The sequence below is a fragment of the Xenorhabdus sp. SGI 60 genome, assembly GCF_056632175.1.
Map to the genome: position 1 here is coordinate 634,388 of NZ_CP196860.1, position 57,671 is coordinate 692,058.

Genomic DNA, 57,671 nt, shown 5'->3' on the forward strand with positions numbered 1-57,671 from the left:
TCAAATTAGCAAGGTTCGTACTGGCCGTGCTTCTCCTAGCCTGTTGGATGGCATCAGCGTTGAATATTATGGCGCTGCGACTCCATTGCGTCAGATTGCAAACGTTGTTGCAGAAGATGCCCGTACTTTGGCGATCACGGTATTTGATCGCTCTATGACTGCGGCGATTGAAAAAGCCATTATGGCTTCTGATCTGGGTCTGAACCCATCTTCTGCCGGAACCATTATCCGTGTTCCATTACCACCACTGACAGAAGAGCGCCGTAAGGATCTTATTAAAGTCGTTCGTGGGGAAGCGGAACAGGGCCGTGTCTCCATCCGTAACATTCGCCGTGATGCGAACGATAAGGTCAAAACACTGCTGAAAGACAAAGAAATCAGTGAAGATGAAGAACGTCGTTCACAAGATGAAATTCAGAAATTGACTGACAGCTTCATTAAGAAAATTGATGAAGCGCTGGCAAATAAAGAAACTGAGTTGATGGATTTCTAATTGCCGTTTCACGCATACAACGCCGCAGCTCTTGCGGCGTTGTTCTTTACACTTCGTATCACATTTCTTTCTCAAGCGATGGACATAGCGATCTGCACCGCTCAAACTATGACGATTTTCTGTTGCGATTTTCCATTGCAATTTTATATCAGTAGCATACTTAGAGTATTAAAATGAAACGGTTAACTATTCTTGGCTCAACGGGTTCGATTGGGAAAAGTACGCTTTCTGTTGTCCGCAATAACCCGGAGAAATTCAGTGTAATCGCACTGGTTGCCGGGAAAAATATTGAAGTCATGGCACAGCAATGTTTGGAATTCCACCCACAATATGCCGCAATGGCAGATGAGCCGTCAGCAAAAGCGCTGCGTCAGTTATTACAGGCGCAGGGAAGTCAAACCGAAGTACTGTTTGGTAAAGACGCTATTTGTGATTTAGCGGCATTGGAAGACGTCGATCAAGTCATGTCAGCCATTGTTGGCGTCGCAGGTTTATTGCCGACTTTGGCCGCTATCCGCAAGGGAAAACAAGTTCTGCTGGCTAATAAAGAATCTTTGATTACCAGTGGTCGTCTGTTTATGGATGCGGTTGTCCAATACAAAGCGCAATTATTGCCGATTGATAGCGAACATAATGCTATTTTCCAAAGTCTGCCGGAGGGGGTTCAGCACAATCTTGGCAAGGCAAACCTAAAAGAACACGGTATTTCCAGCATTATCCTGACGGGATCGGGCGGGCCGTTCCGCAAGACGCCTTTGGTGAATCTGCCCAATGTGACTCCTGATGAAGCGTGTGCTCATCCTATCTGGTCAATGGGACGTAAAATTTCGGTGGATTCTGCCACCATGATGAACAAGGGATTGGAATATATCGAAGCGCGTTACCTGTTCAATGCATCCGCAGATGAAATAGAAGTATTATTGCATCCCCAATCGGTCATTCATTCGATGGTTCGTTATCAGGATGGCAGCATCATCGCACAACTGGGTACGCAGGATATGTGTACCCCAATTGCCTATGCGATGGCTTATCCTAATCGTATTCCATCTGGTGCAAAACCATTGGATTTTACCGAATTGAGTTTGCTCACTTTTGAATCCCTGGATTATCAGCGTTATCCTTGTTTGAAACTGGCGATTGAGGCTTGTCACCAGGGGCAGGCGGCAACAACGGCGTTGAATGCAGCAAATGAAGAAACCGTTGATGTTTTTTTGCAAGGTGGAATCCGTTTCACCGATATTGCGACAATCAATCGGTTGGTCGTTGAAAAAGTAAATTTATCTGAACCTCAAAGTATCGAAGAGGTCTTAGAAATCGATAACATAGCCAGGGCCTTAGCGAGAGAAGCCATAAGCACTATTGCCAAATAGCCAGTTTTATTAATAAGTATAGGTTTGCGTTTTGGCAAATGATATAGTTCGCGGGTAAATTACAGTTGCTATAATAGCCATTTCAATTATCTGGTGCTTGCATTCTAATCATAGATAAGCACAGGTTAAAGGCTTTCATTCAGTCGTGCCTGAATAGCCGTGCTATCCGTGCTAACTTGTTGACACGTAACACGGCTTTTTCATGTTTAGAAGTGATTGAGTTTACCAAAAAGTCAGCTTAGTTATTTAAGGATTATTTTGAGTGATATCTCCCAGTGATAATGACTCATTGCCAACGTTACCCAGACATGTCGCCATCATTATGGATGGTAACGGTCGCTGGGCAAAAAAACGGGGCAAATTAAGAGTCTTTGGCCACCGTGCAGGAATTAAAGCCGTACGAAGTGCCGTGAGTTTTTCAGTGAAACATAATATTAATTCACTGACGCTATATGCTTTTAGCAGCGAAAACTGGAATCGTCCACAGCAGGAAGTCAGTTCATTGATGGAGTTGTTTGTTTTTGCTCTCGATAATGAAGTAAAGAACCTGCATAAACACAATGTGAAATTGTCTGTGATTGGTGATATCAGTCGTTTTAGCTTACGGTTGCAGGAGCGTATCCGCCGTTCTGTTGAATTGACAGCAGGCAATACCGGATTACAGCTTAATATTGCTGCTAACTATGGTGGTCGTTGGGATCTGGTTCAGAGTTTTAAACAAATTGCGGAAAAGATTGAAGCCAATGAATTATCTCCCGAAGAGATTACCGAGACTACAGTTGATGACTTCATCAATTTAAGTCAGCAACCTGAAGTGGATCTGGTGATTAGGACCGGAGGCGAACATCGTATCAGTAATTTCCTGCTCTGGCAGATCGCTTATGCAGAATTGTATTTTACCGATATACTTTGGCCTGATTTTGATGAAACTGTTTTTGAAGGTGCGATTAATGCTTTTGCCAAACGAGAACGCCGATTTGGCGGAACACCAGACGATGCCGAAGTGGGATCATAGGAGGAGAACTTGCTGAAGTACCGTCTTTTAACTACGTTGATATTGATTCCACTTGTTATTGTAGCGCTGTTTTTCCTCTCCCCAGCAGGGTTTGGATTGGTTGTTATTGCTGTTTCAGCACTTGCTGCATGGGAATGGGGTCAATTTGCAGGTCTTTTCACTCAAGTTAAGCGCATTACGCTGGCTGTGTTATTTGCTGTCGGGCTATTGGCCTTGCAGTACTCTTTGTCGGATTTTTCTCACCTCATTGAGAAACCACAAATTGTATACCTATTGTGGGCTGGCATGCTTTGGTGGGTGGTCGCCATTTTATTGGTGGTGACTTATCCGGCTTCTGCTTCCATCTGGAAATCGTCGGTTGCCTTGCGTCTGCTGTTCGGGGTTATGACTATCGTGCCATTTTATTGTGGAATGATGGTACTGCGTACTCAGAGCTATGAAAATAATCCCTATGATGGCGCATGGTGGTTGCTGTACGTCATGCTGTTGGTATGGGCTGCCGATTCAGGCGCTTATATTTTTGGCCGTACCATGGGTAAACATAAAATGGCCCCAAAAGTATCCCCAGGTAAAACGCTTGAGGGGGTGGTGGGGGGATTATTAACGGCTGCACTGATTTCGTGGTTGTTCGGTAAATTTGCCCCTGTCCCCGCGATGCCAGAACATTTGTTGCTGATTTCTACGGTGGTGGTGGTTGCCTCGGTCTTTGGTGATCTGACTGAAAGTATGTTCAAGCGGGAATCTGGGATCAAAGACAGTAGTCAATTGATTCCGGGGCATGGCGGTGTCATGGATAGGGTTGATAGTCTGACTGCGGCAGTTCCAGTGTTTGCTGGGCTGGTTATGTTGATTTCTTCTGGATTTATTCTCTGAAGGTACGTAATGGATATTCTCTGGAGTCTGGCTGCATTTATTGTTGCTTTGGGTGTTCTCATCACAGTGCATGAGTTTGGTCATTTTTGGGTTGCCAGACGATGCGGTATCTATGTTGAACGCTTTTCCATCGGATTTGGCAAGGTGCTTTGGCGTCGTACAGATAAACAGGGAACTGAATACGTTATCGCTCTTATCCCCCTTGGTGGATATGTCAAAATGCTCGACGAGCGGGTAGGGGAAGTTGCTCCCGAACGTCGTCATATGGCATTCAATAACAAAACTATTGGCCAGCGGGCAGCAGTTATCAGCGCAGGGCCAATCGCAAACTTCATTCTGGCGGTGATCGCTTATTGGCTGGTTTTTGTGATTGGCGTGCCATCTGTACGTCCGGTAGTGTTGGATATTAAGCCAAACTCGATTGCTGCACAGGCAAATATTTTGCCTGGAATGGAACTAAAAGCCGTTAATGGTATCGAAACTCCTGATTGGAATTCAGTACGTCTTGCCATGATAGGTAAAGTGGGGGCGACATCAGTCACTATGGCCGTTTTGCCTCTGAACGCACTTGATAATGTTCAGAAAACACTGGATTTGAGTAAATGGACCTTTGATCCGTCCAGGCAGGATGTTTTGCTGTCTTTGGGAATTATGCCTGTTGTACCACGGTTGAGTTCGCAAGTGGAAAAAGTTTATCCTGCTTCAACCGCTGAAAAAGCGGGTTTACAAAGTGGGGATAGGATCGTTAAAGTCAACGATCAAGATGTAGATGTATGGCACACTTTTTCATCTTTTGTCAGGAAGAATCCTAATACTCCTCTAAAATTGGACGTTGCGAGAGCGGGGGGAATGCTCTCCTTGTCCCTGACTCCTGAAGTCAGAAAATTATCCAACGGCCGTGAAGAGGGGTTTGCTGGTATCGAACTGAAAATCATTCCATTGGCGGATGAATACAAGGTTATTCAGCAATATGGACCTTTTTCTGCCATTTATGAGGCAGGAGACAAGACTTGGCAATTAATGAAGCTGACTGTCAATATGATCGGCAAATTGGTTGTGGGTGACTTAAAACTGAATAACCTGAGCGGCCCGATTTCCATTGCCAAAGGCGCAGGAGTATCGGCTGATTCTGGCTTGGTGTATTATTTAATGTTTTTGGCGCTGATTAGCGTCAATCTTGGGATCATTAATTTGTTCCCATTACCTGTACTAGATGGTGGACACTTGCTTTTCCTTGCTATCGAAAAGATCAAGGGGGGGCCAGTCTCCGAGCGTGTACAAGACTTCAGTTATCGCATTGGTGCTATATTACTGGTGTTATTAATGGGGCTTGCACTTTTCAATGATTTCTCTCGCTTTTAAGGTGGGAGACCGGTTAGGAAAACGCATAACAACGATGGCGATGAAAAAGTTGCTCATAGCGTCGCTGCTGTTCGGCAGCGCCACCGCATACAGTTCAGACGGATTCGTAGTTCGGGACATTCACTTTGACGGTCTTCAACGCGTCACCGTTGGTGCAGCATTACTGAACATGCCAGTTCGAGTGGGTGATACGGTTAGTGATGAAGATATTAGCCGCACGATTCATTCACTGTTCGCAACTGGAAACTTTGAAGATGTTCGTGTCTTACGTGATGGCAATTCACTTGTTGTTCAGGTAAAAGAACGGCCAACCATCGCTAGTATTACTTTCACCGGCAACAAATCGGTGAAAGATGACATGCTCAAGCAAAACCTTGAAGCCTCTCGCGTTCGTGTTGGTGAAGCCCTTGACCGTACTATGCTGTCTAATATTGAGAAGGGGCTGGAAGATTTCTATTACAGTGTTGGTAAATACAATGCGACAGTAAAAGCCGTTGTCACGCCACTGCCCCGTAACCGTGTTGATTTGAAGCTCGTTTTCTCTGAAGGAGTTTCTGCCAAGATCCAACAAATTAATATTGTTGGTAATAAAGCCTTCTCAACCAATGAATTGCTTAACCAGTTCCAACTTAGGGATGATGTTCCCTGGTGGAACATGACGGCTGACCAGAAATACCAGAAACAAAAATTGGCAGGTGACCTTGAAACCTTGCGTAGTTTTTATCTTGATCGAGGCTATGCTCGTTTCAATATTGACTCGACTCAAGTTAACCTGACGCCAGATAAGAAAGGTATTTATGTCACTGTCAATATCACCGAAGGCGATCAGTATAAAATCGCAGGGGTTGATTTGAATGGTAATTTAGCGGGTTACCAGTCCCAAATCGAAGAATTGACTAAAATCGAACCAGGTTCGCTGTATAATGGTGCAGAAGTAACCAAGATGGAAACCGCCATCAAAAACCTGCTTGGTCGCCACGGTTATGCTTATCCTCGCGTAATGACACAACCTGAAATCAATGACTCCGATAAGACGGTTAAGCTGCATGTGAATGTTGATGCTGGCAATCGCTTCTATGTGCGTAAGATCCGTTTTTCAGGCAACGATGTGAGTAAAGATTCCGTATTGCGCCGTGAAATGCGTCAGATGGAAGGTTCATGGCTGGGGAGTGATTTGGTTGAACAGGGTAAAGAACGCCTCAATCGATTAGGGTATTTTGACTCTGTTGATGTGGAAACGGAACGCGTACCAGGCAGCCCAGATCAGGTTGACGTGGTTTACAAAGTCAAAGAACGCAATACGGGTTCTATGAACTTTGGTGTTAGTTTCGGCACGGAAAGTGGCATGGGTTTCCAGGTTGGACTCCAACAGGCCAACTGGCTGGGAACAGGGAACTCTGTGAGCATCAACGCCAGTAAAAATGACTATTCAACATCGGCTGATTTATCGATGACTAACCCTTACTTTACCGTCGATGGTGTCAGTTTGGGGGGGCGTTTGTTCTATAACGATTTCCGCGCCGATGATGCTGATCTTCTAATTATACCAATAAAGCATACGGTACTGAGGGAATGTTCGGCTTCCCATTGAATGAAAATAACGGCCTGTCATTTAGACTGGGTTATATCCATAACTCTCTGTCTAATATGCGACCACAGAGAGCGATGTGGCGTTATTGGAATAAAATGGGTAAACATCCAAATTTTAAAGATAAGGCGAATTTTGATTCTAATGACTTCACCGTCACAGTAGGATGGGTTTACAACAATCTTGACCGTGGTTTCTTCCCGACATCTGGCCTGAAATCCTCTCTGGATACGAAAGTGACCATTCCTGGTTCAGACAACCAGTTCTATAAAATCACTTGGAACTCAACCGCTTATTATCCATTAGATGATAATCACGCATGGGTACTGATGGGGCGTACACGTCTGGGATATGGTGGCGGTTTTGGTGGCAAGGAAATGCCATTCTATGAGAACTTTTATGCCGGTGGTTCCAGCAGTGTTCGTGGCTTCCGATCGAATAATATTGGCCCGAAAGCGGTTTATTTAGATGAAAAAAGTGATAAACCAAATAGCCCATCCCGTGATGCCGTGGGAGGTAACGCGACGGCGGTTGCGAGTTTCGAACTGATTACCCCGACACCGTTCCTGGATGCTAAATATGCCCACTCCCTGCGGACTTCGCTATTTGTGGACGCGGGAACAGTGTGGGATACCAATTGGGATAAGACTTACGCAGCGGGGATGCCAGACTACAGCAAGCCAAATAACATCCGTGTTTCGGCCGGTATTGCTCTGCAATGGATGTCACCATTAGGGCCACTGAGCTTCTCTTATGCACAGCCAATTAAGGAATATGCCGGTGATAGAGCGGAGCAGTTCCAGTTCAATATTGGCAGCGTTTGGTAATTTTTAATCATTTTTGGTAAAAATCGCCCTATTATTAATATGTAAAAATAGCGTAGGTCAAAGGAGTTTATAGTGAAGAAAATATTGTGTGCAGCAGGTTTGGGTATAGCATTAGCGTTTTCTACGGGTGCGCAGGCGGCAGATAAAATTGCTTTAGTGAACGTTGCTGAAATTTTTCAACAGTTACCTGCCCGTGAAGCTGTGGCAAAACAGTTGGAAAACGAATTTAAAGGCCGCGCAACCGAATTACAGCGTATGGAATCTGAGCTGCAAACTAAAATCCAAAAATTACAGCGTGATGGCTCAACCATGAAAGCCAGTGAACGCGAAAAATTGGAAAAAGAAGTGATGACGAAACGTGATGACTTTGCTCAGAAAGCGCAAAGTTTTGAAAACGACAACCGCCGTCGTCAGATGGAAGAACGTGGTAAAATTCTCAACCGCATTCAGGATGCAGTTAAAGTGATTGCGGGTAAAGAAGGTTACGATCTGGTTCTGGATGCGAATACCGCTGTGTATTCTGCGTCTGGTAAAGATATTACCGCAGAAGTAATGAAACAGGTTAAGTAAGTAGATGGTTTCAATTCGATTAGCTGATCTCGCTCAGCAGTTGAATGCGCAATTGCATGGTGATGGCGATATCGTCATCACCAATATTGCACCGATGTATTCAGCAAATAACGAGCAAATTACATTTTTATCCGATAGTCGCTATACTGACAAACTGGCTGTATGTCAGGCGGCGGCTGTTGTGCTGCGTGAAGCAGACCTCCCTCACTGCAAGGTTGCTGCGCTGGTTGTTGATGATCCTTACCTTGCCTATGCCCGCATGGCGCAACTTATGGATACCACACCGAAACCTGCGCAGGATATCCACCCATCAGCCGTTATCTCTTCTGAGGCGGTATTGGGCCAAAATGTGGCAGTTGGTGCAAATGCGGTTATCGAATCCGGCGTTGTGCTGGGTGACAATGTTATCGTTGGTGCAGGTTGCTTTATTGGAAAAAATGCGCGGATTAGTGCGGGAACCCGTCTTTGGGCCAATGTTTCGGTATACCATAATGTTGAAATCGGTGAATCGTGCTTGATCCAGTCAGGGGCTGTTATAGGTTCTGATGGTTTTGGTTATGCCAATGAGCGTGGAAATTGGATTAAAATTCCCCAGTTAGGCACAGTGATCATCGGGGATCGCGTTGAAATCGGCGCTTGCACGACAATTGATCGCGGTGCATTGGATAACACAGTCATCGGTAACGGTGTTATCATAGACAATCAATGCCAGATTGCCCACAACATAACGATTGGAGACAACACCGCAGTGGCGGGTGGCGTCGTTATGGCGGGCAGTTTGAAAATCGGCCGTTACTGTATGATTGGTGGCGCCAGTGTCATTAATGGGCACATTGAAATCTGTGATAAAGTGTCCGTGACGGGTATGAGCATGGTGATACGTCCAATTACAGAGCCTGGAGTGTACTCGTCGGGTATCCCGTTACAACCGAACAATGTTTGGCGCAAAACTACCGCTTTAGTCATGAATATCAATGAGATGAATAAGCGGTTGAAGTCAGTTGAACGCCGATTAGAAGGTGAAAACGAGTAATCATCCCCGCATTTTGGATAGACATTTTTGGTTAAACGTTTTTAATTAGCATTTTTGGTTGTGCTTTTGATTTTTTTGCGGCCTGCCTGATAGCTCTGAATTTGGAGTTAACGCAGGCCGTGTCGTTAATATTATGATACTTATATGACAGGAAGAGTATTTAGATGAGTGATAATCATACTCTGCAAATTGAAGAGATTTTAGATTTACTGCCTCACCGCTACCCATTTTTGTTGGTAGATCGCGTCTTAGACTTTGAGGAAGGTAAATTTCTGCGCGCAGTCAAGAATGTCTCATTTAATGAACCATTCTTTCAGGGACACTTCCCTGGTAAGCCCATTTTTCCTGGTGTCTTGATCCTTGAAGCTATGGCACAAGCTACCGGCATTCTGGCGTTCAAAAGTGTTGGATCACTGGGGCCGGGTGAATTGTATTACTTTGCCGCGATTGATGGTGCTCGCTTCAAGCGTCCGGTTCTGCCGGGTGATCAAATGGTCATGGAAGTAGAATTTATTAAAGAACGTCGCGGTGTTGCGCGTTTCAGGGGCGTAGCGAAAGTCGATGGAGAAGTGGCTTGCGAAGCTGAAATGATGTGTGCTCGCCGTCGTGAGGCTTAATCCATGATTGATAAGACCGCTATTATCCATCCCTCTTCCATTATTGAAGAAGGTGCTGTTATTGGTGCCAATGTTCGCATTGGCCCATTTTGTTATATCGGTGCCCAAGTTGAGATTGGTGAAGGGACTGAATTAAAATCCCATATTGTGGTTAATGGGATAACCAAGATTGGTCGTGATAACCAGATTTATCAATTTGCCTCTATTGGGGAGGTCAATCAGGATCTCAAATATCAGGGTGAACCGACCCGTGTTGAAATTGGTGACCGTAATCGCATTCGTGAAAGTGTTTCTATCCACAGAGGCACTGTGCAGGGTGGGGGCGTGACTAAAGTTGGCAGTGACAATCTGTTGATGATCAACGCCCATATTGCCCATGACTGTATCATTGGTGATCGTTGTATAATTGCGAACAACGGTACATTGGGCGGGCATGTTATTCTGGGTGATTATGTCATTATTGGTGGCATGACGGCGGTGCATCAATTCTGTCAAATTGGTTCCCACGTGATGGTTGGTGGCTGTTCCGGCGTTGCTCAGGATATTCCTCCTTACATCATCGCACAGGGAAACCATGCAACCCCTTTCGGATTGAATATCGAAGGCCTGAAACGCCGTGGGTTTGACAAAGAATCTCTGCATGCCATTCGTAATGCCTATAAGACGCTTTATCGCAGCGGAAAAACATTGGAAGAAGCCAAAAAAGAGATTGATCTCCAAGCGGAAAACAGCCCGCATGTGAAAGTATTCAGTGATTTTCTGGAACATTCCGCAAAATCCAGCCGTGGCATCATTCGTTAAGTAGATGAAGGATACTCCTTTGACTACCTTTTCTTCTGTTGATAATCAGCGCCCGCTGACAATTGGTTTGGTCGCCGGAGAAACTTCCGGTGATATCCTTGGGGCAGGGCTAATTCGTGCATTGAAAGCAAAAATTCCGCACGCCCGTTTTGTGGGGGTTGCTGGTCCTCTTATGCAGGCAGAAGGTTGTGAAGCCTGGTATGAGATGGAAGAGCTGGCCGTCATGGGGATAGTCGAAGTGCTGGGACGTTTGCCCCGTTTGTTGAAAATACGCAAAGACTTAACCGCACGTTTTACCGCGTTGAAGCCTGATGTGTTTATTGGCATTGATGCGCCTGACTTTAACATTACTTTGGAAGGCAGGCTTAAACAGCAGGGAATTAAAACGATCCATTACGTTAGCCCATCGGTATGGGCGTGGCGTCAGAAACGCGTGTTTAAAATGGGGCGGGCAACGGATTTGGTATTGGCGTTTTTACCTTTTGAAAAAGCCTTTTACGATCGATTTAACGTTCCGTGCCGATTTATCGGGCACACAATGGCAGATGCGATGCCTTTGCAACCCGATAAAGCCGCCGCCAGAAAAATTCTGGGTATTCCATTGGCTGCTCACTGTTTGGCAATATTGCCGGGGAGTCGTCATGCTGAAGTCGAGATGCTCAGTGCTGACTTCTTAAAAACCGCCCAATTATTGCGGGAAAATTTCCCGACTTACATGTATTGGTTCCGTTGGTTAATGCCAAACGGCGTGAACAGTTTCAGCGCATTAAAAACGAGATAGCACCGGATTTGCTGCTCCATTTATTGGATGGCAAAGCGCGTGAAGCCATGATTGCCAGCGATGCGACTTTACTTGCATCCGGTACGGCTGCACTGGAGTGTATGCTGGCCAAAAGCCCAATGGTGGTGGGCTATAGAATGAAACCTTTTACATTCTGGCTGGCAAAACGACTGGTGAAAACACCGTATGTTTCCTTGCCTAACCTGCTGGCGGGAAAAGAATTAGTCAAAGAATTACTACAGGATGAATGCGAACCACAAGCGTTGTCAGAGGCGTTATTGCCTCTTTTACAAGGTGGTGCAGATGTGGAAGCGTTGCAACAAACGTTTTTCCATTTACATGAAAGCATTCGCTGTGATGCCGATGAACAGGCTGCACAAGCCGTTCTGGAATTAGCGAGAAGATAATGGATTTTGTTTATCCACAGGCGAATTTGATTGCCGGTGTTGATGAAGTTGGGCGTGGCCCACTGGTGGGGGCTGTCGTGACTGCGGCGGTTATTCTTGATCCGCGCAACCCTATTGCAGGTCTAATGGATTCCAAGAAACTCACGGAAAAACGCCGTGAAGCACTGTATTGGGAAATAAAAGAAAAAGCCTTATGTTGGAACCTCGGTCGTGCAGAACCGGAAGAAATCGACCAGCTTAACATTCTTCATGCCACGATGCTGGCTATGCAAAGAGCCGTTGCAGGGTTGGCACTCACACCAGATTATGTGCTGATTGATGGCAACCGCTGTCCGGCGTTAGCCATGCCAGCCCAGGCCGTCATTAAGGGCGATAATCTGGTTGCAGAAATAAGTGCTGCCTCTATTCTTGCCAAAGTAACACGTGACAGCGAAATGGCAGAGCTGGATAAGCAGTTCCCTGACTACGGCTTTGCGAAACATAAAGGTTATCCAACCGCCCTGCATCTGGAAAAACTGGCTTCTTTGGGCGCTACGGAGCATCATCGTAAAAGTTTTGCGCCAGTTAAACGGGCGCTAGGTCTTAGATAAAATGGGTGTATCTGGGCAGATTATGACAGAACCACGTTTTGTACACTTACGTGTTCACAGTGATTATTCAATGATTGATGGCTTGGCTAAGACCGGCCCACTGGTGAAAAAAATCGCCAAATTGGGGATGCCAGCTTTTGCGATCACGGATTTTACCAACTTATGTGGATTGGTGAAGTTTTATGGCAGTGCCCACGAAGCCGGTATCAAGCCAATTATTGGTGCAGATTTTTATGTGGAAAGTGATTTGTTGGGGGATGAGTATGCCCATCTGACGATCCTTGCCCGTAATAATGAAGGTTACCAAAATCTGACTTTGCTGATCTCTGAGGCTTACCAAAAAGGTTATGGCGCGATTGGCCCGACTATCCAGCGGGAATGGCTGGTGAAATACAAAACAGGGTTAATCCTGCTGTCGGGTGGGCGCATGGGGGATGTGGGTAAATTCCTGCTGCGTGGCAATCGTGCTATGGTGGAGCAATGTCTCGATTTTTATCAGGAACATTTCCCTGACAACTATTACCTTGAGTTGATCCGCACCGGACGTCAGGATGAAGAAAACTATCTTCATGCGGCTGTGGCGCTGGCGTCAGAAAAAAATCTTCCTGTTGTGGCAACCAACGAAGTTTGTTTTCTTGAAAGCGAAGACTTCGAAGCCCATGATATTCGGGTTGCTATCCACGATGGTTATACACTGTCTGATCCGAAACGTCCTAAAAATTACAGCCCTCAGCAATATCTACGCAGTGAACGGGAGATGTGCGAGCTTTTCTCAGACATTCCTGAAGCGCTACAAAATAGCGTAGAAATTGCTAAACGCTGTAATGTCACGATCCGTCTTGGTGAGTATTTCCTGCCACAATTTCCGACGGGAGAAATGAGCACTGAAGACTTTCTCATTGAAAAATCCAGGCAAGGGTTGGAAGAGCGTCTGGAATTTCTCTATCCCGATCCAGACGTCAGGGGGCAAAAACGTCCAGAATATGATGAGCGTCTGGATATTGAGCTGAGCGTTATCAACCAGATGGGATTTCCTGGCTACTTCCTGATCGTAATGGAATTTATCCAGTGGTCGAAAGACAACGGTGTTCCCGTTGGCCCAGGGCGAGGTTCTGGTGCCGGCTCCCTTGTGGCTTATGCGTTGAAAATTACTGACCTCGATCCGCTGGAATTCGATCTGCTGTTTGAACGTTTCCTTAACCCTGAACGTATTTCCATGCCAGATTTTGACATCGATTTCTGTATGGAAAAACGTGATCAGGTTATCGATCACGTTGCAGATATGTACGGAAGAGATGCGGTATCGCAGATCATCACTTTTGGTACGATGGCGGCGAAAGCGGTTATCCGTGATGTTGGGCGTGTACTTGGGCACCCCTATGGATTTGTGGATCGAATATCGAAACTGGTGCCTTCTGATCCGGGTATGACACTGGAAAAAGCTTTTGTCGCTGAGCCACAGCTCCCTGAAATTTATGAAGCGGATGAAGAGGTTAAAGCGCTGATAGACATGGCGCGCAAACTGGAAGGTGTCACTCGTAATGCAGGTAAGCATGCCGGTGGTGTTGTGATTGCACCTACTAAAATTACTGATTTTGCACCAATTTACTGTGATCCAGAAGGGCAAAACCCGGTTACCCAGTTTGATAAAAACGATGTGGAATACGCAGGCTTGGTTAAGTTTGACTTCCTTGGCCTGAGAACCCTGACCATCATCAACTGGGCGCTTGAGATGGTGAATGCACGTCGTGCAAGGAAAGGGTTGGAACCGATTGATATCGCAGCTATTCCGCTGGATGATCAGAAAAGTTTCGATATGCTGCAACGCTCTGAAACCACGGCCGTGTTCCAGCTTGAATCTCGCGGAATGAAGGACTTAATCAAACGTCTGCGCCCTGACTGTTTTGAAGACATGATCGCATTAGTGGCACTGTTCCGTCCCGGGCCGTTGCAATCAGGCATGGTAGATAACTTTATCGACCGTAAACATGGACGGGAAGAACTCTCCTATCCTGATGTTGAATGGCAGCACGAATCCTTAAAACCTGTATTGGAGCCAACTTACGGTATCATTCTGTATCAGGAACAGGTGATGCAGATTGCACAGGTGTTGGCCGGTTATACCCTTGGCGGGGCAGATATGTTGCGCCGTGCGATGGGTAAGAAAAAACCAGAAGAGATGGCTAAACAGCGGTCGGTATTTGAAGAGGGAGCGGTAAAACAGGGCGTGGATGGTACGCTCGCCATGAAGATCTTCGATTTGGTGGAGAAATTCGCGGGTTATGGCTTTAACAAATCTCACTCCGCAGCTTATGCGCTGGTTTCTTATCAGACTTTATGGCTAAAAGCCCACTATCCGGCAGAATTTATGGCTGCCGTGATGACAGCGGATATGGATAACACCGAAAAAGTCGTTGGGCTGGTGGATGAATGCTGGCGCATGGGGCTGAAAGTTCTTCCTCCTGATATTAATAGTGGCTTGTATCATTTCCATGTCAATAATGACGGAGAAATTGTTTACGGCATTGGCGCGATTAAAGGCGTGGGTGAAGGGCCGATTGAAGCGATGATCGAAGCCCGACAGAAAGGGGGGCATTTCAAAGAGCTATTCGACCTGTGCGCACGTGTTGATATCAAAAAAATAAACCGTCGTGTGATGGAAAAACTGATCATGTCCGGTGCTTTTGATCGGTTGGGACCACATCGTGCAGCACTGATGTCTTCCCTGGAAGGAGCACTGAAAGCAGCGGATCAACATGCCAAAGCCGAAGCCACGGGTCAAACAGATATGTTTGGTGTGTTAGCTGAAAAACCAGAACAAGTTGAGCGTTCCTATGCCAGCACCCCGAAATGGCCAGATCAAGTGGTATTGGATGGTGAGCGGGAAACATTAGGCTTGTACTTAACTGGACACCCAATCACAGGTTATTTGAAAGAGATTGAACGATATACCAATGGATTGCGTCTAAAAGATGTGAACCCGACACCTCGTGGCCAGCTAACAACGGTGGTAGGTTTGGTATTAGCTTCCAAAATATTGACGACCAAACGGGGAAACCGGATTGGTATCAGTACATTGGATGATCGTTCAGGACGTCTGGAGATCATGCTGTTTTCTGATGCGTTGGAAAGGTATCAGCATTTATTGGAACAGGACAAGATTTTGATTGCTACCGGACAAGTCAGCTTTGATGACTTCAGCGGTGGGCTTAAAATGACAGTTCGTGAATTAATGGATATCAGTGAAGCACGTGAAAAATTTGCACGTGGGCTTGCTATCTCGTTATCAGACAGGCAAATTGATGCACAATTATTGAGCCGTCTTCGTGGAGCATTGGAGCCACACCGTTCAGGTACGATACCGGTTCATCTTTATTACCAGCGGGTAGATGCCCGCGCTCGTTTACGATTCGGGGCGACATGGCGGGTAACGCCAACAGACACCCTTTTGACCGATCTGCGCACTCTGCTGGGTAATGAGCAGGTAGAATTAGAATTTGACTAGAATAGGAACATTATGAGTCTGAATTTTCTGGATTTTGAACAGCCGATTGCCGAGCTGGAAGCGAAAATTGATTCGCTTACCGCAGTTAGCCGTCAAGATGAAAAGCTAGATATCAATCTGGATGAAGAAGTCCAGCGCCTGCGGGAAAAAAGCCTAGAGCTGACTCGCAAAATTTTCGCTGATTTAGGGGCATGGCAAATTTCCCAGCTATCACGTCATCCACTGCGCCCTTATACACTGGATTATATTCAGCGCATATTTACTGACTTTGAAGAATTAGCGGGTGATCGTGCTTATGCAGATGACAAAGCCATTGTAGGAGGGTTAGCGCGTATTGATGGCCGTCCTGTCATGGTGATAGGCCACCAGAAAGGGCGTGAAACCAAAGAAAAGATCCGCCGCAATTTTGGTATGCCATCGCCGGAAGGTTATCGTAAGGCTCTGAGATTGATGGAAACAGCCGAACGTTTCAAATTGCCAATCATTACTTTCATTGATACTCCTGGTGCATATCCTGGGGTAGGTGCAGAAGAGCGTGGTCAGTCAGAGGCCATTGCACGTAACCTGCGTGAAATGTCTCATCTTTCTGTCCCTATCATCTGTACAGTGATTGGTGAAGGGGGTTCTGGTGGTGCATTGGCGCTTAGTGTTGGTGATAAAGTCAACATGTTGCAATACAGCACCTTTTCTACCATCTCTCCTGAAGGCTGTGCTTCCATTTTGTGGAAAAGCGCTGAAAAAGCACCATTGGCGGCTGAAGCGATGGGGAATACCGCACCACGTCTGAAAGAATTGAATCTGATTGATACTGTTATTCCTGAGCCATTGGGCGGAGCGCACCGTCACTATGAAGAAATCGCTGAAACATTGAAGGCTCAATTGTTGGCTGATCTTTCTGAATTGAGTGAACTGGACAGTGAAGAATTAGTTAACCGTCGTTATGAGCGTTTAATGCAGTACGGTTACTGCTAAGATCTGACTGAAAGTTTTTAATCGCTAATAGCGGGTTGAAAGTATTTATCAGGTGGAAATATTGAGGAGTGATAACTCCCTGATATTTCCACCTGTTTTGCTGTTTGTGAGGGCGAAATCATCACGGCATATATAGGATCTAATATTATCATGCCCAATGATATTGGGATGGAATGGGTGCCTTGTGGGCTGGGCTTTAAAATAATAAGTTGAGTTTTTCTATGGCCAAATATAAATATATTATTTATGCGTTTTCTTGTGTGTTTATCTGGAGCTTTATTCCTTCTATATCGCGTTTTGGTCAGAAAGAAATGGATCACTTCCAATATCTATTCTGGTCAAATATTTTGTCTGTTTTAGCAGTATTTGTCGTTGCTCTCATGATGGGGAGAAGTTGGAAAGGCATTTTATTCATTCCTTTACCCGTTATGCTTAAGGTTTTGATCTTAGGTGCTTTGGATTGTTTCTTCTATTTGCTGCTTTATTATGGTTATTCCATTGAAAATGGTGTTGCTGTTTTGGTGATCCAATATAGCTGGCCGTTAATGATTATTGGATTGTCATTTTTCTTGTTTAAAGAAAAATTAACGATCAAGCAGATGATTGGCATTGCAATGGGCTTTATGGCTGTTGTGATCACTTTCACGAAAGGAAATATTACCGAGATTGCGGTGGAGCATCCGCAGGCATTATTGCTGGTATTTAGTGGATCATTTTGTTTTGCATTAATGTCGGTATTATCGAGGCAATTTGCTATTGATCCCTATATTAGTACATTCTGGGTATTCACTTGTTCTACCTTAGTCTCTGCGGTATTTATGTTTGCTTTTAGCAGAATTAACTTGCCTGTCGGTGATTCACTGATGCCAACGTTACTTAACGGCATTATACTGAATGGAATCTCTTATATTATTTGGTTTAAGGCCATGAATGGCCCTGATTCCCATAAGGTTGCCTCAATCTTATTTTTATCACCCGTCTTGTCGATGATGTGGATTATCCTGTTTTTTGGTGATGCGTTTGTCCCTGCCTATGTGGTTGGGTTAGCGCTGGTTATCATTTCTGGATTACTCTGCATCAGTGCTAAGAGAAAGAATTCTGAACAAAATGAATTAATGGATGATCTGATTGAGGATTGATCAGGAAAATGAAGAAAGGTTTGGTTCCATAATGGCAAATATTCATGATCTTTTGCTTATGACGTTGGCAGACCAAATTGGTCAGCATAAAAAGATTTTGGTCGGATTTAGTGGTGGATTGGATTCCACCGTATTACTGCATTTGCTTGTTCGTTTGCGAGCACAATCTCAACAACTGAATGGTGAGCAAATGGCATTAAGAGCGATCCACATTCATCATGGCTTAAACCCAAAGGCGGATTTATGGGGCGAACATTGTCGCCAAATTTGTGCTGACTGGTTGGTTGATTTTCGCACCGAAAAAGTCAGACTTGATACCCGCAAGAATGGAATTGAAGCCGCGGCCCGAAATGCGCGTTATCACGCTTTCCAGCGTGAGCTACAACAGGATGAGGTTTTAATAACGGCGCAACATATTGATGATCAAGCAGAAACGTTTTTATTAGCACTGAAACGGGGAGTGGTCCGGCGGGATTATCTGCCATGCCTGCCAGAATGCCATTTGCGGGAACGACATTGATTCGCCCATTGCTAAATGTAAGCCGTGCAGAGTTGGAAGAGTATGCACAGGCCCAAAAATTACAATGGGTCGAGGATGACAGTAATCAAGATGATCGTTATGACCGTAATTTTCTGCGCCTGAATATCATGCCGTTATTTAATCAGCGTTGGCCGCATTTCCCCCAAATGGTTTCCCGCAGTGCCAGCTTGTGTGGCGAGCAAGAACAATTGCTGGATGAATTGCTGCAAGAATCTTTGGATTCAATGATTACAGCGGAAGGTTCGATATCTATACCTCCTTTGGAAAACAGTTCGGAAGTAAAACGAAATGCATTATTGCGGCGATGGCTCAATCAGTGTGGGGTAAAAATGCCGGCACGAGAGCAGCTTCAACGCATTTGGTCAGAAGTAGCACTCGCCAGACAAGATGCAGAACCGCGCTTTAGGTTAGGGCACTATGATATTCGTCGTTATCGGCAGCAACTTTGGCTACTTCCTCAATACCAGAATCTGGCGGGAACTGTTCTTAAATGGGATTTACAGCAGGCATTGACGTTACCAGATGGGTTGGGAACGCTGTTTTGCTCTAAAGAAAGTGGTGCTACGGTGAGAAAGCCAACCAGCAATGAACAAGTAACAATTCGTTTTGGTGTTCAGGGCAATATTAGCGTTGTGGGACGACAACATTCCCGTCACAGTAAAAAACTGTGGCAAGAATTTGGGGTTGCACCTTGGCTTAGAGAGAGAACCCCTTTGCTTTATTACAACGAAAAACTGATAGCCGCGCAGGGAGTTTTCATCACTAAAGAAGGGCGGAATTTGCCTGATGATGAAGGTATTTCAGTTCAGTGGGAGAAAATCACGCTGCCTATTTAATGCTGTTTTTCTTACATAAAAAGTCCTTATCTTATATAAGGACTTTGGGGGGGAAGGTTCTAGTCGTTATTAGCGATCAGATTTAAGAATGTTCAAGAACAATCGTTCCAATTTCTGGATTGCTGAAACTGATAATGTAATCTAACCTTAATTCACGGATTCCTTTATTTGAATCGATGAGAAGATATTCAATTTTTTTTCTTAAAATCAGTTTATTAGCTTTTCCTTCAAATGTTTCACCATCTCGCAATTGGAGATGCAAATGTAGCTGGCGTTGGCATGCTAGCTCAAGGTTATCGTAATCATCACAGTTAATTGGTTGATATTCTTCGTTATCTATAGACATATTTGCTCACCACTATGTTAGTGGCGGTTATCGTGCCGCCCGTGATTGACCAAAATCAAATGCAAAATGCTACTTACGACTATAGCACAGTAAGCTTCCCGTTATTACTGAATAAGTCGGTGAGACTTTCGTTAAAACAGGAAGTGGATTAAACCTGTATCTTACCATTACGCAATAAAATAAAGTCATGCTATTCGATGACTCTCTCCGTGCATTTTGGAACCCAGCAGAGTAATGTCAATTTTGTTAGATAAAGTTTATGCTTTGCTTGAAAGTGAATGATTCTCTTTTTGAATTTATTGGATCAAATGATGAATAAAAAAATATTGCTAGCATTATTAGCTGCTGGTGTGTTCACCGCTGCGGGATGCCAGAATACATTCGTAACCCAGAATAGCCCTGTTTCTCAGGAAAAGTTTCAGTCAAGCGACAACGTGTTTAGTGGTGTTGTTCCTTGTGCGGATTGTGCAGGTATTGAGACCACCTTACAACTTGCTAAAGATGGGACATATATATTGGGGCAAACCTATTTGGAAGCCAAAAATGAGGAAAATACGTTCTTTGAAACCGGTCATTGGGTGATAAAGGGTAAAAAGATTGTCTTAAGTCAGCAAGATGGCCAAAAATCTTATTATCTGATGAAAGGCGAGAACCTGGTTATGCTGGATATCAACGGCGAGCCAATTCAATCAAGCCTCAATTATGAATTAGCTAAAGCCAAACCGAAAAAACTGGCAGGAGAGTACAGCTATTTTGCTGATTCTGCTCTCTTTACCGAATGTGGCACCGGAAGACGTTATGATGCGGCGGAAAATATCGATTTAGAACATGGTTACAGTGCGATGGGAGTAGAAGGTGGAACTCCTGTTTATGTGGAAATGGAGGGCTATTATACGGTTCGTCCTTCAATGGAAGATGGCTTGTTTGATAATGCCGTGGTCCAAACAGGTAAAGTCCGTTTTGATAAAGCTTCTTCCTGCCATACTAAGAAATAACGTATAACTGTGGCGCATAATCTATTGAAAAACCTGCGTAATAAATACGCAGGTTTTCTTAATTAAAACTGACAAACGAAATTAAGCTTGTTGAATATGACCTTTCAGGTAATCAACAATATTTTCCAGTTTCAGCATCTGTTTATCACCAGTACGGCGGTATTTATATTCGATCTCACCGTTATCTAAGTTACGATCACCGATAACCAGAGTATGTGGTACACCGATCAGTTCCATATCAGCAAACATAACACCAGGGCGTTCTTTACGATCATCGAAAATGACATCAATGCCGCTGGCACGTAAGTCTGCATATAATTTTTCGGCGACTTCTTTCACGCGGTAAGATTTATGCATGTTCATTGGCAGAATAGCCACTTGGAATGGGGCAATGGCATCTGGCCAGATAACGCCACGATCATCGTGGTTCTGCTCAATGGCTGCTGCAACGATACGGGTGATACCAATTCCATAGCATCCCATAGTGATAATTTGATTGTGCCCATCTTCATTTTGTACAGTTGCTTTCAAGGCATCAGAGTATTTGGTGCCTAATTGGAAAATATGACCAACTTCAATACCACGCTTGATTAACAGTGTTCCTTTACCATCTGGGCTGGCGTCACCTTCAACGACATTACGGATATCAGCCACTTCTGGTAATGGTAAATCACGCTCCCAGTTAATGCCGAAATAGTGTTTGTCATCAATATTGGCGCCAGCACCAAAATCACTCATGACAGATACGCTGCGGTCAATAATGACAGGCATCGTCAGGTTGACTGGACCTAAAGAACCAGGGCCTGCTTTCACGATGGCACGGATTTCTTCTTCGGTCGCGAAAGTTAGCGGGCTGGAGACTAAAGGCAATTTTTCTGCTTTGATCTCATTCAGTTCATGATCACCACGTACCAGCAAGGCAACTAATTTATGCCCACTTTCTTCTGCGGCATGAACGATCAGCGTCTTAACGGTTTTTTCGATTGGCAGATTGAATTGTTCTACCAGTTCAGCAATGGTTTTAGCGTTTGGTGTGTCGACCAGACGCAACTCTTCAGACGGAGCCGCACGTTCTTGAGATGGCATGACTGCTTCAGCCAATTCAATATTGGCGGCATAGTTAGACTCGGTAGAGAAAACGATATCATCTTCACCGCTGTCTGCCAGGACCTGGAATTCGTGGGAAGCACTGCCACCGATTGAACCCGTATCAGCCAGAACTGCACGGAAATCTAAGCCGATGCGGGTAAAGATCTTACTGTAAGCCTCGTACATCTTATCGTAAGTCTCTTGCAGGGAGGCTTGGGTAGTGTGGAAAGAGTATGCATCTTTCATGATAAATTCACGTGAACGCATAACACCAAAGCGTGGGCGAACTTCGTCACGGAATTTAGTCTGGATCTGGAACAGGTTCAGTGGAAGCTGCTTATAGGAAGTAACTTCGTTACGCACCAGATCGGTGATAACTTCTTCATGAGTTGGTCCCAAAACGAAAGGGCGTTCACCGCGATCAACAAAACGCAGTAATTCTGGGCCATATTGTTCCCAACGGCCACTTTCCTGCCACAAATCTGCTGGCTGAACTACCGGCATGGAAACCTCAACTGCTCCCGCATTATTCATCTCTTCACGAACAATGTTTTCAACTTTTCTCAACGCGCGGACACCTGTCGGCATCCAGTTGTACAGACCAGAAGCGAGTTTACGGATCATTCCAGCACGAAGCATCAGTTTATGACTGACGACTTCTGCATCAGCAGGTGTCTCTTTTAAAGTAGAGAGCAGATATTGGCTAGTACGCATAGTAAGTTTCCATTGGATAGCGAAAAATAAAGACAAATCGCTAGTCTACCAGCGAGCTTGCGATGTCAAAAGGAGTTTTAGCGGTGTTCGATAGAAACCACTTCTGTTGTGGTATTAAAAACTCGCCAGCGGACGTTAAAATCCAAGATATGAGCGGCATATAGGCGGTTTTCCTGCGCTTTTTTACGGTAGGCCGGACGAGGATCTTGAGCCAATACTTGGCTGATAAAGCGCCTCAAATGAGGATAATGGGTTTTGTAGGATAAAAGTTGGCATTCCGCTTCTGGTGAGAAATCCACTGCCATATCTGACTCTGGTGCGGCCTGGGCAAAACCCGCCTTGGCTTCTGGTCGTGATTCGGCGAAAGGCAGGTAAGGTTTGATGTCGATAACTGGTGTACCATCCACCAAATCCAAACTACCCAGTTTCAGAATAACGCGGTTGTTCTCGCATTGAATATCTCTCAATTCCACCAGTGACATGCCAATTGGATTGGGGCGGAAGGTTGAACGGGTGGCAAAAACGCCCATTTTGGCATTTCCTCCTAAACGGGGTGGGCGCACTAATGGATTCCAGCCACCTTCCATGGTTTGGTGGAAGACAAAAATAATCCATAAATGACTGAACTGCTCCAGTCCACGTACTGCATCAACCTGATTATAAGGCGCAAGTAACTCTAGCTGCCCTGTACCATCTTCGACCAAACCCGGTTGACGTGGGATGGCAAATTTCTCTTTGTAAGGAGAATGAATAGTTCCTATTTGCGTAAAATGAAAATCTGCCATAAGCGCTTTTTATTAATAACAATTATTTATTGGTTGTCAGTAATGCAGTGCCTTCACAAATGGCAATTTGGTAACAACCCTGACCCGGTAAAATTGCACATTGATGAAGTAAAACTGCGTTTGCGTTTAGATAAGATGCTCTTGTCAGCATATTTTGTCGTGCGGTTGCAATACTGGCGGGAGAGTCTTGCAACGTATTACGGCAGGACTCTCCGGCGACAATACCTAACTCTTTAAATGGTAAACCTAAAAGCTCATCCGGCTTAGTATATAGACGGACATAAGAGAGCACTTTGCTTTTTTTGGCTGGCTGATGTTTCAACTTCGGATCTGACATATCAGATTTACTGAACTGGGTTGACGGTGAAGTACACCCAGCGATAAAGAGCGCCATGAAACAGACAGGTAACACACGCATTGAGTTGAATCCTCATTAAAATTAAAAATGGGTGGATATAAAAATATCCACCCAATGATTTTAATCTTGATTAACTGAATAGGAAAGATTACCAGCCTTTTATTGCTCCGCCCTTAAAGGCTTCATTGGCTTCTTTTGCTACTTCTGGAGACTGGTACGCTTTCACAAATTTTTGCACATTTTCCTCATCCTTATTGTCTTCGCGACTGACAATAATATTTACGTAAGGTGAATCTTTATCTTCAACGAATATCCCATCTTGCTCTGGTGTTAAACCAATTTGCCCCGCATAGGTATTATTGATAATAGCGAAAATAATCTTTTGGTCGTCCAGTGAACGTGGTAATTGTGGGCCTTCCAACTGTACGATATCCAGGTGTTTAGGATTGCTGGTAATGTCCAAAATAGTTGGCAGCAGACCAACACCCTCTTTCAGAGTGATAAGACCTTGTTTTTGTAATAACAGCAGGGCGCGGCCTTGGTTAGTCGGATCGTTGGGGATGGCAATTTGAGAACCATCTTGTAATTCATCCACTGACTTAATTTTTTTAGAATAGGCCGCTATTGGGAAAATGAAAGAGTTACCAACAATTGCCAGTTTGTAGTTACGTTCTTTCATTTGCTGATCTAAAAAAGGCTTATGTTGGAAGACATTCACATCAATATCTCCCTTACTCAATGATTCATTTGGCAGAACATAATCATTGAATGTCGTCAGCTCAACATCAAGGCCATATTTATCTTTAGCCACTTGTTTAGCCACTTCGGCAACCTTAAGTTCAGGTCCTGCAATAACGCCAACCTTAATATGGTTTGGATCACGTTGTTCCTGACCGCAACCAGCAAGAATTAATGTACCTAACAATGCACTGATTGCTGCGATGGATTTCAATTTTACTGACATATTTTCACCCCTATTGAATACTGATTTATAACCTGTCTTATCAAGTTACTGCGTACTACTATATTGAGGCTCTTATTCCCATCATTTTTCAAATTGCAGCCAATAAAGCAGCAACTTGAAATTTGTCGGGTATAGGTATAAGCCTTGCCATTTTGTTGAAAATAATCTATTTGCGATTAACGGCTTTCACTAAATGATCACCGCCGAGCTGAATCAAGAACACTAAAATAACTAATAATGCTAATACGGTATTCATTATTGTCGCATCGTAGCCAATATAACCATATTGATAGCCAATCTGTCCCAAACCACCGGCACCAACAGCGCCACCCATTGCGGAATAACCCACTAATGTAATTAACGTGATGGTGGCGGCATTAATCAAGCTTGGTAAGGCTTCCGGCAATAAAATCTTTTTGACGATCTGAAATGGGGTTGCTCCCATTGCACGCGCTGCTTCAATTAAGCCAGTCGGAATTTCCAGCAATGCATTTTCCACCATGCGGGCAATGAACGGTGCTGCACCCACAGTCAGCGGAACAATGGCTGCCTGCAAGCCGATTGATGTTCCTACAATCAGACGGGTAAATGGGATCATCCATACCAACAGAATAATAAAAGGTATTGAACGCGTTATATTTACCAATGCAGAAAGTATGCGATAAAACGTACCATTTTCAATGATCTGCCCAGGGCGAGTAACGTATAGAAGCACACCCGCCGGTAATCCAATAACAAAGCCAAAGAAACCAGAGACGAAAGTCATGACGAGGGTTTCCCAGACTCCTTTAGCCATTAATAAAATCATTCCTTCAGACATAACCGAGAACCTCTACTTTCACATGATGCTCTTCTAAAAAGGCAATTGTTGATTTGATGCTATCGCTTTCCCCATCTAATTCAGCCAGCATAACCCCAAATTTCACACCGCCGGCGTAGTCCATTTGGGAACTTAATATGCTGATGTCGATATTAAAGCGGCGAACGGCTATAGAGATTACAGGTGCATCAACTGATTTGCCTGTGAACTCCAGCTTTAGTAATGGACTGCGATCAGGAGCGGATTCCGGTTGCAACTTCTGTAAGTAATCTTCAGGAATATCCAAGTGCAGCGTAGATTTGATAAATTCCTGAGCAACCGGTGTCTTGGGATGCGAAAATATTTCGCTCACAACATCTTGTTCAATCAATTGACCACCACTAATGACAGCAACTTGATCACAGATACGTTTAACGACGTCCATTTCATGGGTAATGAGAAGAATGGTCAAACCCAGTCGACGGTTAATGTCTTTTAATAACTCCAAAATAGAACGTGTTGTTGCTGGGTCCAGAGCGCTGGTGGCTTCGTCACACAAAAGCACTTTGGGGGAGTTTGCCAGGGCCCGCGCAATAGCAACACGCTGCTTTTGACCACCAGATAAATTGGCAGGATAAGCATCATGTTTTTCAGTGAGGCCTACTAACTCTAGCAATTCGTTAACCTTAGTCTTTATTTCCGCTTTAGGCGTGTTATTAAGTTCCAAAGATAACGCAACATTGCCAAACACGGTTCGGGATGACAACAAGTTAAAGTGCTGGAAAATCATGCCAATATGACGACGCGCATGAGTAAGATCACGTTCTGAAAGAGAAGTGAGGTCCTGCCCTGCCACTAATACCTGACCAGAAGTCGGCCGTTCAAGCATATTCACACAGCGAATTAAGGTACTTTTGCCCGCACCAGAAGAACCAATGACACCATATATTTGCCCCTGCGGGACATGTAGATTGATATCTGAAAGCGCTTTTATTGTGCGCGTTCCTTGTTGAAATATCTTATTTATCTGAGTCAGTCTTATCATATTTTTCTTATTAGATGTAAAGATGAATGACTTGAGAACATTTCAACAAGTCATGAATTAAAGTGGATGTTAAGGCGTCTAGACGTCTAAGTCAACTAGGAATAAATTAAATGCTGCATTCTCAATCAGTAATAAATCATGCGATACTGTCCACTTGGTACATTTTTGGAGTAATCAGGTGACTCAAGGTATTCCCGCCGTATTCTTAGATCGTGACGGCACGATTAACATCGATCATGGTTATGTACATGAAATAGATAATTTTCAATTTATTGATGGTGCTATTGAAGCCATGCTTGAATTGAAAAAAATGGGCTATGCCCTGGTTTTGATTACCAATCAGTCAGGCATTGCCCGTAAGATTTTTACTGAAGATCAGTTTATGCAATTAACAGAATGGATGGATTGGTCATTGGCGGATAGAGGTGTTGATCTTGATGGCATCTATTATTGTCCGCATCATCCAGAAGCAGAGGATGAAGAATATAAGAAGAACTGTAATTGTCGCAAGCCACAGCCAGGTATGTTATTAGATGCACAGCAAGCACTGCATATCGATATGTCCTCTTCTTATATGGTAGGAGACAAAATAGAAGATATGTTGGCAGCTAAAGCTGCGAAAGTTGGTACTAAGATTCTTGTTCGTACAGGAAAACCGGTAACAGAAGAAGCTGAACAGGTTGCGGATTTGGTAGTTAATAGCTTGTCAGACTTGCCAAAGGTCATAAAAAATAGGCAAAAATAACCCTTTGGGTTAAATTGTGAGCGATTAAATAAAAAATAACAAAAAAGGCTTGCCTAAATTAGAAGGTTCCCTATAATGCGCTTCCGTTGTCACGACAAACACACAAACCGGTCGGGATGACAACGTGAAAGGCCCTGAAAAATAAGGCTTGACACGAAAAGAGGAAAGCGTAAGATACGCAGCCTCGCAACCCGGAAGAGGCTTCCGGTTGCCCCCGCTCTTTAACAAATTAATCAGACAATCTGTGTGGGCACTCGCAAGACACTATCTGACGCCGCAAGGCGAAAAAGATTAAACAGTCTTGAAGAGTGACTGAACAGTTAATTCATTATGAACGAACAGTCAGAATTCTTTGAGCATCAAACACTTTAATTGAAGAGTTTGATCATGGCTCAGATTGAACGCTGGCGGCAGGCCTAACACATGCAAGTCGGGCGGCAGCGGGGGAAAGCGTGCTTTCCTGCCGGCGAGCGGCGGACGGGTGAGTAATGTCTGGGGATCTGCCCGATGGAGGGGGATAACCACTGGAAACGGTGGCTAATACCGCATAACCTCGAACGAGCAAAGTGGGGGACCTTCGGGCCTCACGCCATCGGATGAACCCAGATGGGATTAGCTGGTAGGTGGGGTAATGGCTCACCTAGGCGACGATCCCTAGCTGGTCTGAGAGGATGACCAGCCACACTGGGACTGAGACACGGCCCAGACTCCTACGGGAGGCAGCAGTGGGGAATATTGCACAATGGGCGCAAGCCTGATGCAGCCATGCCGCGTGTATGAAGAAGGCCTTCGGGTTGTAAAGTACTTTCAGCGGGGAGGAAGGCACAGGACTGAATAAGTGCTGTGATTGACGTTACCCGCAGAAGAAGCACCGGCTAACTCCGTGCCAGCAGCCGCGGTAATACGGAGGGTGCAAGCGTTAATCGGAATTACTGGGCGTAAAGCGCACGCAGGCGGTCAATTAAGTTAGATGTGAAATCCCCGGGCTTAACCTGGGAATGGCATCTAAGACTGGTTGACTAGAGTCTCGTAGAGGGGGGTAGAATTCCACGTGTAGCGGTGAAATGCGTAGAGATGTGGAGGAATACCGGTGGCGAAGGCGGCCCCCTGGACGAAGACTGACGCTCAGGTGCGAAAGCGTGGGGAGCAAACAGGATTAGATACCCTGGTAGTCCACGCTGTAAACGATGTCGATTTGGAGGTTGTGGCCTTGAGCTGTGGCTTCCGGAGCTAACGCGTTAAATCGACCGCCTGGGGAGTACGGCCGCAAGGTTAAAACTCAAATGAATTGACGGGGGCCCGCACAAGCGGTGGAGCATGTGGTTTAATTCGATGCAACGCGAAGAACCTTACCTACTCTTGACATCCACGGAATTCTGCAGAGATGCGGAAGTGCCTTCGGGACCCGTGAGACAGGTGCTGCATGGCTGTCGTCAGCTCGTGTTGTGAAATGTTGGGTTAAGTCCCGCAACGAGCGCAACCCTTATCCTTTGTTGCCAGCACGTCATGGTGGGAACTCAAGGGAGACTGCCGGTGATAAACCGGAGGAAGGTGGGGATGACGTCAAGTCATCATGGCCCTTACGAGTAGGGCTACACACGTGCTACAATGGCAGATACAAAGAGAAGCGACCTCGCGAGAGCAAGCGGACCTCATAAAGTCTGTCGTAGTCCGGATTGGAGTCTGCAACTCGACTCCATGAAGTCGGAATCGCTAGTAATCGTAGATCAGCATGCTACGGTGAATACGTTCCCGGGCCTTGTACACACCGCCCGTCACACCATGGGAGTGGGTTGCAAAAGAAGTCGGTAGCTTAACCTTCGGGAGGGCGCTGACCACTTTGTGATTCATGACTGGGGTGAAGTCGTAACAAGGTAACCGTAGGGGAACCTGCGGTTGGATCACCTCCTTACCGAAAAGATAGTGGATTTTGTTGCAGTGCTCACACAGATTGTCTGATGAATAAAGAAGAGACGGGAACGGAATAGGCTTGTAGCTCAGGTGGTTAGAGCGCACCCCTGATAAGGGTGAGGTCGGTGGTTCAAGTCCACTCAGGCCTACCAACTTTTCCGGACACCTCGATGGGGCTATAGCTCAGCTGGGAGAGCGCCTGCCTTGCACGCAGGAGGTCAGCGGTTCGATCCCGCTTAGCTCCACCATCCTCTTCTTACTGATAATCATTTCAGAACACATGAAAAGCCGTGTGTTGTGAAATGTAAGCTCTTTAACAATCTGGAACAAGCTGAAAATTTGAAACACTCAGTATCTGTCTTGAGGACGGTATTGAGGAGTCTCTCAATAACTCCGACTCGAAGACACCTTCGGGTTGTGAGGTTAAGCGACTAAGCGTACACGGTGGATGCCTAGGCAGTCAGAGGCGATGAAGGACGTGCTAATCTGCGAAAAGCGCCGGTGAGCTGATATGAAGCGCTATCAGCCGGCGATGTCCGAATGGGGAAACCCGGTGCAATCCGTTGCACCATCATTAACTGAATTCATAGGTTAATGAGGCGAACCGGGGGAACTGAAACATCTCAGTACCCCGAGGAAAAGAAATCAACCGAGATTCCCCCAGTAGCGGCGAGCGAACGGGGAGGAGCCCAGAGCCATCAGCGATACACACGTCAGGAGAACGGTCTGGAAAGGCCGGCAGTAAAGGGTGACAGCCCCGTATCCGAAGAGGTGTGATATTGTGAGCTCGAAGAGTAGGGCGGGACACGTGGTATCCTGTCTGAACATGGGGGGACCATCCTCCAAGGCTAAATACTCCTGACTGACCGATAGTGAACCAGTACCGTGAGGGAAAGGCGAAAAGAACCCCGGCGAGGGGAGTGAAAGAGAACCTGAAACCGTGTACGTACAAGCAGTGGGAGCCCTGATTTATCAGGGTGACTGCGTACCTTTTGTATAATGGGTCAGCGACTTATATTCTGTAGCAAGGTTAACCGTATAGGGGAGCCGCAGGGAAACCGAGTCTTAACTGGGCGTTAAGTTGCAGGGTATAGACCCGAAACCCGGTGATCTAGCCATGGGCAGGTTGAAGGTTGGGTAACACTAACTGGAGGACCGAACCGACTAATGTTGAAAAATTAGCGGATGACTTGTGGCTGGGGGTGAAAGGCCAATCAAACCGGGAGATAGCTGGTTCTCCCCGAAAGCTATTTAGGTAGCGCCTCGTGAACTCATCTTCGGGGGTAGAGCACTGTTTCGGCTAGGGGGTCATCCCGACTTACCAACCCGATGCAAACTGCGAATACCGAAGAATGTTATCACGGGAGACACACGGCGGGTGCTAACGTCCGTCGTGAAGAGGGAAACAACCCAGACCGCCAGCTAAGGTCCCCAAGTCATGGTTAAGTGGGAAACGAAGTGGGAAGGCTCAGACAGCCAGGATGTTGGCTTAGAAGCAGCCATCATTTAAAGAAAGCGTAATAGCTCACTGGTCGAGTCGGCCTGCGCGGAAGATGTAACGGGGCTAAACCATGCACCGAAGCTGCGGCAGCGACATGAATGTGTTGTTGGGTAGGGGAGCGTTCTGTAAGCCGTTGAAGGTGAACTGTGAGGTTTGCTGGAGGTATCAGAAGTGCGAATGCTGACATAAGTAACGATAAAGCGGGTGAAAAACCCGCTCGCCGGAAGACCAAGGGTTCCTGTCCAACGTTAATCGGGGCAGGGTGAGTCGACCCCTAAGGCGAGGCTGAAAAGCGTAGTCGATGGGCAACAGGTTAATATTCCTGTACGGGCCATAATTGCGATGGGGGGACGGAGAAGGCTAGGCAATCCGGGCGACGGTCGTCCCGGTTTAAGTGTGTAGGTGGGATAATCAGGCAAATCCGGTTATCCTTAACACTGAGGCACGATGACGAGGCACTACGGTGCTGAAGTTGCTGATGCCCCGCTTCCAGGAAAAGCCCCTAAGCTTCAGATTATGGTCCATCGTACCCCAAACCGACACAGGTGGTCAGGTAGAGAATACTCAGGCGCTTGAGAGAACTCGGGTGAAGGAACTAGGCAAAATGGTGCCGTAACTTCGGGAGAAGGCACGCTGGCGTTAGGTGAAGGACCAGGCGTCCGGAGCTGAGGCCAGTCGCAGATACCAGCTGGCTGCAACTGTTTAATAAAAACACAGCACTGTGCAAACACGAAAGTGGACGTATACGGTGTGACGCCTGCCCGGTGCTGGAAGGTTAATTGATGGGGTTAGGCGGCAACGCGACGCTCTTGATCGAAGCCCCAGTAAACGGCGGCCGTAACTATAACGGTCCTAAGGTAGCGAAATTCCTTGTCGGGTAAGTTCCGACCTGCACGAATGGCGTAATGATGGCCAGGCTGTCTCCACCCGAGACTCAGTGAAATTGAACTCGCTGTGAAGATGCAGTGTACCCGCGGCAAGACGGAAAGACCCCGTGAACCTTTACTATAGCTTGACACTGAACCTTGAGCCTTGATGTGTAGGATAGGTGGGAGGCTGTGAAGTGTGGACGCCAGTCTGCACGGAGCCATCCTTGAAATACCACCCTTGAATGTTTGATGTTCTAACGCGGACCCGTTATCCGGGTTGCGGACAGTGTCTGGTGGGTAGTTTGACTGGGGCGGTCTCCTCCCAAAGCGTAACGGAGGAGCACGAAGGTTGGCTAATCCTGGTCGGACATCAGGAGGTTAGTGCAATGGCATAAGCCAGCTTGACTGCGAGAGTGACGGCTCGAGCAGGTGCGAAAGCAGGTCATAGTGATCCGGTGGTTCTGAATGGAAGGGCCATCGCTCAACGGATAAAAGGTACTCCGGGGATAACAGGCTGATACCGCCCAAGAGTTCATATCGACGGCGGTGTTTGGCACCTCGATGTCGGCTCATCACATCCTGGGGCTGAAGTAGGTCCCAAGGGTATGGCTGTTCGCCATTTAAAGTGGTACGCGAGCTGGGTTTAGAACGTCGTGAGACAGTTCGGTCCCTATCTGCCGTGGGCGTTGGAAGATTGCAAGGGGCTGCTCCTAGTACGAGAGGACCGGAGTGGACGCACCACTGGTGTTCGGGTTGTCATGCCAATGGCATTGCCCGGTAGCTAAGTGCGGAAGAGATAACCGCTGAAAGCATCTAAGCGGGAAACTTGCCTTAAGATGAGTCTTCCCTTACTCCTTTGAGGGTACTGAAGGACCGTCCGAGACGAGGACGTCGATAGGCCGGGTGTGTAAGCGTTGCGAGACGTTGAGCTAACCGGTACTAATGAGCCGTGCGGCTTAACCTGACAACACCGAAGGTGTTTTGGGGATTGAGAGAAGGTTTCAGAGAGCACAGCAGCTTGTTCGGGATTGAATACAGTATTTGTCTGGCGGCAACAGCGCGGTGGTCCCACCTGATCCCATGCCGAACTCAGCAGTGAAACGCCGTAGCGCCGATGGTAGTGTGGGGTCTCCCCATGTGAGAGTAGGACACTGCCAGACATTCATTGAGTCAGAGAAGCCATCCGTCACCGGATGGCTTTTTTGCGTTTGGTAACTATTTCTATATAATAAAATGAAATAATTTCAATTTGAGTACAATAACTCGACATTTAACTTCCATTTGGGATAAATTTGGATATCTAGAAGTCTAAATACACAAGTTAAATAGTCGAGGTTTTAAGCAATGCCAATTCGTGTACCAGATGAATTACCTGCGGTGAACGCTCTTCGCAATGAAAACATCTTTGTGATGACATCAACACGCGCCAGTATTCAGAATATTCGTCCATTGAAGGTATTGCTCCTCAACTTAATGCCAAAGAAGATAGAAACAGAGAACCAATTTATTCGGTTGTTATCTAACACACCACTCCAGATCGATATTCAATTGCTGCGTATTGATAGTCGCCAATGCAAAAATACCCCTGCTGAGCATTTGGACACTTTTTATTGTGATTTTGATTCAATAAAAGATCAAAATTTCGATGGGTTGATTGTCACAGGCGCTCCTTTGGGACTCATTGAATTTGAGGATGTGGTTTATTGGAGCGAGGTTGAAAGAATAGTGATATGGGCAAAAGAGCACGTTACCTCGACACTTTTTGTTTGTTGGGCTGTTCAAGCGGCATTGAAAGTGCTTTATCACCTTCCTAAATATACGCGAAAAACTAAACTATCTGGCGTTTATCTCCATTCAACTTTAGATCCTCTGGCATTGTTAACCCGTGGATTTGACGAAACATTTTTTGCCCCTCATTCGCGTTTTGCTGATTTTCCTGAACCTCTGATTCGTGGACATACAGATTTGGATATCTTAGCCAGCTCAGAAGAGGCAGGCGCTTATTTATTTGCCAGCAAAGATAAAAGATTAGTATTTGTGACAGGGCACCCTGAATATGGCGCAGGTACATTGGCCGCAGAATATTGGCGTGATCGTTCTGCTGGTCTGGAACCGGAATTACCGGTTAATTATTTTCTAAATAACGATCCTGCAAATAAACCTATTGCGTCTTGGCGCAGCCATGGTCATTTACTATTTTCAAATTGGTTGAATTATTATGTCTACCAAATTACGCCATATGATCTGGCTGTTATGAATCCCACCTTAGATTAAATCCAATTTGAGTTTTAAATAAAAATGAGCAGTTGCTGAAGCGAGCCACTTCTCATTTTGTTAATTTTCCTTCCGTTGTTGTTGTTCAATAGTCATCCGTTATTTTTCATACATAACAAAAACTTAACATTGTTGCGTGTTATTTTTTGGAATTTATTTCCCAGCTTTTTTTATCTTTTATGCATCTTAATTTATTGATTTTAATTAATTAATTTTTATCATTAAAAATAATGGAAACTGTTTTTGATTTATTTTTTTAATTGATTACTCTTAAGCAGATGAGTGTTTAAAAGTGAGAAGTGGGGAGATTATGCAGCAGGCATTAGCAACAAAATTAACCTTTATTAAACCTTTTGGAGAGAAGGAAAAACAGGTGTTATCGCCTGAATCTATTCGCTTTTTAGAGGATTTAATAATCGAATTTTCTGACAGACGTACAAAATTATTGGATGAGCGTGTACATTGGCAGGAAAAGATAGATAGTGGCTCATTACCTGACTTTATTTCGGAAACAGATTCCATTAGGAATGGAGATTGGAAAATCCAGGGAATACCCGATGATCTCAAAGATCGTCGGGTTGAAATAACAGGTCCTGTAGAGCGCAAGATGGTCATCAATGCCTTAAATGCCAATGTAAAAGTATTTATGGCAGATTTTGAGGATTCATTAGCGCCTGAATGGGATAAGGTCATCAATGGACAAATTAACTTACGGGATGCCGTCAATGGGACTATCTCATATACCAATGAGCAGGGTAAGCGTTATGAGTTGAAAGCAGATCCCGCCGTATTGATTGCCCGGGTTAGAGGGCTACACCTGGCAGAAAAACATATCCTCTACAAGAACGAACCGATTTCTGGCGGGTTGTTTGATTTTGCTCTCTATTTCTACTTGAATCATAAAAAATTACTGCAAAAAGGTAGTGGCCCTTATTTTTATCTACCCAAAATACAGAGCTACCATGAAGCACAATGGTGGAGTGATGTTTTTCGTTTTGCGGAATCACATTTCAATTTGCCAATAGGCACAATTAAGGCAACGGTTTTGATTGAAACATTGCCAGCCGTATTCCAAATGGATGAAATTCTGTATCACTTGCGTCATCACATAGTTGGCCTAAATTGTGGACGCTGGGATTATATTTTCAGTTATATCAAGACACTGAAAAATCATGCTGATCGCGTTTTGCCGGATCGTCAATCGGTTACGATGACACAACCTTTCTTGAGTGCTTACTCTCGCTTACTGATTAAAACTTGTCATAAACGTGGGGCATTTGCAATGGGAGGAATGTCGGCATTTATTCCTAGTAAAGATCCTGCACAAAATCAGCAAGTTTTGCACAAAGTCAGAGCGGATAAAGAGCTGGAAGCCAATAACGGCCATGATGGTACATGGGTTGCGCACCCAGGGCTTGCAGATATTGTCATGGAGGTCTTTGATGCAAAACTGGCAGAGCGTCAAAACCAATTAACCGTTTTACGTGAAGAAGATGATGCGATTACGGCTGAACAATTGCTTGCGCCTTGTTTGGGAGAAAGGACAGAAGAGGGAATGCGCGCAAATATTCGCGTTGCCGTTCAGTACATAGAAGCCTGGATTTCGGGGAATGGATGTGTACCGATTTACGGTTTGATGGAAGACGCGGCTACGGCAGAGATTTCCCGAACTTCTATTTGGCAATGGATTCGCCATGAAAAATCACTCTCTAATGGTAAAAAAGTGACAAAGGAACTGTTCAGAGAAATGTTGAAAGAAGAATTAGATGTTATTAAACAGGAAGTTGGGGAGTCGAGCTTTAATCAAGGGCGATTTATGGAAGCTTCTGATTTAATGGAAAGAATTACCACTCAGGACAACTTAATTGATTTCCTAACATTACCTGGTTATCAGTTATTAGACTAGCTTAAAGACAATAATGGCAAAAATATCCGATTAATTAAGAATAGGAAGTAGAACATCATGACCATGTCCCGGAAACAACAAATCGTTCAACTGGAACAAGAGTGGCAACAACTGCGTTGGAAAGGTATCACTCGTCCATATAGTGCTGAAGATGTCGTCAAATTGCGGGGTTCGATTAATCCTGAACATACTTTAGCGCAAATGGGGGCGAAAAAGTTGTGGAACTTGCTGAATGGTAACTCGAAAAAAGGCTATGTGAACGCGCTTGGAGCGCTGACAGGCGGCCAGGCACTTCAGCAAGCTAAAGCAGGTATTGAGGCGGTTTATCTCTCCGGTTGGCAAGTGGCGGCAGATGCAAATACCGCAGCGAGCATGTATCCCGATCAATCATTGTATCCCGTTGATTCTGTTCCTAATGTAATCAAACGTATTAATAATAGCTTCCGTCGTGCCGATCAGATCCAATGGTCAAATAGTATCGGTCCAGATAGTCAAGAATATATTGACTATTTCCTGCCGATTGTCGCAGATGCGGAAGCGGGGTTTGGCGGGGTACTGAACGCATTTGAACTGATGAAAGCGATGATCGAGGCGGGTGCTGCGGCAGTGCATTTTGAAGATCAACTTGCAGCAGTGAAAAAATGTGGACACATGGGTGGCAAAGTCTTGGTTCCGACTCAAGAGGCTATTCAGAAGCTGGTAGCTGCACGGTTGGCAGCTGATGTCTCCGGTGTACCCACCTTATTAATCGCGCGCACCGATGCAGATGCAGCAGATTTATTGACATCGGATTGTGACCCTTATGACAAAGCGTTCATTACTGGCAAGCGAACCTGTGAAGGCTTCTATTGTACTCGTGCTGGTATTGAACAAGCTATCAGCCGTGGGTTAGCTTATGCGCCTTACGCTGATGTTGTCTGGTGCGAAACCTCTACACCGGATATTGAAGCGGCTCGTTGTTTTGCTAAAGCCATCCATGCTAAATATCCTGGCAAGTTGTTAGCTTATAACTGTTCGCCTTCTTTCAACTGGAAAAAGAATCTGGATGATAAAACGATTTCCAGTTTTCAAGATCAGTTATCTGCTATGGGATATAAATTCCAGTTCATCACACTTGCGGGCATACATAGCATGTGGTTCAACATGTTTGATTTGGCTTACGATTATGCACGTGGTGCAGGAATGAAACATTATGTTGAAAAAGTTCAGGAACAAGAATTTGCTGCCCTTGACCGTGGTTATACATTCTCCTCACATCAGCAGGAAGTGGGAACGGGATATTTTGACAAAGTGACCACGATTATTCAGGGAGAGGGGGCTTCTGTTACGGCATTAACCGGATCGACAGAAGAACAGCAATTCTAAATTCATTATACTGATTGGGGTAATAAACTGTGGGGGAATTCCCAAAGGGATACCCCTTTACGTGTCGAGTAAAGGTGGCTAAATATGGAAATAGATCTCGCACATTTAATTGCACAAACCATTTTGCAGGGATTTGATGCGCAATATGGTCGATTTCTGGAGGTCACTTCTGGGGCACAGCAACGTTTTGAACAGGCTGACTGGCCGGCTGTACAGCAGGCCATGAAAAAGAGAATTAACTTGTATGATCATCATGTTGGATTGGTGGTGGAGCAATTGAAGCGCATTCACACTTCATTACAATATGATGAAGATTACATTGCCGAAGTTAAAGCGGTTTATACCCGTTTACTGCCTGATTATCCGCGTTTTGAAATTGCAGAAAGTTTTTTTAATTCGGTTTATTGTCGATTTTTTAAACATCGCAACTTGAAACCAGAAAATCTCTATATTTTTTCTTCTCAACCCTCTTCCCGTTTTCGTCATATTTCTCGTCCATTATCACGGGATTTTTTTCCTAATGATAATCTTGCAGCAACGTTGCGAACCATCTTAAATGATTTGCCATTACGCCTTAAATGGGAGAATTTGGATCGGGATATTAGTTATATCACACAATATTTACAGAATACATTTTCCCAATCTGATTTATTACACTCCACATTCCAGATCGCGAATGAATTGTTTTACCGCAACAAGGCAGCCTGGTTGGTAGGCAAGATCAGGATGGGGGCGATTGTTTATCCCTTTTTGTTACCGATTCATCACAATGAATCGGGGGGAATTTTTGTCGATACCTGTCTGACCAACTACGATGATGCCAGCATTGTTTTTGGTTTTGCCCGTTCCTATTTTATGGTTTACGCGCCCTTGCCCGCCGCTTTAGTTGAGTGGTTGCGTGAAATTCTTCCGACGAAATCCACGGCAGAACTATACATGGCGATAGGCTGTCAAAAACACGGTAAAACAGAATACTACCGTGAATATCTGACATTCATCAATTCCACTCAAGAACAGTTTACAATTGCACCAGGTGTGAAGGGCATGGTAATGCTGGTTTTCACTTTCCCGTCATTTGATCGTGTATTTAAAGTGATTAAAGACAAATTTGCACCACAGAAAGAGGTTTCTCAAGAGCGTGTTCAGGAGTGCTATCGTCTGGTAAAAGAGCATGATCGTGTTGGAAGAATGGCAGATACTCAGGAATTCGAAAACTTTGTGATTGATAAACGCCATATTAGCCCTGAGTTAATGGAGGAATTGCAAAAAGAGATACCAAAAAAGCTAGAAGATTTAGGCGATAATCTCTTGATAAAGCATCTTTATATGGAGCGTAAAATGATGCCGTTAAATATTTATATGGAACAGATCAATGATGAGGAGCAATTGAAGGATGTGATTGAGGAATACGGAAATGCCATTAAGCAACTGGCCGCGGCAAATATTTTCCCTGGTGATATGTTGTTTAAAAATTTTGGTGTTACACGCCACGGAAGGGTGATTTTCTACGATTATGATGAAATCTGTTATATGGCCGAAGTGAATTTTCGCGATATTCCTCCGCCACGCTATCCAGAAGATGAGTTGGCGAGCGAACCTTGGTTTAGTGTTGCTGTTAACGATGTTTTTCCAGAAGAGTTTCGGCATTTTTTATGTACTGACAAACGTATTCGAAGTTATTTTGAGGAAAGTCACAGTGATCTGTTTAAAACAGATTACTGGCGGGCATTGCAAGAGCGTATTAAAAACGGATACATAGAAGATGTTTTTGCGTATCGCTGTAGACAGCGATTTAGTCAACGTACTTAAATAAACCAAATAAGAAATATAATCAGTGGTATCACAATTTACACAGATAAAGATAATAGGTCATGTATTAAACTGTTAATCGAGTTTGCTGTGATAAATTTAATGCTTTTCAGGCCATAACTAATCCAAGCGATTAATTGAAAAACCTTTGTTTTCAAATCGGAATGCAACATGATAAAGTCATAGGCACTTTCATTGAGCTTGTGAAACATTGATAATGGACAACGAACATCACTTTCACAAATCAGCTTGTCGATAAGATCCTGGTAAAAATTACTTAATTCCACCGTATTCTCGGCTAATTGCTTTTGCTGCCCGCATTACAAGAGCGCCAAGTTCAGTCACTCGATCATCAGAGATACGTGATACTGGACCGGAGATGGAAATAGCGGCAAAAGCTTCATGATGCTCATCATAGATACAGGCAGCAATACAGCGCAATCCTAATGCATGTTCTTCATCATCAAATGAAAAACCCTGTTTGCGGATCTGTTCGAGATTTTCTGTTAATGCTGCGGCGGTGGTACAGGTATGTTGGGTATAAGCGTGCATTCCTTTTTTATGCAGCAATTGGAAGCGTTTTTGTTCAGATAGGGTAGACAGCAGGGCTTTTCCAGCGCCGGAAGCGTGCATCGGTAGATTGCCACCAATGGGAGCGGACATTCTCATCAACGCATTGCATTGCACTTGATCAACAATCACGGCTTCATATTCGTCCAGATTAAGGATAGCAAGGTTGACGGTTTCACCGGAATCTTCCATTAACTGACGCAATATCGGATGAACCAGCACCATCAGATTACGGCTTTGTAAGAAACTATTCCCAACGACAAAAGCATGGGAAGCGATCACCCATAACCCTAGATCACCTATTTGGCGAACAAAACCATGTTGCTGCAAGGTGGTCAAAAGACGGTGGGTAGTGGAGTTGGGCAGACCGGCTTGTATCGCCAGATCAGTCAAAGTAACACCAACAGGCGAATCGGAAATATATTCCAAAAGTGTTAGTCCGCGGCTTAAAGATTGAACTTGACCGCTTGCAGCGGTACTGTTTAGCATCATTTTCGTTTTTTTTGTGCGTTTGCTGGCAATGGCTGTGCTCATAAGGTTCCCTCTGAATAATCGTCTGCTTGCAGCAACGATAGCTGCGATGGACACAAAATGGAATTTGTTTTCGTTTTCTTATTATGGATGATAAAGAGGGGAAAAACACATCCGATGTGTTGTGGTTTGATTAACTAATCCTCTTTGCAAGATCAAGAAAACCCGCTTTTTATGCGGGTTTTTCTGACACGATGTTTGACTTTATTTTGTCATCCTTCAAATAAACTCTGATGCAATGTCTGAATGACCTGTTCCGCATCGTGACCAGGAACGAGCAGACAGACATTATGGCTGCTTGCACCACAGCTAATCATGCGAATATTAAAGGGTTCCAACACGCCAAAAATCCCTTTTCCCAATCCTTTTGCTCGTGAAAGTTCATTACCGATAATTGCTACTAATGCCATATCTTCTTCGACTTCCACACGGCACAATTTAGAAAGTTCAGTTAGCAACGCATTGGTCAACAGGTTGCCATTAGTGCTGGTGGAACCTTTGGTATCCAGCGTCAGGGCGATGCTGACTTCTGATGTGGTGATTAAATCCACCGAAATATTATGGCGTGACAGTAAGGTAAAAACTTCTGCCAGAAAGCCCCGGGCATGCAGCATTTTCAGACTATGTAATGTCAGTAAAGTTTGTTTGCGGCGCAAGGTCAATGCACGAAACAGCGGGGGATTTTCTGTTTTATCACAAACTACTGTACCGCCTGCTTGTGGCTCTTTACTGGAGCCGACAAATACCGGAATGCCACAGCGAACAGCCGGTAGCAGTGTGGCGGGATGGAGAATTTTGGCACCAAATGTCGCCATTTCTGCCGCTTCATCAAAGGCAATTTTATTGATGCGCTTGGCCGTAGGGACAATACGGGGATCGGTGGTGTAGATACCCGGCACATCTGTCCAGATATCAACACGCTGTAACCCAAGTGCTTCCCCCAGTAAGGCAGCCGTATAATCACTGCCACCTCGTCCCAGTGTCGTTGTACGGCCTTTCTCTTCCCTGCCAATAAACCCCTGCGTGATGACAATTGTGTTATTCAGGCGGGAATGAAGATGTTCCATTGCCAAAGTATGAAGCTGGAGCATATCCGGCTCAGCCCGCCCAAAATTATCACTGGTTCGCATGATCCGACGGATATCAAACCATTCGGCATTTGCATTGCGCTGACGGAGTAACTCCACAAACAATAAGGTGGACATGACTTCACCGTGGCTAACCAATTCATCCGTCAGTGCTTCTGAAGTGGCGAGCGATGCCGCTTCTGACAGCATCTCAATATTTTCCAGCAGACGATCAATTTCCTCACGGATCACATCGGCTTCATTCAGTCGGTCGATAATGGCATATTGAATGTCACGGATCTGTTTCAGATAGCTCTCCCGTTTGTCACTACCGCAGCCAGCCGCCAATGCAACCAGCAAATTGGTTACGCCAGCGGAAGCTGACAGGACGACCACACGGACATTTGTGTTCGCCAGGATAATGTCGGTGCAATTATTCATGGCATCGAAATTTGCCACACTAGTACCACCAAATTTTGCTACAACATACTGCGAGTCAGGAGATGAAACAGCACACATGGATGATAACCTTTTGTTTGGAGAATAGTTCAGAGAGTAAGCGTTTAGAAATATCGGGTTAGGCGTACTGAGTCAATGTTTGACGATGAAGCATAAATAATTTTCATGATGGAAAAGAAATTATCGTTTTTGCCTATCTTAACAATTAGGGCTGGAAATCACGGACTATTTTGACCAATATCAGTAACTACAAGGAAAGGGAGATAAATCACAGAATGAAACCGTTACAATCTGTGCATTCCTATTGTTTATTGACAGTTGATAGAGAGCGTTATTCATGAAAAACATCAACCCTAGCCAGACAGAAGCCTGGAAAGAATTGCAACAGCATTTTGAGCAAATGAAAAATGTGCATTTGCGGGATCTGTTTGAACAGGACAAAGAACGGTTTGCCGCATTTTCAGCGACATTTGATCAGCAGATTCTGGTGGATTACTCCAAAAACCGCATCACCGCAGAAACGCTGGAGAAATTACAAGCCTTGGCGCAAGAGACTGATGTAGCCAGTGCCATTCGCAGTATGTTCTCTGGTGATAAAATCAATCGTACCGAAGATCGAGCGGTGTTGCATATTGCCCTGCGTAACCGCAGTAATACCCCGATTTTGGTGGATGGCGAAGATGTGATGCCGCAAGTCAATGCGGTGCTGGCGAAAATGAAATCATTCAGTGAACGCATCATCAGCGGTGAGTGGAAAGGCTATACAGGCAAAGCCATTACAGATGTTGTCAATATTGGCATTGGTGGCTCTGATCTTGGCCCTTATATGGTGACTGAGGCACTAAAAGCGTATAAGAATCACCTGAATATGCATTTTGTTTCCAATGTTGATGGCACCCACATTGCCGAAACGCTAAAAGCCTTAGATCCAGAAACCACCTTGTTCTTGATTGCTTCCAAGACGTTTACCACACAAGAAACGATGACTAATGCGCATACTGCACGCCATTGGTTCCTGCAACGTGCTGTTGATGAAGCGTATATCGCGAAACATTTTGCGGCATTATCGACCAATGAACAAGAAGTCATAAAATTCGGTATCGATTCACAAAACATGTTTGAGTTTTGGGATTGGGTAGGGGGCCGCTATTCGCTCTGGTCTGCAATTGGTTTATCTATTGCGATTTCCATTGGTTATGAAAATTTCGAACAGCTGTTGAGCGGCGCTCATGCAATGGATAAACACGTTGAGCAAACCGCCTTCGAGCAGAACATTCCTGTTTTGTTGGCCCTGATTGGCATCTGGTACAACAATTTCTTTGGTGCAGAAACTGAAGCGATTCTGCCTTATGATCAATACATGCACCGTTTTGCTGCCTATTTCCAACAAGGCAACATGGAATCAAATGGTAAGTACATCGATCGTGATGGTAATCCGGTGAATTACCAGACAGGGCCGATTATCTGGGGTGAGCCTGGCACTAATGGGCAGCATGCTTTCTACCAGCTTATCCATCAGGGAACTAAATTGATCCCGTGTGATTTTATTGCGCCAGCAATGAGCCATAACCCAATCAGCGATCACCATAGCAAACTACTCTCTAACTTCTTTGCGCAAACTGAAGCGTTGGCATTTGGTAAAACACAGGTTCAGGTAGAAGCTGAATTTGCGCAAGCAGGAAAAAATGCTCAGGATGTGGCGAGTGTTGTGCCATTCAAAGTGTTTGAAGGTAATCGTCCGACTAACTCCATTTTATTGCGTGAAATTACCCCATTCAGTTTAGGGGCGTTAATAGCCATGTATGAACATAAGATCTTTGTTCAAGGTGCAATTCTGAATATCTTCTCATTTGACCAATGGGGCGTAGAACTGGGTAAACAGTTAGCGAACCGTATTCTGCCTGAATTGCACGAGGCGGAAGCTGTAACCAGCCATGACAGCTCCACAAATGGCCTGATTAACCAATTCAAAGCGTGGCGTTAATCTGAACTTCCATATTATCTAACCCTTCCCTCACCTTAATAATAGTTATTATTGAGGTGAGTTTTTTTGTGATTTACATAATTTGTTAGCAACTTTTAATTTTCTTGGCCTGCAACATGATATCCTCACTCCCCATTCGTTGTGCTGTCGGGGAAATTGCTCTTCCCCGCAATGGAAAAATGACATGGCAGATGACACAATATTAACTTCAACCCCTATCCACTGGTTATCGGCATATGAAAGTAAGCTTCTTCCTGAGTCTATTTTGGCCTGGTTGATGGAAGTTGGCTCAATGACACGTCGCTTTGAACAACATTGTCAGCATGTATCGGTTACTCCTTTCCGGGAAGGTTTTGTCACTTTAGAAGCGTTAGAGGGTGAAAGTGAGCACTTACCTGTAAGTGAAAAATATTGGCTACGTGAAATTGTCTTGTATGGAGATAACACTCCGTGGCTTTTGGGGCGCACAGTGATTCCTGAGGAAACACTCACCGGCCCAGATAGAAAATTGGTGGATGTGGGCACTGTTCCACTTGGGCGTTATCTTTTTAGTGGTAATAATTTAACGCGAGATTATATTCAAATAGGCCTACAGGGGGATCGCTGGGCGCGCCGTTCTTTATTGAGACTGTCAGGCAAGCCACTGCTGCTTACAGAGGTTTTTTTACCGAATTCACCTGCATATAAATAGAATTAAGATCAACAGAACTAAAGGGGAGAAATAGATTGAAGGTCAGTATGACGCAGAATAAATGGCGGGCTTATTGTCGTTTAATGCGTATCGATAAACCCATTGGCACATTATTACTATTATGGCCAACCTATTGGGCATTGTGGATTGCAGCAAAAGGTATGCCAGATTTGCACATAGGGTTAGTATTTACTCTCGGTGTGTTTTTCATGCGTGCTGCGGGATGTTGCATTAATGATTTCGCAGACAGAAAATTTGATGGGTATGTAGAACGGACAAAATCTCGTCCTCTTCCCAGTGGCGATATTACCGAAAAAGAAAGCAAAATCTTGTTTGCCACACTGTTACTCATTTCTTTCGCGTTGGTTCTGACACTGAATAAAATGACGATTGCATTGTCGGTCGTTGGTCTGGCACTGGCGTGGGTTTACCCTTTTGTCAAGCGTGTTAGTCACTTGCCACAAGTTGTGTTAGGTGCTGCTTACGGCTGGTCAATTCCTATGGCATTTGCCGCAGTCAGTGAGTCCTTACCTTTAGAATGCTGGTTGTTATTTTTGGCCAATATCATTTGGTCTGTCATTTATGATACACAGTATGCGATGGTTGATCGTGACGATGACCTGAAAATCGGAGTGAAATCGACCGCCGTGCTTTTTGGGCGCTTTGATAAACTGATCATTGGCATTCTGCAATTCATCATGCTGGGCATTTTGGTCTTGGTGGGTGGGATGGTGAATCTGGGGGGTATCTATTATTGGACGGTATTATTGGCAACAGCACTATTCATTTATCAGCAGAAACTGATCACAAATCGGGAAAGATCTGCCTGTTTTCAGTCGTTTATGAATAATAACTACGTTGGTTTAGTTCTATTCCTCGGCATCTTTTTTAGCTATGTCTAATATAACGGGCGATAAACCGCCCGTTAATTTCTTGTTGCCATCACCAGCCGGGCATTGTTATGGCTGATCTTGCGCTATCTGTATAGGTTCGTTCTGTTCTGGTGGCATACTGACACTTTCAATCGTCAAGCGAATTTCAGGTGACATCAACTCACTCAATACATGATAGAGTTCCTGGGCACTGGTGGTAATCATATCGCCGCTGTCTTGAATATAACCTTCTTCACGCAACGTATTGACCGAGCAAGCAAAAACGGCTTTGTCAAAGAACTCTGGCGCATTGATGCCATGCAGAACTGACAGACGTTGTGCCAGCATCCGGCTCTCTTTTTCCAGTACACCACGGCTGATTTCAGGTGTGGCATTCAACAAAGAGAGCGTTATGGCATAACGTTGCAGCGTTTCCCTAATGCCTGCTGCCAGCAATTGCAGTGGGCGAATACGTGCAGGATTCAGCACCAGCATTTCTTGCTCTTTGTTGCAGATAAGGCATTGGCGCGCTAGCTCATCAATCAAGGTATTGACGACGTCCGGGAGCGTTTCCTTACTGTAACGCATGAAAAGTTCCTGCTTGATCAGCGGATAAATCAGTGCTACCTGTCTGAGCAATTCACTGCGACTAATGCGGCGGTGATGCATAATAATACTGGTAATCAGGGATGGCAGGATCAGTAAGTGCTGGATATTATTACGATAATAAGTCATTAGTACCGCGCTTTCACGTGGCAGGATAATAATATCGCCCAGGCCGTCTTTCTCAACCTCAAACTTATTCATCATAAGAGCGTGATCTAACAACTCTTCTGCGGTTTGGTTTGGCACCGTGATATCGTTAGTGTAAGGCACATTACGCAGTAATTGCAGATAGCAATCTAACTGCTCAATAAGTTGTTCACGAGTAAGTGCTCGCTGACGTGATGACAACAATGCTGTAGTGCATAAATTGATAGCATTAGCTGCGGCAGCATTATTGATATTGACCATAATATTGTCAGCCAGTTTACTGACTGTTGGCGTCAGCCATGTTGGACGCTGAGATTCTATTGGGTCAATGGAGTCACGCCACTCTGGTACATGCTGATTCAGGTATTGTATCAACGGGATCGGTTCACCAAAATTTACGTAACCTTGTCCCAGATTACGTAATTTGCGCAACCCTCGAACCATCTGGAAAAAGCTTTCTTTTTCCTTGGTGGCACCGCGCAGCTCTTTGGCATACGTTGCCACTTCCATCACATATTCATAACCGATATAGATCGGCACAATCGTGATTGGACGAGATTCTCCCCGCAGCATGGCTTGCAAGGTCATGGAAAGCGTCCCCGTTTTGGGATCAAGCAAACGACCAGTACGGGAGCGTCCTCCTTCGACAAAGTATTCAACCGAATAACCGCGGGTAAACAACTCACCGAGATATTCACGAAAGATGGTTGAATAGAGCTTATTGCCTTTAAATGTACGGCGGATAAAGAACGCACCAAGACGACGGAATATCGGACCGGCAGGCCAGAAATTCAGGTTAATGCCCGCCGCAATGTGCGGTGGAACCAGCCCTTGGTGATAGAGTACATAAGAGAGCAGAAGGTAGTCCATATGGCTACGATGGCAGGGAACGTAAACCAGTTCATGACCATCCTGTGCCAACTGACGAACTCGTTCGGCGTTATGAACATTGATACCTTGGTACAAACGGTTCCAGGTCCAACTTAAAACCCGATCGGTCAAGCGTACGGTTTCATAGGAGAAATCCGCAGCAATTTCTTCCAGCATATTGATAGCATTCTGCTTTGCCTTTTCGGGAGAGATTTTCTTGCTACGGGATTCATCAGCAATCGCTTTTTCTATTGCTTTTGATGTCAGTAACTTGTTGAACAGATCCTGTCTGGCAGGCAAACGAGGTCCAACAGCCGCAAGACGCTGGCGGGAATAGTGCATCCGAGCCACACGGGTGAGTTTATTGGCGATGATATTATCTGTACCATGTTCGTCGGCCATACGGCGTAAAGACACAGGAGTGGAAAAACGGACAAAACTATCCCGTCCAAGCCATAAGATGGCAAAAAACTTCTGCACGCCATTTAGCAAGCGTAATTGTGGGGTTGTATGCCCTTCTTGCCCTTCGCGTCCTGGGGAGCGGCCAAACATGACGGAAACAGGCACCATCTGGATATCCAGATCGGGATTATTACGATGCAAGTCCAGATAGGCGTGGAAAATTTTTACAGATTCATGTTTTGGCGCATAACAACGGAACACACGTGGACCGTTATCAATAAAGACACAACTGGGAAGCTGTGTATCACCAATTTCCAAAGGATTCAACGGATCAGGCAGATCTTGCGCCAGACATTGTTGACGCAGAGTCAATAAGTCTGTTTTTGAGCGGTACGGTAATATGTACAAAATAGGCCGAGTCGTATCAAGACGCAGCTCCGCAATAGGATCCGTAGGGATTAGTTTACTTTTTACTAAAAATTTTAGTGGTAAATTCAATAACTTATAATATATTTTACGCCAACCTGACATAACTGCTTTAAGCCTCTTGTTAGCAACGCATCGCAAGGATACCAGAAACGGGTTTTGAGATCTGTGGAAATAAGACAATAATAAGAGCTAAAAGTTATATAACCATACAATCAATAAGTTCATTAAAGAAAATTTTTATGGCAAATCAATCAACAGGTTTGAGTCGCATCATTAAAGCGGCTGGGTATTCGGCGAAAGGAATCAAGGCAGCATGGCAAAATGAAGCGGCATTTCGGCAGGAAACAATAGCCGCCATACTTGCGATCATCATTGCATTTTCTATAGATTTTGGCTTACTTGAAAGACTCCTTCTGATTGGCTCTGTTATGCTGGTGGTCATTGTCGAAATCCTCAATAGTGCCATAGAAGCAGTCGTGGATCGCATCGGTAGTGAATATCATGAATTATCAGGTCGAGCGAAAGATATGGGGTCTGCGGCGGTATTGCTCAGTATACTTTTGGCGCTGTTTATTTGGGGAGTGATCTTTTGGTCGCATTTTATGCGTTGAGGTAGCGTGTTTTTTCAGCAAACTATGTTAGTTCGCTGCTTTTACATGCTGACCGGTTCCCAATTCGGCTTTACCTGTATATACTCACAGTTTGACTGTATAAACAAACAGGGGGCGAAATGAAAGCATTAACGGCCAGACAGCAGCAAGTCTACGACTTGGTGCGTGACCATATTTCGCAAACGGGTATGCCACCAACACGTGCTGAAATTGCAGCGCGTCTTGGTTTTCGTTCACCTAACGCAGCAGAAGAGCATTTAAGGGCTCTGGCGCGTAAAGGGGTGATAGAGATTATCTCTGGTGCATCCAGAGGTATCCGTTTGCTTCTTGAAGAGGAAGATGGAGGAGCAGGATTGCCGTTGATCGGTCGTGTTGCTGCTGGAGAACCACTGCTGGCTCAGGAACACATTGAAAGTCATTATAAGGTTGATCCTGAATTATTCAAACCAAGTGCTGATTTTCTGTTACGTGTCAGTGGGATGTCCATGAAAGACATTGGGATTATGGACGGAGATTTATTGGCTGTGCATAAAACACAGGATGTTCATAATGGGCAAGTCATTGTGGCGCGCATTGAAGATGAAGTCACAGTAAAACGCTTCAAACAAACAGGAAATAAAATTGAACTGATTGCTGAGAATCCAGAATTTAAACCCATTGTTGTTGATTTGAGCGAGCAGAATTTCACTATTGAAGGATTGGCCGTCGGTGTTATTCGTAGCGGGGACTGGTTCTGATTGTAAAGGCGGATAATTGCAGTTTGCCATTCTGGGGCGGTCATTTTTCCCTGAGTCCGTTAAACGTAAGTTCAACGGAAACTTGAAAAATATATGATTATATTAGTTATGACCGCCTCGTTGCTCAATTTGGCTTCAAATGTTTTTTCTTATTTCTTTTTATTTTCTTCAACCGAATGATTGTGCTGGCATATATCGCGCTCTGTACAGGATTCAATCTCATGGCAGGAAGAACACATGCCATGCACTTCTATCACGCTATTTCGCAAGTGAAATCCCGTACCTTGTGCTAGCTGTTGGATAGCTGATTCAATATCCTTTGCATCCTTTTCGGTTACTGAACCACAAAATTCACAGATAAACATTGCCGAAGTATGGCAAGGCTCTTCAAAATGATGGCAAAGTACATAGCTATTTGTAGATTCTATTTTGTGAATAAAACCTTGTTCCAGCAGAAACTCCAACCCACGATAAACTGTTGGAGGCTTGGCTTGTGGCTCGACTTCACGCAATAAATCCAGTAAATCATAAGCGCTTATCGCGCTGGGTTGTTCAGTGATTAAACGAAGAATTTCAAGGCGTTGAGGTGTTAAACGAACCCCTCTTGACAGGCAGATTGTTTCAGCCTGTGCCAGTAACTTTTTTTGATTGATAGTTTTCATTACACCTCTCACCCCGACACGATGCTAATGACGTTAATGTTATCATGTTTTTTAACCTGAGAGTGGGATCTATATGATGTTCAGTTCTCGTCTGATGTGTAACATACCGGTGATACCGGTGAAGAAGAATGGTTCACTTGTCATGATGAAATACTTGAAAATAAAGTTAATCCGTGGATAAGAACAATAAAATGGGCTGAAAAACGGAGAAAATAAAGCTGAAAATATTGGATAATATCCAGGTGCTTAAGTTAATTTATCCGGCCAATTATATTGGAAATTAAAATTATTATATGTTGTTTAAATATGTCATTCTTTATAATTAACACTGGAAATAGTATTCTCCATTACTAATATTAGAGATGGTTTATAAATGATTAATAATATAAAGCTGTTTATTCTAATGGTTCCACTTAGGAAAGAAAAAATCAACATTAAAAAATTCGAAATACATCTTACTTAATTAATGGATTAAAAATGAAAGAATTATTGCAAAACCACCCGAATAATAGAAGATTTCCTGTTAATGGTTTTAGGATAATCAAAAATATCCTCAAGGAAAGAAAGGGAGTGGCATTTCTCAAGCCTGTTCAGGTAGTTGGATTTAGTGTTCTTTGGATTACAACACTTTTGTTAGGGGTATTATCGGTCGGAATAACGATACTGATCTTTGATGCTAATAACGTATCTTCAAAGGGATACATACTTTGGGCTAGCTTGATTGGCTTGAGCTTACTTGGTATATATTTCTCCACTTATAGTTTACAACGCATCAAAAATCTCCCTATTACTGAGCAGAAACGTTATTACTTACAGGCAAAGTATTCTGTTTTGCCGGAAGAAAAGCGTCAGGCATTGCGTTTGCATATCGTTAGTTGTTATTACGATGGTTTTTGGACCGAAACATTAGAACATTACCCTTTAAAAAGCCGTGTTTCTCGCGATAATTACCAATACCGTATCTTGCCCTTATCTGATGCAGAACCTCACCAATCTCAAGTCTATAAAAATTGGGGAATACTTGATGAAAAAGATTATTGGAAAGTATTGCATGATTTATGGGCGGGAATGCACTCAGAGCGTTTTGCGGTTGATGCGGTTTTTACCGATGGAGAAATGTTTAAGGTACTTGGCAATTTAATTGAAGAGCCAGAGGAATATGTACAGCAATGTTCTCGCTCAATTAATGGACGCCCGCCCGCTTTACTTTGGGGATTTGATCTCTGGCGAGCGATAGTTTTGAGCCGAAATTGTTTTGCTGCGGGCTATATTAGTGAAGAAACGGCGTGGAAAAATATACTAAAAACAGCCGATTATGTTTATGAAATTTTTGGCAGCTTCGATGAATTCCATACGAATTATCGGTTAGGTAATGCCTACTGGAGTCGGGATTTTGACACAGTGAAAGGACGCTTGAAAGAGTTTTGGTTTTACAAGGAACACTGTGACTGGCCAATGGCTCAATTACCTTGGCCAAGCCCGAAAGGTATCTTTATGGAACAATATATGAAAGATGGTTTTGCTGATGCGGTCAATTCCATATTGCGCGATCAACAAATGGAAGATTCATTTGACGACGAAGTAATGGATGAGGAGTATAACCATACCGAAATTCGTGTATTGCATTAACAACCTGTAGGGATAGGTATGTATACTCTATGGCACAAAGAAACAATTACAAAAAATACTACAAGTACAAACATGGCAATATATGAATTAACACAGGATAGGTTAATCGAAGTTGAAATGACTTCATTTGAGGCAGAGAAGCTGAAGGAACGACAAGATATTCAGCGTCTTTTAAAATCACAAATTGGAGCCATTAGTCCAGATACATTAGTGATTGCAGAAGAATATAGTCATTTTGTTGGCTCTAATCGCCGCCTTGATTTACTTGGTATCGATAAGTCTGCCAATCTCGTCGTCATAGAGCTGAAGCGGGATGACGATGGTGGTCATATGGAACTTCAGGCGATTCGGTATGCAGCTATGGTTTCGAATCTAACGTGGGAGCAGGCTGTTAGTGCCTACAGGGAATTTTTGAGTCAAACGGAACAAGATATTGATGCTGAAAGTTCGTTGTTGGATTTTCTGGCCTGGGATTCTCCACAGCATAATGATTTTGCTAAAGAAACCCGTATCGTTTTAGCTGCTTTTAGCTTTTCTAAAGAGATTACGACATCGGTTTTGTGGATGAATGATATAGGGATGGATATAACTTGTGTTCGTCTTCAACCTTTTCGAGTAAATGAAAAAATTTTATTGAATGTTGAGCAAATTATTCCTCTTCCCGAAGCAGTAGATTACCAGATAGAGGTACGTCATAAAAAGCGGGAAAAGAGAGCTATTAGCAATGAAAAAGATCACTCATCACTTAATCTGTATGTTAATGAGATGTCTTACCAGCAAGGTTTCCGTAAGTCAGACATTGGTTTTTATACAGTTAAGGCACTCGAGGATCATAAATTAATTGATGAGTCTGGTTTTCACTATCTACGAAATAATAAAACTTGTTCGTTTCAGTTGCTGAAAAAATATGAAGAAATTAAAGGAACAGAAGACAAATACAAAAAGTATCGTACTCAGTTAGAGCCTGAGTTTGATTATCAAGGTGAGGGGTATTACATCGCTAGAAATTGGAGCCTTTCTAGTACAAATCGATTTATTAATGAAATTCAAGAGAAATTCTCGTCACTACACTTTGAATGGAACTAATTCAAGTATTCATTTTTGGTTGAGTTTGAAGCGATCCTTTTCGCTCTGTATAATCGCCCGTCTTGGATAATTTGGGGGAGTTTGTGCTCCCCCTTAATATCTCCTAATGGCAGAATAAGCCGAAATAAACCAGAATATAAAGTGGCGATATCGGCGCTATCTTTTTGATTTTTAAACGAGGTTTGTGATATGCACCCATCATCCCGCTTTTCCGTTGCGCCCATGTTGGACTGGACTGACCGCCATTGCCGTTACTTTCATCGTTTATTGAGTAAGGAAGCACTACTTTACACGGAAATGGTTACAACGGGGGCGATTATTCATGGCAAAGGGGACTATCTGGCCTATAACGAGCAAGAGCATCCATTGGCACTGCAATTGGGGGGCAGTGATCCTCAGGCATTGGCACAGTGTGCCAGGATCGCGCAGGAAAGAGGTTATGATGAAATCAATCTGAATGTGGGTTGCCCTTCTGATCGTGTGCAGAATGGCCGTTTTGGTGCTTGCCTGATGGGAGAAGCAGCGCTGGTAGCTGATTGTATTAAGGCAATGCAGGATGTCGTGGATATTCCTGTTACCGTTAAAACTCGCATCGGAATTGATGAACAGGATAGCTACGAGTTTTTGTGTGATTTTATTGATATTGTTGTGAAAAATAGTGATTGTGATAATTTTATTATCCATGCACGTAAAGCGTGGCTTTCTGGTTTAAGCCCGAAAGAAAACCGTGAAATTCCACCTTTGGATTATCCGCGAGTCTATCAATTGAAACGGGATTTCCCCCAACTGACGTTTTCAATTAATGGCGGTATTAAATCGTTGGAAGAGGTCAAGCAGCATTTGCAGTATATGGATGGTGTGATGGTTGGACGAGAAGCCTACCAAAATCCATCCATTCTGGCACATGTGGATTGTGAGTTGTTTGACCAAACAGTTCCAGTGACCAATACGGTTGAGGTGGTTAAGGCGCTTTATCCTTATATTGAACAAGAGCTATCCAAAGGCACTTATTTAGGGCATATCACCCGCCATATTTTAGGCATTTTCCAAGGGATCCCTGGGGCACGTCAGTGGCGTCGTCACTTAAGTGAAAACGCCCATAAGCCGGGCGCTGATATTATGATTGTTGAAAAAGCGTTGGAAATGGTGACAGAGCGGATGTAAATCCGCTCAGGAGTTTTGTCTGAAATTATGGAATCAATAAGCTGGAGCCGTGGGTTGCACGGTTTTCCAGCGTCTGGTGTGCTCTTACTGCTTCTCTCAGTGGAAACTTCTGGTCTTCTGGTACATCCACATTGATTTTGCCGCTGGCAATTAAAGCAAACAATGTCTTGCTGGCTTCTGCTAACTCTTCGCGAGTCGTGATATAGCTATTAAGAGAAGGACGGGTGAGAAACAGTGAACCTTTCTGATTGAGGATACCCAAATTCACTCCGGTTACGGGACCTGAAGCGTTACCAAAACTGACCATCAAACCTTGTCGTTTCAGGCAATCCAGTGAATCTAGCCATGTCTCTTTGCCAACAGAATCGTATACGACACCAACTTTTTCCCCGCCAGTAATAGCCAGGACGCGTTCTACAATATTCTCGCGACGATAATTGATGGTTTGCCATGCTCCTGCTGCTTTGGCGAGCACCGCTTTTTCGTCTGAACCTACTGTGCCAATCAATTTCGCGCCCAGTGCTTTTGCCCATTGGCAGGCAATCAAACCAACACCACCGGCGGCGGCATGAAATAGAATGGTTTCTCCTGTCTGGAGCTTATGTGTCAAATTGAACAGATAGTAAACAGTCAGGCCTTTTAAAAATGCCGCAGCCGCTTGTTCGAACGAAATCTCATCCGGCAACAGTGCTAATTTGTTTTCAGGAACGTTGTGTATTTCACTGTAAGCACCTAAGGCTGACTGGGCATAAACCACACGATCACCGACTTTAATTGATGTCACATTGGAGCCAACTTTAGTGACAATGCCTGCGGCTTCTGTTCCCAAGCCACAGGGCAGGCAGGCTGGTGGATATAAGCCACTGCGTATGTAGGTATCAATATAATTAATACCGATGGCTTTGTTTTCGACTTGTACTTCATCAGGAGCAAGGTCAGCAGGTATAAATTCACAATATCGGAGTACTTCTGGGCCGCCAATGGCGGATAATTCGATGTGTTTTGCCATGGTAACTCTCTCATTATGTTAGAAATATTGGGAACAGCCTCGCACGTTTGCAATGAAATAGCTACAAATAGCGCGTTAATGTATCTGAAATCATTACAGACTATACGCATTAAACTTCAAGTTGCAATTTACAACACGATATGAAACCGGATTTCCCCCGATTTGCGGGGAGAAATCACACGCATCTTGAAATTAGATTGGTATATCTATAATTACTCAAGGCTGTTTTCATGGCGTATACTGATACCCTATTTCGTTTTTTGTTTAGTGGATTGATGCGGTATACATGGCTGGAAAAAAACCAACTAACAACAGTATGGCTGAACCAAAAGATCGCCAAGTGGAAGGGCTGAAACTTCCACCACACTCTTTGGAAGCAGAGCAATCCGTGTTAGGCGGTTTGATGCTGGATAATGAACGTTGGGATAATGTATCCGAACGGGTTAGCAGCAATGACTTTTTTAGCCGACCACACAGGCGTATTTTCGCTGAAATGCAGCGTTTGCTCGAAACAGGCAAACCTATCGACCTGATCACATTATCGGAATCTCTTGAACAGAATGGCGAACTCGATAATGTCGGAGGGTTTGCCTATCTTGCTGAATTGTCGAAAAATACCCCGAGTGCGGCGAATATCAATGCCTATGCTGATATTGTCCGCGAACGTGCGGTAGTACGTGATATGATCGCGGTCGCCAATGAAATTGCCGATGCAGGATACGATCCACAAGGGCGAACCAGCGAGGAATTGTTGGATTTAGCTGAATCACGAGTATTCCAGATCGCAGAAAATCGGGCAAATAAAGACGAGGGTCCGAAAGGTATTGAACAGATCCTGGAAGAAACCGTTGAACGAATTGAACAGCTCTATCAGCGCCCGCATGATGGCGTAACAGGCGTTTCTACCGGCTATCAAGATCTGGATAAGAAAACCGCAGGATTGCAAAAATCAGATTTAGTTATTGTAGCGGCGCGTCCTTCAATGGGTAAAACGACTTTTGCGATGAACCTGTGTGAAAACGCGGCTATGATGCAGGATAAGCCTGTATTGATTTTCAGCCTTGAGATGCCCGGCAACCAGATCATGATGCGTATGCTGGCATCTCTGTCCCGCGTAGATCAAACACGCATTCGTACCGGTCAACTTGATGATGAGGATTGGGCACGAATTTCCAGTACGATGGGAATTTTGCTGGAAAAACGCAATATGTATATTGATGACTCATCCGGTTTGACGCCAACAGAAGTGCGTTCCCGTGCGCGACGAATTTTCCGCGAACACGGTGGACTCAGTTTGATAATGATCGACTACCTGCAATTGATGCGAGTCCCTTCTTTATCCGACAACCGAACACTGGAAATTGCGGAAATATCCCGCTCACTGAAAGCTCTGGCAAAAGAGCTTCAGGTGCCAGTTGTTGCACTCTCCCAACTTAACCGTGGTTTGGAACAGCGAGCTGATAAACGTCCGGTTAACTCCGATCTGCGTGAATCAGGCTCTATCGAACAGGATGCTGACTTGATCATGTTTATTTATCGTGACGAAGTTTATCACGACAACAGTGAACTGAAAGGTGTGGCAGAAATCATCATTGGTAAACAGCGTAACGGCCCTATCGGTGCAGTAAGGCTGACGTTTAATGGTCAATGGTCACGATTCGATAATTATGCCGGGCCAAGTTACAGCGACGAATAAACCTAAGGGCCTATCACTCATGTTCAAATGACTTCAATAATCAACATTGAAGATAGGCTGTTATTTATCAAACCTGACTGAAAAATTATAAAAAAGGGGATGGAATGAAAGCGGCTACTGCTGTTATCGACCGCCGCGCTCTGCGACACAATTTGCAACAGGTAAGGAAGCAAGCTCCTGACAGTAAACTGATTGCAGTTGTGAAAGCAAACGCCTATGGACATGGTTTATTGGAAACTGCGCGCACAATGGAAGATGCTGATTGCTTTGGTGTCGCTCGCATTGGGGAAGCGCTAGCCCTGCGCAGTGGTGGGATCGTCAAGCCAATCTTACTCTTGGAAGGTTTTTTTGAAGCGGCAGATCTGGCAGTTTTAGTCGTTAATCATATTGAAACCGTGGTGCATAGCATTGAGCAGCTTGAAGCGTTAGAACAGGCAGATTTATCCCACCCGATTAAAGTGTGGATGAAACTCGATACAGGTATGCATCGTCTGGGGATCAGGATTGATGAAGCAGATGAGTTTTATCAACGCCTGAGCCGCTGTCGTAACGTTGAACAACCCGTTAATCTCATCAGTCATTTTAGCCGTGCAGATGAACCTGCAGTTGAAACGACCCAGCAGCAAATCGAGCGCTTTATGGCATTTATTGCGGATAAAGCTGGTGAAAAATCCATCTCTGCATCGGGGGGGATTTTATTATGGCCAAAGGCACACTTAGACTGGGTTCGTCCCGGCATCATGATGTATGGTGCCGCGCCGATGGCGGATAAAACTGCGGCTGACTTTAATTTACTCCCTGCAATGACACTCAAATCTGGTTTAATCGCGGTACGTAAGCACAAAGCGGGTGAAGCCGTGGGATATGGTGGTACGTGGAGCAGTGAATGTGATACATATCTTGGTGTTGTGGCGATGGGATATGGTGATGGATATCCCCGCAGTGCACCTGTCGGTACACCAATATTTATTAATGGTCGGGAAGTACCCCTTGTTGGTCGTGTATCTATGGATATGATTACGGTGGATTTGGGACCGGTATGTCAGGATAAAGTTGGTGATGAAGTAATCCTCTGGGGGAATGTCCTGCCTGTTGAAAAAATTGCGGAGCATTCGGGGATCAGCGCTTATGAGCTGATTACGAAACTGACCTCACGCGTTGCAATGGAATATCTAGACGAATAATCTGGGTAAGTTATATTGTCTGTTTATTGGTACTTTTAATATATAACTCAATAGCAGGGAGTATAACGTCATGTTCCAGAATGTTGATGCGTATGCGGGCGATCCTATTCTGTCGTTAATGGAAGAATTCAAAAACGATCCCCGTGCAGAAAAAATAAATCTGAGCATCGGGCTGTATTACGATGAACAGGGTATAACCCCAAAATTACAGGCTGTTGCAACTGCTGAAAAACAAATAAACGCCTTGCCACAGTCTGCTTCCCTTTACCTCCCAATGGAAGGGTTGCTTGCCTATCGTACGGCAATTCAGGAACTGCTGTTCGGCAAAGATCACCCATTATTAAACCAACAACGTATTGCCACGATTCAAACACTGGGCGGCTCAGGCGCATTAAAAGTAGGGGCTGATTTTTTACACCGTTATTTCCCTGATTCTGAAGTATGGTGCAGTGATCCGACATGGGAAAACC

Annotated in this window: 43 protein-coding genes, 2 tRNA genes, 3 rRNA genes and 3 pseudogenes (2 of these 51 running past the window's edge); 39 read left to right on the forward strand and 12 right to left on the reverse strand. The window is 44.5% G+C overall.

Features of this window, described 5'->3' with window-relative positions; all coding sequences use genetic code 11:
* The 17 genes and pseudogenes from frr to tilS (ACSJJG_RS03000) all read left to right on the forward strand — a co-directional run.
* Nucleotides 1-493 carry the 3' portion of a ribosome recycling factor gene (frr, locus tag ACSJJG_RS02920; protein ID WP_481088419.1) on the forward strand. It extends 65 nt beyond the left edge of the window, so 493 of the gene's 558 nt are visible here — the last part of the coding sequence; its start codon lies beyond the left edge, outside the window; it ends in the stop codon at nt 491-493.
* Between the two features lie 173 nt (nt 494-666).
* Complete coding sequence (gene ispC / locus ACSJJG_RS02925; RefSeq protein WP_481088420.1) at nt 667-1,863, forward strand: 1-deoxy-D-xylulose-5-phosphate reductoisomerase; 1,197 nt, start codon at nt 667-669, stop codon at nt 1,861-1,863.
* A gap of 322 nt (nt 1,864-2,185) precedes the next feature.
* A complete protein-coding gene (uppS, locus tag ACSJJG_RS02930; RefSeq protein WP_481090359.1) occupies nt 2,186-2,878 on the forward strand; it encodes a polyprenyl diphosphate synthase in 693 nt (230 codons plus the stop codon).
* 9 nt (nt 2,879-2,887) lie between these two features.
* Nucleotides 2,888-3,751, forward strand: coding sequence for a phosphatidate cytidylyltransferase (cdsA, locus tag ACSJJG_RS02935; RefSeq protein WP_481088421.1), 864 nt, complete (start codon nt 2,888-2,890; stop codon nt 3,749-3,751).
* Nucleotides 3,752-3,760: 9 nt separating this feature from the next.
* Nucleotides 3,761-5,113, forward strand: a complete 1,353-nt coding sequence (gene rseP, locus ACSJJG_RS02940) for a sigma E protease regulator RseP (protein ID WP_481088422.1) — start codon at nt 3,761-3,763, stop codon at nt 5,111-5,113.
* Between the two features lie 34 nt (nt 5,114-5,147).
* Nucleotides 5,148-7,528, forward strand: a pseudogene (gene bamA / locus ACSJJG_RS02945) (outer membrane protein assembly factor BamA).
* A gap of 72 nt (nt 7,529-7,600) precedes the next feature.
* The gene (gene skp / locus ACSJJG_RS02950) at nt 7,601-8,098 is read left to right on the forward strand and encodes a molecular chaperone Skp (protein ID WP_481088423.1); all 498 of its coding nucleotides are present in this window, start codon (nt 7,601-7,603) and stop codon (nt 8,096-8,098) included.
* Between the two features lie 4 nt (nt 8,099-8,102).
* Nucleotides 8,103-9,131, forward strand: a complete 1,029-nt coding sequence (gene lpxD / locus ACSJJG_RS02955; RefSeq protein WP_481088424.1) for a UDP-3-O-(3-hydroxymyristoyl)glucosamine N-acyltransferase — start codon at nt 8,103-8,105, stop codon at nt 9,129-9,131.
* Nucleotides 9,132-9,295: 164 nt separating this feature from the next.
* Nucleotides 9,296-9,748 (forward strand): 3-hydroxyacyl-ACP dehydratase FabZ, encoded by a 453-nt coding sequence (gene fabZ / locus ACSJJG_RS02960; protein ID WP_193851774.1) that lies wholly within the window; start codon nt 9,296-9,298, stop codon nt 9,746-9,748.
* Nucleotides 9,749-9,751: 3 nt separating this feature from the next.
* Entirely contained in the window at nt 9,752-10,549 is a 798-nt protein-coding gene (gene lpxA, locus ACSJJG_RS02965) for an acyl-ACP--UDP-N-acetylglucosamine O-acyltransferase (RefSeq protein WP_481088425.1), read from the forward strand.
* A 4-nt stretch (nt 10,550-10,553) separates the two neighbouring features.
* Nucleotides 10,554-11,737, forward strand: a pseudogene (gene lpxB / locus ACSJJG_RS02970) (lipid-A-disaccharide synthase).
* A complete protein-coding gene (gene rnhB, locus ACSJJG_RS02975; RefSeq protein ID WP_481088426.1) occupies nt 11,737-12,327 on the forward strand; it encodes a ribonuclease HII in 591 nt (196 codons plus the stop codon). Before lpxB ends, rnhB begins: the two are co-directional and overlap by 1 nt.
* 22 nt (nt 12,328-12,349) lie before the next feature.
* Nucleotides 12,350-15,832 (forward strand): DNA polymerase III subunit alpha, encoded by a 3,483-nt coding sequence (gene dnaE / locus ACSJJG_RS02980; protein WP_481088427.1) that lies wholly within the window; start codon nt 12,350-12,352, stop codon nt 15,830-15,832.
* Nucleotides 15,833-15,844: 12 nt separating this feature from the next.
* Nucleotides 15,845-16,804, forward strand: a complete 960-nt coding sequence (accA, locus tag ACSJJG_RS02985) for an acetyl-CoA carboxylase carboxyl transferase subunit alpha (protein ID WP_481088428.1) — start codon at nt 15,845-15,847, stop codon at nt 16,802-16,804.
* A 221-nt stretch (nt 16,805-17,025) separates the two neighbouring features.
* Entirely contained in the window at nt 17,026-17,943 is a 918-nt protein-coding gene (locus ACSJJG_RS02990) for a DMT family transporter (protein ID WP_481088429.1), read from the forward strand.
* 58 nt (nt 17,944-18,001) lie between these two features.
* A pseudogene (tilS, locus tag ACSJJG_RS02995) lies at nt 18,002-18,525 on the forward strand (tRNA lysidine(34) synthetase TilS); the annotation flags it as partial.
* A 183-nt stretch (nt 18,526-18,708) separates the two neighbouring features.
* Nucleotides 18,709-19,320 (forward strand): tRNA lysidine(34) synthetase TilS, encoded by a 612-nt coding sequence (gene tilS, locus ACSJJG_RS03000; RefSeq protein ID WP_481090360.1) that lies wholly within the window; start codon nt 18,709-18,711, stop codon nt 19,318-19,320.
* An 82-nt stretch (nt 19,321-19,402) separates the two neighbouring features.
* Here tilS (ACSJJG_RS03000) and rof read toward each other — a convergent pair whose 3' ends face one another.
* Entirely contained in the window at nt 19,403-19,666 is a 264-nt protein-coding gene (gene rof / locus ACSJJG_RS03005) for a Rho-binding antiterminator (RefSeq protein WP_481088430.1), read from the reverse strand.
* A 308-nt stretch (nt 19,667-19,974) separates the two neighbouring features.
* Between rof and nlpE the strand changes: the two genes are divergently transcribed.
* Nucleotides 19,975-20,661 carry an envelope stress response activation lipoprotein NlpE gene (gene nlpE / locus ACSJJG_RS03010; RefSeq protein ID WP_481088431.1) on the forward strand — a complete coding sequence of 229 codons (687 nt, stop codon included), beginning with the start codon at nt 19,975-19,977 and terminating at the stop codon, nt 20,659-20,661.
* Nucleotides 20,662-20,742: 81 nt separating this feature from the next.
* Here nlpE and proS read toward each other — a convergent pair whose 3' ends face one another.
* The 6 genes from proS to metN all read right to left on the reverse strand — a co-directional run bounded on the left by proS (nt 20,743) and on the right by metN (nt 26,415).
* Nucleotides 20,743-22,464: a proline--tRNA ligase gene (proS, locus tag ACSJJG_RS03015; protein ID WP_481088432.1), complete on the reverse strand. Its 1,722-nt coding sequence runs from the start codon at nt 22,462-22,464 to the stop codon at nt 20,743-20,745.
* Nucleotides 22,465-22,541: 77 nt separating this feature from the next.
* On the reverse strand, nt 22,542-23,249 hold the full coding sequence (gene tsaA / locus ACSJJG_RS03020) for a tRNA (N6-threonylcarbamoyladenosine(37)-N6)-methyltransferase TrmO (RefSeq protein WP_481088433.1): 708 nt from the start codon (nt 23,247-23,249) through the stop codon (nt 22,542-22,544).
* Nucleotides 23,250-23,271: 22 nt separating this feature from the next.
* A complete protein-coding gene (rcsF, locus tag ACSJJG_RS03025; RefSeq protein ID WP_481088434.1) occupies nt 23,272-23,667 on the reverse strand; it encodes an Rcs stress response system protein RcsF in 396 nt (131 codons plus the stop codon).
* Nucleotides 23,668-23,755: 88 nt separating this feature from the next.
* Entirely contained in the window at nt 23,756-24,571 is an 816-nt protein-coding gene (locus ACSJJG_RS03030; RefSeq protein ID WP_481088435.1) for a MetQ/NlpA family lipoprotein, read from the reverse strand.
* Between the two features lie 166 nt (nt 24,572-24,737).
* Complete coding sequence (locus tag ACSJJG_RS03035; protein WP_481088436.1) at nt 24,738-25,391, reverse strand: methionine ABC transporter permease MetI; 654 nt, start codon at nt 25,389-25,391, stop codon at nt 24,738-24,740.
* A complete protein-coding gene (metN, locus tag ACSJJG_RS03040; protein ID WP_047768977.1) occupies nt 25,384-26,415 on the reverse strand; it encodes a methionine ABC transporter ATP-binding protein MetN in 1,032 nt (343 codons plus the stop codon). Before metN ends, ACSJJG_RS03035 begins: the two co-directional genes overlap by 8 nt.
* A 178-nt stretch (nt 26,416-26,593) precedes the next feature.
* Between metN and gmhB the strand changes: the two genes are divergently transcribed.
* The 10 genes from gmhB (at nt 26,594) to aceK (ending at nt 38,795) form a co-directional block, all read left to right on the forward strand.
* A complete protein-coding gene (gene gmhB, locus ACSJJG_RS03045; protein WP_481088437.1) occupies nt 26,594-27,160 on the forward strand; it encodes a D-glycero-beta-D-manno-heptose 1,7-bisphosphate 7-phosphatase in 567 nt (188 codons plus the stop codon).
* A 369-nt stretch (nt 27,161-27,529) separates the two neighbouring features.
* A 16S ribosomal RNA gene (locus ACSJJG_RS03050) occupies nt 27,530-29,072 on the forward strand.
* Nucleotides 29,073-29,146: 74 nt separating this feature from the next.
* A tRNA-Ile gene (locus ACSJJG_RS03055) sits at nt 29,147-29,223 on the forward strand.
* A gap of 20 nt (nt 29,224-29,243) precedes the next feature.
* Nucleotides 29,244-29,319: transfer RNA gene (locus ACSJJG_RS03060), tRNA-Ala, on the forward strand.
* A gap of 173 nt (nt 29,320-29,492) precedes the next feature.
* Nucleotides 29,493-32,405: ribosomal RNA gene (locus ACSJJG_RS03065) — 23S ribosomal RNA — on the forward strand.
* Nucleotides 32,406-32,485: 80 nt separating this feature from the next.
* A 5S ribosomal RNA gene (gene rrf, locus ACSJJG_RS03070) occupies nt 32,486-32,601 on the forward strand.
* Together the 16S, 23S and 5S rRNA genes with 2 tRNA genes alongside form the textbook arrangement of a ribosomal RNA operon.
* 184 nt (nt 32,602-32,785) lie before the next feature.
* Nucleotides 32,786-33,715 carry a homoserine O-succinyltransferase MetA gene (metA, locus tag ACSJJG_RS03075; protein WP_481088438.1) on the forward strand — a complete coding sequence of 310 codons (930 nt, stop codon included), beginning with the start codon at nt 32,786-32,788 and terminating at the stop codon, nt 33,713-33,715.
* Between the two features lie 310 nt (nt 33,716-34,025).
* Nucleotides 34,026-35,621: a malate synthase A gene (aceB, locus tag ACSJJG_RS03080; RefSeq protein WP_481088439.1), complete on the forward strand. Its 1,596-nt coding sequence runs from the start codon at nt 34,026-34,028 to the stop codon at nt 35,619-35,621.
* Between the two features lie 57 nt (nt 35,622-35,678).
* The gene (aceA, locus tag ACSJJG_RS03085; RefSeq protein WP_481088440.1) at nt 35,679-36,986 is read left to right on the forward strand and encodes an isocitrate lyase; all 1,308 of its coding nucleotides are present in this window, start codon (nt 35,679-35,681) and stop codon (nt 36,984-36,986) included.
* An 84-nt stretch (nt 36,987-37,070) separates the two neighbouring features.
* Nucleotides 37,071-38,795, forward strand: coding sequence for a bifunctional isocitrate dehydrogenase kinase/phosphatase (gene aceK / locus ACSJJG_RS03090; protein WP_481088441.1), 1,725 nt, complete (start codon nt 37,071-37,073; stop codon nt 38,793-38,795).
* A 273-nt stretch (nt 38,796-39,068) separates the two neighbouring features.
* Here aceK and iclR read toward each other — a convergent pair whose 3' ends face one another.
* A complete protein-coding gene (gene iclR, locus ACSJJG_RS03095; RefSeq protein WP_481088442.1) occupies nt 39,069-39,899 on the reverse strand; it encodes a glyoxylate bypass operon transcriptional repressor IclR in 831 nt (276 codons plus the stop codon).
* Between the two features lie 209 nt (nt 39,900-40,108).
* Nucleotides 40,109-41,482: a lysine-sensitive aspartokinase 3 gene (gene lysC / locus ACSJJG_RS03100; protein ID WP_481088443.1), complete on the reverse strand. Its 1,374-nt coding sequence runs from the start codon at nt 41,480-41,482 to the stop codon at nt 40,109-40,111.
* 277 nt (nt 41,483-41,759) lie between these two features.
* On the opposite strand from lysC, the gene pgi reads away from it, so the two are divergent.
* The 3 genes from pgi (at nt 41,760) to ubiA (ending at nt 44,999) form a co-directional block, all read left to right on the forward strand.
* Entirely contained in the window at nt 41,760-43,406 is a 1,647-nt protein-coding gene (gene pgi / locus ACSJJG_RS03105; protein WP_481088444.1) for a glucose-6-phosphate isomerase, read from the forward strand.
* 184 nt (nt 43,407-43,590) lie between these two features.
* Entirely contained in the window at nt 43,591-44,097 is a 507-nt protein-coding gene (gene ubiC / locus ACSJJG_RS03110) for a chorismate lyase (protein WP_481088445.1), read from the forward strand.
* Nucleotides 44,098-44,144: 47 nt separating this feature from the next.
* The gene (gene ubiA / locus ACSJJG_RS03115) at nt 44,145-44,999 is read left to right on the forward strand and encodes a 4-hydroxybenzoate octaprenyltransferase (RefSeq protein ID WP_481088446.1); all 855 of its coding nucleotides are present in this window, start codon (nt 44,145-44,147) and stop codon (nt 44,997-44,999) included.
* Nucleotides 45,000-45,056: 57 nt separating this feature from the next.
* Here the strand turns inward: ubiA and plsB are convergent, their stop codons facing one another.
* The gene (gene plsB, locus ACSJJG_RS03120) at nt 45,057-47,525 is read right to left on the reverse strand and encodes a glycerol-3-phosphate 1-O-acyltransferase PlsB (RefSeq protein ID WP_481088447.1); all 2,469 of its coding nucleotides are present in this window, start codon (nt 47,523-47,525) and stop codon (nt 45,057-45,059) included.
* A gap of 137 nt (nt 47,526-47,662) precedes the next feature.
* On the opposite strand from plsB, the gene ACSJJG_RS03125 reads away from it, so the two are divergent.
* Both ACSJJG_RS03125 and lexA read left to right on the forward strand, forming a co-directional pair.
* On the forward strand, nt 47,663-48,034 hold the full coding sequence (locus ACSJJG_RS03125; protein WP_481088448.1) for a diacylglycerol kinase: 372 nt from the start codon (nt 47,663-47,665) through the stop codon (nt 48,032-48,034).
* A gap of 119 nt (nt 48,035-48,153) precedes the next feature.
* Nucleotides 48,154-48,771, forward strand: coding sequence for a transcriptional repressor LexA (lexA, locus tag ACSJJG_RS03130; protein WP_481088449.1), 618 nt, complete (start codon nt 48,154-48,156; stop codon nt 48,769-48,771).
* Nucleotides 48,772-48,920: 149 nt separating this feature from the next.
* On the opposite strand, the gene zur is transcribed toward lexA, so the two are convergent.
* Nucleotides 48,921-49,433: a zinc uptake transcriptional repressor Zur gene (gene zur / locus ACSJJG_RS03135; protein WP_047769944.1), complete on the reverse strand. Its 513-nt coding sequence runs from the start codon at nt 49,431-49,433 to the stop codon at nt 48,921-48,923.
* 477 nt (nt 49,434-49,910) lie between these two features.
* Here zur and ACSJJG_RS03140 point away from each other — a divergent pair, with 477 nt between their 5' ends.
* From ACSJJG_RS03140 to dusA, 3 genes are all read left to right on the forward strand, one after another.
* A complete protein-coding gene (locus ACSJJG_RS03140; RefSeq protein WP_481088450.1) occupies nt 49,911-51,062 on the forward strand; it encodes a DUF1266 domain-containing protein in 1,152 nt (383 codons plus the stop codon).
* An 18-nt stretch (nt 51,063-51,080) separates the two neighbouring features.
* The gene (locus ACSJJG_RS03145) at nt 51,081-52,148 is read left to right on the forward strand and encodes a hypothetical protein (RefSeq protein ID WP_481088451.1); all 1,068 of its coding nucleotides are present in this window, start codon (nt 51,081-51,083) and stop codon (nt 52,146-52,148) included.
* A gap of 189 nt (nt 52,149-52,337) precedes the next feature.
* A complete protein-coding gene (gene dusA, locus ACSJJG_RS03150; protein WP_481088452.1) occupies nt 52,338-53,312 on the forward strand; it encodes a tRNA dihydrouridine(20/20a) synthase DusA in 975 nt (324 codons plus the stop codon).
* Nucleotides 53,313-53,337: 25 nt separating this feature from the next.
* Here the strand turns inward: dusA and ACSJJG_RS03155 are convergent, their stop codons facing one another.
* Entirely contained in the window at nt 53,338-54,321 is a 984-nt protein-coding gene (locus ACSJJG_RS03155; RefSeq protein ID WP_481088453.1) for an NADPH:quinone reductase, read from the reverse strand.
* A gap of 286 nt (nt 54,322-54,607) precedes the next feature.
* Between ACSJJG_RS03155 and dnaB the strand changes: the two genes are divergently transcribed.
* The 3 genes from dnaB to ACSJJG_RS03170 all read left to right on the forward strand — a co-directional run.
* The gene (gene dnaB / locus ACSJJG_RS03160) at nt 54,608-56,017 is read left to right on the forward strand and encodes a replicative DNA helicase (RefSeq protein ID WP_481088454.1); all 1,410 of its coding nucleotides are present in this window, start codon (nt 54,608-54,610) and stop codon (nt 56,015-56,017) included.
* A gap of 104 nt (nt 56,018-56,121) precedes the next feature.
* Nucleotides 56,122-57,201, forward strand: a complete 1,080-nt coding sequence (gene alr, locus ACSJJG_RS03165; protein WP_481088455.1) for an alanine racemase — start codon at nt 56,122-56,124, stop codon at nt 57,199-57,201.
* Between the two features lie 70 nt (nt 57,202-57,271).
* Nucleotides 57,272-57,671, forward strand: partial view of an amino acid aminotransferase gene (locus ACSJJG_RS03170; RefSeq protein WP_481088456.1) — the 5' portion only. Its footprint extends 794 nt past the window's final position; 400 of the gene's 1,194 nt are visible here — the first part of the coding sequence; the start codon lies at nt 57,272-57,274; its stop codon lies beyond the right edge, outside the window.

Bases quoted from the DNA above. Each gene is read 5' to 3' on its own strand.
- ispC (WP_481088420.1), top strand. From the start codon at position 667: ATGAAACGGTTAACTATTCTTGGCTCAACGGGTTCGATTGGGAAAAGT.
- uppS (WP_481090359.1), top strand. From the start codon at position 2,186: ATGGATGGTAACGGTCGCTGGGCAAAAAAACGGGGCAAATTAAGAGTC.
- rseP (WP_481088422.1), top strand. From the start codon at position 3,761: ATGGATATTCTCTGGAGTCTGGCTGCATTTATTGTTGCTTTGGGTGTT.
- lpxD (WP_481088424.1), top strand. From the start codon at position 8,103: ATGGTTTCAATTCGATTAGCTGATCTCGCTCAGCAGTTGAATGCGCAA.
- fabZ (WP_193851774.1), top strand. From the start codon at position 9,296: ATGAGTGATAATCATACTCTGCAAATTGAAGAGATTTTAGATTTACTG.
- lpxA (WP_481088425.1), top strand. From the start codon at position 9,752: ATGATTGATAAGACCGCTATTATCCATCCCTCTTCCATTATTGAAGAA.
- rnhB (WP_481088426.1), top strand. From the start codon at position 11,737: ATGGATTTTGTTTATCCACAGGCGAATTTGATTGCCGGTGTTGATGAA.
- dnaE (WP_481088427.1), top strand. From the start codon at position 12,350: ATGACAGAACCACGTTTTGTACACTTACGTGTTCACAGTGATTATTCA.
- accA (WP_481088428.1), top strand. From the start codon at position 15,845: ATGAGTCTGAATTTTCTGGATTTTGAACAGCCGATTGCCGAGCTGGAA.
- ACSJJG_RS02990 (WP_481088429.1), top strand. From the start codon at position 17,026: ATGGCCAAATATAAATATATTATTTATGCGTTTTCTTGTGTGTTTATC.
- tilS (WP_481090360.1), top strand. From the start codon at position 18,709: ATGATTACAGCGGAAGGTTCGATATCTATACCTCCTTTGGAAAACAGT.
- rof (WP_481088430.1), bottom strand. From the start codon at position 19,666: ATGTCTATAGATAACGAAGAATATCAACCAATTAACTGTGATGATTAC.
- nlpE (WP_481088431.1), top strand. From the start codon at position 19,975: ATGATGAATAAAAAAATATTGCTAGCATTATTAGCTGCTGGTGTGTTC.
- proS (WP_481088432.1), bottom strand. From the start codon at position 22,464: ATGCGTACTAGCCAATATCTGCTCTCTACTTTAAAAGAGACACCTGCT.
- tsaA (WP_481088433.1), bottom strand. From the start codon at position 23,249: ATGGCAGATTTTCATTTTACGCAAATAGGAACTATTCATTCTCCTTAC.
- rcsF (WP_481088434.1), bottom strand. From the start codon at position 23,667: ATGCGTGTGTTACCTGTCTGTTTCATGGCGCTCTTTATCGCTGGGTGT.
- ACSJJG_RS03030 (WP_481088435.1), bottom strand. From the start codon at position 24,571: ATGTCAGTAAAATTGAAATCCATCGCAGCAATCAGTGCATTGTTAGGT.
- ACSJJG_RS03035 (WP_481088436.1), bottom strand. From the start codon at position 25,391: ATGTCTGAAGGAATGATTTTATTAATGGCTAAAGGAGTCTGGGAAACC.
- metN (WP_047768977.1), bottom strand. From the start codon at position 26,415: ATGATAAGACTGACTCAGATAAATAAGATATTTCAACAAGGAACGCGC.
- metA (WP_481088438.1), top strand. From the start codon at position 32,786: ATGCCAATTCGTGTACCAGATGAATTACCTGCGGTGAACGCTCTTCGC.
- aceB (WP_481088439.1), top strand. From the start codon at position 34,026: ATGCAGCAGGCATTAGCAACAAAATTAACCTTTATTAAACCTTTTGGA.
- aceA (WP_481088440.1), top strand. From the start codon at position 35,679: ATGACCATGTCCCGGAAACAACAAATCGTTCAACTGGAACAAGAGTGG.
- aceK (WP_481088441.1), top strand. From the start codon at position 37,071: ATGGAAATAGATCTCGCACATTTAATTGCACAAACCATTTTGCAGGGA.
- iclR (WP_481088442.1), bottom strand. From the start codon at position 39,899: ATGAGCACAGCCATTGCCAGCAAACGCACAAAAAAAACGAAAATGATG.
- lysC (WP_481088443.1), bottom strand. From the start codon at position 41,482: ATGTGTGCTGTTTCATCTCCTGACTCGCAGTATGTTGTAGCAAAATTT.
- pgi (WP_481088444.1), top strand. From the start codon at position 41,760: ATGAAAAACATCAACCCTAGCCAGACAGAAGCCTGGAAAGAATTGCAA.
- ubiC (WP_481088445.1), top strand. From the start codon at position 43,591: ATGGCAGATGACACAATATTAACTTCAACCCCTATCCACTGGTTATCG.
- ubiA (WP_481088446.1), top strand. From the start codon at position 44,145: ATGACGCAGAATAAATGGCGGGCTTATTGTCGTTTAATGCGTATCGAT.
- plsB (WP_481088447.1), bottom strand. From the start codon at position 47,525: ATGTCAGGTTGGCGTAAAATATATTATAAGTTATTGAATTTACCACTA.
- ACSJJG_RS03125 (WP_481088448.1), top strand. From the start codon at position 47,663: ATGGCAAATCAATCAACAGGTTTGAGTCGCATCATTAAAGCGGCTGGG.
- lexA (WP_481088449.1), top strand. From the start codon at position 48,154: ATGAAAGCATTAACGGCCAGACAGCAGCAAGTCTACGACTTGGTGCGT.
- zur (WP_047769944.1), bottom strand. From the start codon at position 49,433: ATGAAAACTATCAATCAAAAAAAGTTACTGGCACAGGCTGAAACAATC.
- ACSJJG_RS03140 (WP_481088450.1), top strand. From the start codon at position 49,911: ATGAAAGAATTATTGCAAAACCACCCGAATAATAGAAGATTTCCTGTT.
- ACSJJG_RS03145 (WP_481088451.1), top strand. From the start codon at position 51,081: ATGTATACTCTATGGCACAAAGAAACAATTACAAAAAATACTACAAGT.
- dusA (WP_481088452.1), top strand. From the start codon at position 52,338: ATGCACCCATCATCCCGCTTTTCCGTTGCGCCCATGTTGGACTGGACT.
- ACSJJG_RS03155 (WP_481088453.1), bottom strand. From the start codon at position 54,321: ATGGCAAAACACATCGAATTATCCGCCATTGGCGGCCCAGAAGTACTC.
- dnaB (WP_481088454.1), top strand. From the start codon at position 54,608: ATGGCTGGAAAAAAACCAACTAACAACAGTATGGCTGAACCAAAAGAT.
- alr (WP_481088455.1), top strand. From the start codon at position 56,122: ATGAAAGCGGCTACTGCTGTTATCGACCGCCGCGCTCTGCGACACAAT.